The sequence below is a fragment of the Stenotrophomonas sp. STEN031 genome, from assembly GCF_056759975.1.
Map to the genome: position 1 here is coordinate 1 of NZ_JBRREA010000030.1, position 55,599 is coordinate 55,599.

Here is a 55,599-nt window from a genome sequence, read left to right on the forward strand (position 1 = left end):
CCCCCCCCCCGTCTTGGCGCGGCGCCCGGCGGGGGGCTCTCGGCCCCGCCCCCCCCCCCCCCCCCCCCCCCCCCCCCCACTACAGGTGAAGCTTCAGCGCAGCCAGCCGGCCAACTGCTCGCGCGACAGCTTGCCGCGACGCGCTGTATCCAGGGCATTGAATTCATCGGCCAGCGCCGGATTGGCCTGTGCTTCCTCGCGGCTGATGAAACCATCGCCATCCACATCCATCGCCTCGAAATCGATGCGGTAATTGCCGACTACGCTGTCGGGCTGGATCGAGCGGACCGTTACCTGGGCCTGATCGGTAGGCATCGGGATCTGCACGGAATGGGTGACCTTGCCAGTAGCCAGCGATTGCTCGCGTACATGCACCGGCACATCGTTCAACGGCATGCTGACCGCAGGCTCAGGGCGCGGCACCGTCTGGGCGTTGGCGGCAACAGGCAGCAAGGCGGCGAGCGCCAGCGGCAGGAGAGTACGGAACACAGGCATGGCACGACTCATCATTGTTGGAAACAGGGCCTGCCACCGCAGTGGCAGCTGCCCATGATGGTAGTGCGCAGTAGCTGAACAGGCGAATCGTCAGCTCGGAATAAAGGGGAACACCAGCTTCAACAGCCCCTTCAAACCGCCCTCGGCGGTGGAACTGATCGCCTTCGCGCCCAGGCTGTTGAGCGCACGCCGCAGGTCGACCCAGCGCAGTTGGCTGACATCCTTCTTCAGCAGGTCGGCGACTTCTTCCGAGGCCGGGGCCAGCTTCTTCAAGGCATCCAGGGTGGCCTGCGGATCGGGCTGCAGGTAGTTCCAGCGATCGGCGATGTTGAGCAGGGTGTCGAAACGCACTGCCACCACTTCGCGGTTGCGTTCGTAAACCGGGATTGCGCCGACATCGAGGATGGCCTGCTCGAAGCGTTGGGCATCGTCGGGGTGTTCGATGCGGATGGCGAGGAAGCCTTCCTTGCGACTGCGTTCGCTCACGTGTTTTGCCCCGGAACGCAGATTGGCCTCGGTCAACACCGCGGCGACGATGCGCTGCAGGGCGGCGTCGCCTTCCTCCGGCACCAGCGCACGCCAGCGTGCATAACCATCCCGACGCAGGCCCTTGACCTTGGCCGGGGTGACCCGCAATTGCAGGGCGACCGCTGCATTGGAGTCGCTGCGGTTGATGGCGCCGTCGCGCTCGAGCAGTACGAAGATCAACAGCTCCAGGTCGCGCTTGGTCAGCGACTGGAAGCCCTGCATCAGGGTCAGCCGCAGAAACTCGTTGCCGAAACCGGCCGGGTCCTTCAGTTCGATGCTGTGCATTGCGGTTCCTCCCATGGCCTACAGCATGCCTGATATGGATTGCAGCAGCTGAGACTGGCGCTCTCAGGGTTTGGCTGAGGGTTGCAAGCCGTATTCACGGCCGGGACGGTCTGCCTGGAAGGTTTCCACCGCGCCGCGGTCCTGCACGGTGACGAAGACCTGGCGGCCATCGCTGCCACCGAAGGCGACATTGGTGGGTTTGCGGCCCTTGAGTGGCACGTCACGCAGCAGCTTGCCTTCCGGCGAGACCACCGCAACCACACCGGCGTCGTAACGGGCGATATAGAGATTGCCGTCGGCGTCGCAGCGCATGCCGTCCATACCATGGTCGTCGAAGCGGATCAGCAGGCGCTTGTTGCTGATGCTGCCGTCGACGGCGAGGTCGTAGACCCAGACATTGCGTTGCACGCTTTCGTTTACGTACAGGCGCTTGCCATCAGGGCTGACCTCGATGCCATTGGTGGTGCCCATGCCGGTTTCGAGCAGGTGCACACTGCCATCGCGGTCGATGCGCCACAGCTGGCCGTCATCGACCTTTGCCCAGTTGGGGTCGCTGGCATACAACGTGCCGTCCGGAGCCAGGGCGATGTCGTTGGGTTGGTGTGCGTTTGGCAGATGCGCGAATACGCTGACGCTGGTTGAGTCGGGCGCTACGCGCAGGATGTTGTGGCGTGGGTAATCTGCGATATACATCGTGCCATCGCTACCGAAGCGGATGCCGTTGCCGATGCTGCCTTCGGGCAGGGTGAGGAACAGCGTTGCCTTGCCGGTTTCATCAACGCGGCCGATGGTGCCGTCCTTGCCGAGGTTGACCACGTACAGCGCGCCGTCCGGGCCGGTCGCCGGGCCTTCGATGCCGGTGGTGAAGATGCCATCGCTGACGTGGTCGCGGACGATGAAGTTGTCGGCGGCCAAGGCAGTGCTGCCCAGGGTGATGAGCGCGAAGCTGGCGATGCGGGCAAGGCTGGTCTGGCGAACGATGGCGGCGACTTCCGTGTTGGTGGAAGGGCGAGTGTGCCAGAGGCTTGGAGGGAAGCGGAGTGTGGTTGCGCGGGCAACCATGAGGGAGGCGCATGTAGTGCCGAGCCATGCTCGGCAGAGGCTCTACCGGTAATGCCTATGCCGAGCATGGCTCGGCACTACAGGGAATGCCCAAGCTTGAAGCGCTAGCCAAAGGCTGCCCTCACCCCAACCCCTCTCCCGTGAACGGGAGAGGGGCTCTGATCAAAAGCCCTTGGCTCTTGGGGTCACGAACACCGTGATTTCCTCGCGATCGTGATACAGCTGCTTGGCGCGGATGGTCAGTGGTTTGCCGGCCTTGTCGGCGAACAGCTCCAGGCAAAGGCGCGTTTCGTCCCAGCGCTTCTTCATCGGCAGCTTCAGGTTGAAGATGGCGTGCTTGCACCAGCCCTCGCGCTGCCAGGTGGCCATGCGTTCGGCCACGCGGCGCGGCTGTTCCACCATGTCGCAGACCATCCAATCCAGCGGCGTTTCCGGCTGCCAATGGAAGCCATCGGCACGCAGGTGTTCGACCAGACCGGTATCCAGCACGTGCTGGCGCAGTGGGCCGTTGTCGATGCTGCTCACATGCAGGTGCTGGCGGGTCAGCACCCAGGTCCAGCCGCCCGGTGCGGCACCCAGGTCCGCCGCGCGCATGCCCGGCACTACCAGCGCCTCGCGTTCTTCCGGCGTGAGCAGGGTCATGAAGGCTTCTTCCAGCTTCAGGGCCGAACGCGAGGGGGCGTCCGGCAGCAGCTTCAGCCGCGGAATGCCCAGCAACCACGGCGCGCTGTCGCGGGTATCGGCCACGCAGACAAATGCGTGCGTGCCATCGACAAACACCACATGCAGCCTCGGCAGCTTGCCGTTGGGCTTGTCGGTGAGCAGGCCGGCCTTGCGCAGGGCTGGCCGCAGGGCATTGCCGAAGGCGCGCGCCAGCCCGGCCAGCGGCTTGCCGGCGTCCGAATCGGGGTGTTCCACCCACAGGTCGCCAAAGCGCTGCTGGCCTTCCAGCGCGGCGATGATCGGGGTGATGCGGTCGCTGGCATCGAGCTGCGGCAGCTCGGCCAGTACACGCAGTTTCTGCCGGGCGAAGATCAGCTCGCGCCAGGGCAGGCGCTGGTCCAGCGCTTCGGCCTCGTCGGTGACGAACACCACGTAGCCATCGTTGCGCTGGGTACGCGCGTAACCGGAAATGCCGGCATGGCCTGCACGTTCGTTCAGTTCGCCGGCCAGTTCCGGTTCAAAGCCTTGGCGGCAGTAGCAGAGCAGGCCGGTCATGGAAATCCTTGGTGTGGAGCGGGCGGGCCTCTCCTTCTCCCGCCGGGAGAAGGTGCCCGCAGGGCGGATGAGGGTGGGTGATGCTCCGGTAGTAGACTGCATGAGAACTGCCGGACCCTCACCCCAACCCCTCTCCCGGTGGGAGAGGGGCTTCAGGTCAGTAGCGGGCGCCGTCGTTCTTGCCGTAGCTGTGCAGCACGGCGCGTGCGTCGTCGCGGTTGATGCCTTGCACGACCTCGATGCCGCGCTTGTTCAGTTCACCAGCCCAATCGGCGGGCAGCGGGCCTTCGTCGAACGGGGTCAGTTCTTCCACGTCGGCGGCGCTGGCGCCGATCAACAGGCGATCGATACCGGCCCAGACGGTGGCGCCATAGCACTGGCAGCAGGGCTGCGAGGAGGTGGCCAGGGTGATCGGCGACAGCAGCGCGTTCAGGCGCGGGGTGTTGAGCTTCTGCTGGGCCAGCATATAGGCCATGTTTTCGGCGTGTGCCAACGAGGTGGCATGCGGCACCACGCGATTTACCGCGGCGGCGATCACCTTGTGGTCCGGGCCGAAGACCACCGCACCAAACGGGCCGCCGCTGGCGTGTTCAACGTTCAGGCGCGACAGCTCGATCGCCAGCGCTACCTTGTCCGCATCGCTGGTATAGGCGCGGTCGGCGTCGACGGCGTCGTGGATCCAGATGGGGAGGGTGAGGTGAACCTGGGCGTGCAGCATGATGATGACCGGCGTTGTGGCAAAAAACGGCGGTCAGTTTAGCGGACTGGGGCGCTGGGGCGGGCTTGCTGGTGGGGCTTGTTCAGGTGTGGGGGCTGGCAGGCAATGATCTGTAGCGGAGCCGGGTTCAGCCCCCTCCCTTTCGCGCAGCGAAGGGGAGGGTTGGGGAGGGGTTGGCTTTTGTTTGTGAATTTCAGGATTGACGTGAAAAGCACCCCTCCCCAACCCTCCCCTTGGCCATTGGCCAAAGGGAGGGGGCCAAACGCTTAGAACTCCGCGCCCACCGTCATGAAGATCTGCCGCGGCGCACTGGCGTGGATGGAATAGCGGGTGCCTGCGGGATCGGTCGGGGCGAACGAGCTGAGCTGGCCGGCGTAGCGCTTGTTGGTCAGGTTGGTCACGTTCAAGGACACTTTGACGTTCTGTAGGCCCAGGCCAGGGCCGAAGCTGTAACCGCCGCCAGCGTCGAAGGTGGTCACGCCCGGCACCGACTGGTCGTTGGTATAGGTGTAGTAGCGCTTGCCGGTGTACTTGCCGCGCAGGCTGGCGAACCAACCATCATGGTTCCAGCTCAATTCGCTGGAGGCCATGCGTTGCGGGGTGTCGACGGTGATCTTGCCGGCCACCGGCACGATCGCGCCGCCGGAGAGGTAATCGTCCTCATAGGTGGTCTTGTTCCAAGACAGCGCGTTGTACCACTGCAGGCCTTGCGTCGGCTTGAGGATGAAGGTCAGTTCCGCACCCTGGCTCTTCACCGAGCCAACGTTGATGAAGCGGGTGATGCACTCCGGGCGCGTGCCGACTTCGATGCTGGTGCAGGGGTTGAGCGAGAGCAGGCGGTTGTCGAATATCACGTGGTACGCAGCCAACGAGGCCTGGTACTTGCTGCCGAAGGTGCGGAAGCCGGCCTCGAAGGTCTTGGACTTCTCCGGTTCCAGGCCGGCGCTGGCGGCAAAGGATTCGGGTGAAACCTGCAGCGGGCCGCCGCTGCCACCACCGACAAAGGCGGCGATGTTCTCGGCATAGGAGGCGAACAGCTCGTTGTTGGCATTGAGTTTGAAGCCCACACCCAGCTGCGGTAGCAGCGATTCTTTCGCAGTCAACGTGCCGGAGGCGAGCTTCTGCTCGGTGCCCGGCTGTGCAGTGGCACGCATGCGGGTGTTAGGGCTCTTGATGCCGATGTCCACGGTCAGGCGCTGGTCGAGGAAGCGCATGCGGTCCTGCACGTAGAACTGGCGCGTGCGGATGTCGAAGTCCTGGTCGAACAGGCGACGGTCCGGATTCTTGAGGTAGGTGTCGTCGAGGAAGGGACCGTCGATGTAGTAGAAGTTGCGCTCGACGTTGTGATCGTTCTGCTCGAACCACAGGCCGGCTTCCAACTCGTGGATGCCGACATTCCATGACAGCGCAGCGGTCAGGCCCTGCCGATCGATGGTGTAGTTGGTGCTGCGGATGGAGATCGGCAGCATGCGGTCGGTGCCCGGGTACGAGGGCTGGCCCGGTGCCCACCAGTGGCCCTGGCCACGATTGTCATGGTGGTAGGCAAGCAGCTTGAGGTTGAGTTCGTCACCGAGATGCAGGCTGGCATCGAGCGAATACAGATTGTCATCGCGCAACGCGCGGCTCTGGTAGTACGCATCGTCGATGCTGTTGACGCCGCCGCTGAAGGCGCAGCGCGTGGCGTCGAAGGTCGCCGGTGCGCAGTAGGCGGCGGCGACGGCGCGGTCCCAATCCGGTGCGTAGATGTTCCAGTCGTAGCCCAGTCCGCGCTGCAGCATGCTCTTGGACAGATAGGCGTAGTTGGCCTGGCTTGCCCGCGAGGTGGCGACGAAGGCACCGAAGCGGTGATCGCCCACGTTCCATACCGCCTTGGCGTTGAACTGGCGGGTGGTCTGGTTCTGGTGTGGCGCGGCCCACATGTCGGCGTCCTGATGCACGCCGGAGACATAGGCAGAGAAGCCATTCAGATCGCCGGTATCCACGCGCAGATAGCCACGGCGCTGGTTGTCATCGCCAACGGTGACACTGGCGCGGCCGCCGAATACCGTGGACGGATCCTGCGAGAAGTACTGGATGGCACCGCCCAGGTTGCTGGTCGATGCAACGCCAAGCGAGCCGATGCCCTGTGACAGCTCGGCGCCGCCCAGGTTCTCGGCGATGATGGCGCGGGCGATGCTCAGGCCGTTGTAGTTGCCATAGCTGTTGTCGCCGAGCGGGATGCCATCGAGCGTATAGCCCAGGCGGGTCTTGTCGAAACCGCGCAGGCTGATGGTCTGCGATTCTTCGTTGGCACCGAAGGCATCATTGGATTGCACGGAGACACCGGGCAGACGATCAAGAATCTTCTGGCCGCTGCTGCCCGGCGGCAACACCTGCTTGTCGACTTCGCCGATGCGTTGCACCTGGCGGGTCTGGCCCTGGCCGATCACCGATATGGTATCCAGTGTCTGCGCGGAGGCGCCGCTGTCTGCAGCGGCTTCGGCGAAGGCGTGGCTTGTGCACAGGGCGAGGGTGATGGCGAAGCTGAGGCGTTGGAGATTCATTGTCTACCGGGTCCATGGAAAGGCCGGCGTGTACGCCGGTCCAAGGAGCCTGTCGAACGATTGTTAAAGCTCGTTTACGCAGACGCGAAACATTGCTGTTTCACGGTGTTCTGCGTACAGATGCGAGCAGAAGTGCGACGCAGTCGATATGAAATACCGGACGTTCGACAGCAATGGTGCACAGGCTTCCAAACGAAAACGCCGCGACAAAGCGCGGCGTTGGTTGTTGCATGCATGGTCGCAAGATCAACCCATGTACAGGCCACCGTTGACCGGATAGTCAGCACCGGTGACATATGCCGCATCATCGCTGGCCAGCCACGCGCACAGTGCAGCCACTTCCTCGGGCTTGCCGAGGCGGCGGATCGGCACCGAAGCCGCCAAACGGTCCAATACATCCGGCGGGAAGCTGCTGATCGCCTGGCTGGCGATATAGCCGGGCGAAATGGTGTTGACGGTGACGCCGCGCGCTGCGACTTCCGCTGCAAGCGCGCGGCTGAAGCCGTGCATCGCCGCCTTGGCAGTCGCATAGTTGACCTGGCCGATCTGGCCCTTCTGCGCGCTGACCGAGCCGATGTTGATGATGCGGCCCCAGTTCTGGTTGGTCATGCCATCGACCACCTGCTTGCTCAGGTTGAACAAGGTGTTGAGGCTGGAGGCGATCACCGCGTTCCAGTCCTCGCTGCTCATCTGCCGGAACAACATGTCGCGGCTGCCGCCGGAGTTGTTGACCAGCACATCCACTTCGCCCACTTCCGCCCGCACCTTGGCGAATGCGGCGGCGGTGGAGTCCCAATCGGCGGCGTTGCCTTCGGACACGATGAAATCAAAGCCGAGTTCGCGCTGTTCGCGGATCCAGTTGGCCTTGCGCGGTGAATCCGGCGCGCAGCCTGCCACCACCGTGTGGCCGGCGCGGGCCAGGGTCTGGCAGATGGCAGTGCCGACACTGCCCATGCCACTGGTGACGTAAGCGATACGTAGCGTCATGGTGCTCTCCAATGCGTCAGGTAGGTGCCGCTCAGGCGGCCAGTGGATACAGGGCAAACAGCAGGCTGCCGGCCATCAGGATCAGCGAGATCAGCACCGCCCACTTCAGGGTGAACTTCTGGTGGTCGGCGAAATCCACCTTGGCCAGGCCAACCAGCAGATAGGTCGATGGCACCAGCGGGCTCAACAGATGCACCGGCTGTCCGGCCAGCGAGGCGCGCGCCATTTCCACCGGGGTGATGCCGTAGTGACCGGCCGCTTCGGACAGGATCGGCAGCACGCCGAAATAGAAGGCGTCGTTGGACATGAAGAAGGTGAAGGGCATCGATGCCACGGCGGTGATCACCGCCAGGTAGGGGCCCCAGGCTTCCGGAATCACCGACAAAAAGCCGCGCGACATCGCCTCGACCATGCCGGTGTTGGACAGGATGCCGGTGAAGATGCCTGCGGCGAAGATCAGCGACACCACCGACAACACATTGCCGGCGTGGTTGACCACGCGGCGGCGCTGCTCGGCCAGGTTCGGGTAGTTGATCACCAACGCAATCGCGAAGCCGACCATGAACAGGATCGGCATCGGCAGCAGGCCGATCACCAGCGCCGCCATCAGCGCCAGGGTCAGGGCGAAGTTGACCCACAGCAGCTTGGGCCGCTTGGTGTCTTCGGCGTCTTCCACCGTCGGCAGTGCATCGCTGTCATCGGAGACGCTGGCGTCCATCCACGAACCACCCTGCGGCAGGGCGACCACGCCAAGACGGCGGCGTTCCTTCATGCCTAGGTACCAGGCCAGTGCGAGGATGCCGGCGCAGGCCAATACCATTGCTGGAATCAGCGGCACGAACACATCGGCCGGGTCCACATGCAGCGCAGTGGCCGCACGTGCGGTCGGGCCGCCCCACGGGGTGAGGTTCATCACACCACCGGCGAGAATGGTCACGCAGGTCATGCTCAGCGCGTTCATGCCCAGCCGGCGGTACAGCGGCAGCATCGCCGACACGGTGATCATGTAGGTGGTGGAGCCATCGCCATCGAGCGAGATCAGCATCGCCAGCACGGCGGTGCCCATCACGATCTTCAGCGGATCGCCCTTGACGATGCGCAGGATGATGCGCACCAGCGGATCGAACAGGCCGGCGTCGATCATCACCCCGAAGTAGAGGATGGCGAACATCAGCATCACGCCGGTCGGCGCGATCTTCTTGATGCCGTCGAGCATCATGTCATCGAGGCCGGCACCGAAGCCGCCAATCAGGGCGAACACGATGGGTACGGTAATCAGGGCGACCAGCGGCGACAGTCGTTTGCTCATGATGAGATACATGAACGTCAGGACCATGCCGAAGCCGAGGATGGTCAGCATCATCTGCAGACTCCTTGAAGGGACAGGACGGGAAGGGGATGTTTAGAAATCGAACTGCAGGCGGCCGGTGACCGCGCGGGTGTGGTCCACGGTGGTATCGGTCAGGCGGTTGCGGTTGCGGCTTTCAATCAGGTTGAGCATGAAACGCAGGTTGTCGCGCAGGTACCAGTTGCCGGCCAGGGTCCAGGCTTCGGTGCTGCCGTTGCGCAGGTCGGGCTGGCCATCAAGGTGCTGGCTGCCGCGCATCTGGTCGTAGCGCAGCGCGACTTCGAACGCGCCGGGCTTGTGGCGGATGTCCTTGATGCGGGCGAAGCGGCCGGTCTTGCGGTCATAGCTGCGCGACTCGCCGGTGACGAACCAGCTGAGCATGCCGTAGGCCGCCATCACTTCACCGCGCTGCGCGCCATCGTCGAAGGTGGCGCCGCTGAATTCGCCCTGCCATGACAGCGGACCGCGCACCTGCGCGTATTCCAGCGACCACTTGTTGACGTCGGTATCGCGACCGGCCGAGAAGTCGACCAGGGTCAGTCGGCTTTCGTCGGACAGATGGCCGGCCGGGCGCGGACGGATACGCAACGCAGGAACGCCGTTCACGCCGGGGTTGTCATAGGCCTCGTGGGCCAGCGACACGCCCAGGTGCAGCACATCGCCAGCGGCCGGGTCCGGCGCCCAGGTGACGCGGCCACCGGCAGCGCGGCCTTTCACCTGCCAGGCATCGATGCTTTCCAGGCTGTAGACACTTGCCGCCCAGGTCATGTCGCCCGGGTTGGCCTGCCACGAGGCGCCGAGACGATACAGCGGGGCCAGGCTGGTGCCGGCGTTGCCGCGTTCCAGGAAGCTGCCGTAGTTGGAGCCGGTGCGGTCGTCCAGCGAGTAGTACTGCTTGAACTGGCCGACGGTCAGGCGGCCGGCATCACCGAAGCTGCGGCTGACGTAGACGTCCTTGGCCTCGGGGCGGTCGCCGGAGAAGTCCGCTTCCAGCTTGTAGTCGACGACGAAGAACTTGCCGGACACATCCAGCCAGGCGCGACGGATCTCGGTGTCGTCCTTGTTCGGGGTGCCGCGATGGTCGTTGTCGAAGCTGGCGAAATCCAGATGCAGGCGGCCACCGATGGTGGCAGTCACCGGGCCTTCGTCTTCTGCGGCCAGCGCTGGAGCGCACAGGCTCAGCAGGACAGCGGCAGCGAGGCTGCGCTTTTGGAAAACAGTCAATTCCACAAACCCTCCCAGGTGCACGCCAGGCGCGCGGCAAACATGGGCACCTGCTGGTGCGTGGCCGCAGTCTGGCCGGGACTAGCTGTCATCCGCCTGTCAGGGGTTTGTGCGGCGCAGCAATGCGCGCTGGCACTGCGCCTTTGCGGCTTCCGCGTTAGCATTCGCGCCTTCCCGACACTTTCCACCGCGATGCGCCTGCTGCTGGTTGAAGACAATGCGGACCTGGCCGACGCCATCATTCGTCGCATGCGCCGCAATGGCCATGCGGTGGACTGGCAGGCCGATGGCGTGGGCGCAGCCAGCGTGCTGCGCTACCAGAGCTTCGATCTGGTGGTGCTGGATATTGGTCTTCCCAAGCTCGATGGCCTGCGCGTGCTGGCGGGCATGCGCGAACGCGGCGACAGCACGCCGGTATTGATGCTGACCGCCCGCGATGGCATCGAGGATCGCGTGCAGGCGCTGGATGTGGGCGCCGATGACTATCTGGGCAAGCCGTTCGACTTCCGCGAATTCGAGGCGCGTTGTCGGGTATTGCTGCGTCGTGGTCGAGGCCAGGCCAGTGAGGTGATGCAGATCGGCAGCTTCCAGTTCGACAATGCCGCGCACCGGGTCAGTCTGGATGGCGAGGTGGTCGAACTGCCGAACCGCGAATTCCGCCTGCTGGAGATCCTGGTCGGGCGGCTCGGGCAGGTCGTCGGCAAGGACGAGATCGGCAAGGGCCTGTTCGGTTTCGACGACGAAGCCGGGCCCAATGCCATCGAGCTGTATATCGGGCGGCTGCGCAAGAAGCTGATCGCCGCACCGTTGCGCATCACCACTGTGCGCGGCGTGGGCTACATGCTGGAAGCCAGTGACGGCGGCACCGATGGCGACGGCTGAGGTCCGCACCTCCGGTTCATTGCGGCGCACCTTGATGCTGTATCTGGGCGCCTTGCTGGCGGTGTTCGCGGTGGCCTTGCTGTTCGCCGCACGGGACTACGGGCAGCGTGCGGCCAACCGTTCCTATGACCATCTGTTGGTGTCCTCGGCGCTGTCCATCGCCGATTCGGTGGCGCTGGTGGATGGCCAATGGCAGGTGGACCTGCCGTATGCGGCCCTGGACCTGCTGTCGATGGCGGAAGAAGACCGCGTGTTCTACCGCGTGGCTGATAGCCGTGGCCGCACCATCACCGGCTACGAGGATCTTCCCCAGGCACCGCGCAGGAGTGGCAACCAGCCGCAATTGTTCGATGCCGACTACAGTGGCGAGACGGTGCGCTTCGTGGTGGTCAAGCGCAGCTTTGCCGCCGCTTCTGCGCAGGGTGAAGTGCAGGTGCAGGTCGGACAGACCCGTCGCGCACGCGCCGAGCTGGCGCAGGAAATGGTCAACCGCGCGTTGATCGCCATCGGCGTATTGTCGGCCTTGTTGCTGGCGTTGGTGGCCTTCGGCGTGCACCGCGCGTTCCGACCACTGGTGCGTCTGGAGCGCGAGCTGTCGCGGCGCGAACCCTCCGATCTGAAACCACTGGACTCGCATGTTCCGCGCGAGATGAACCAGATGGTCGGCGCCTTGAACCGCTTCATGGAGCGCCTGTCCAGCAGCAACGAAACCCTGCGTGCATTCATGGCCGAAGCCGCACATCAGATGCGCACACCGCTGGCAGCACTGCGCGCACAGGCCCAACTGGCCTTGGACGAAGAAGAGCCCGAGGAGATGCAGCGCAGCCTGCGTGCAATCGAACGCAATGCCACCCATATGAGCCGCCTGCTGAACCAGCTACTTAGCGATGCCAGCGTCATCCACCGCTCCAACCTGCAGCGCTTCGCACCACTGGACCTGGCTGAAACCGTGCACCAGGCCTTGCACGAAGCACTGCCGCAGGCAGGCCCCGCGCCGCGCGTACAGTTGGCGATTACTACCGGTGCAGTGCAGGTCAACGGCGATGCCTTGCTGTTGCGTGAGGCGATCAAGAACCTGATCGACAACGCGGTGAAATACGGCGGCGATGGCCCGCTGCAGATCGCTCTGACCGTGCAGGACACGCAGGCGGTATTGACCATCGCCGACCACGGCCCCGGCATCAGCGCCGCCGATGCCGAACGCGTATTCGAGCGCTTCGGGCGCGGTGAGAACGCGCCTGCCGGTGGCGCCGGTCTGGGCTTGGCCATCGTCAAGCGCGTGGTTGAAAGCCATGGTGGCAACATTGACCTGAGCAACCGGCCCGAAGGCGGTCTTGTCGCCACCATCCATCTGCCAAGGCATGCCGCATGAGCCGCTTGTTGATCCTGTTGCTGGGCCTGCTGCTGGCAACGCCACTGATCGCCGCACCGGGTGATGTACAGCGTTTCCCTGCACAAGGCGTTGCGACCGAACAGCTGCGCATCCACGGCACCACCGATATCGAAGTGTTCGCGGTGGTGATCGCCGACTACCAGCGCCTGCACCCGGGCACCGAAGTTGTTTATGAAGACATCATCACCCAGGACCTGTACGCGCGTTTCCTGCGCGACCGCAACACCGCCAGCACGCCCGATCTGCTGATTTCCAGCGGCATGGATCTGCAGACCAAGCTGGTCAACGATGGCCACGCATTGCCGCATCGTTCGCCGCAGACCGAAGCCGTGCCTTCCTGGGCGAAGTGGCGCAATGAAGCCTTCGGCATCAGCTACGAGCCGGTGGCGATGGTCTACAACACGCGTGCATTGCCCGCGACAAAAGTGCCGCATACGCGCCGCCAGCTGCTGGACCTGCTGCGTGCCGAAGGCGCACCGCTGCGCGGCAAGGTCGGCACCTACGATATCGAACGCAGCAGCGTCGGCTATCTGCTGGCGACCCAGGACGCGCAGCGCGGCAGCATCGCTGGCGCCTTGCTCGGCGCATTGGGTGACAACGGCGTGGTGCGCGAGGAGCGTACCGGTGTGCTGTTGGACCAGGTCAGCAGCGGCAAGCTGTCGCTGGTCTACAACGTACTGGGTTCCTACGCGCAGGCGCGTATCGATGCCGGTGCGCCTTTGGGAATCGTCGAACCTGAGGACTACACGCTGGTGGTGCTGCGCACGGCGGTGATTCCGCGCAACAGCCCGCACCCGGTCGAAGCCAAGCGTTTCCTCGATTACCTGTTGTCGGCCCGCGGCCAGCAGGTGTTGTCGCGCGAGGCGCGGCTGATGCCGATCATCCGCAACGGTGGCGGTGACAGCGATCCCGGCCAGAACCGGCGGCCGATCCAGCTTGGGCCCGGCTTGCTGGTGTATCTGGATGCGCTCAAGCGTCGCCAGTTCCTGGATGCCTGGCGCAGCAGCGTCGAGCCCAAGCCGCGCTGAGCGTGGCTCAGCGTAGCGGGATGGGGTGTTCGCTGGTTGGCGCAGCAGCGTAGCCCGGGTAAGCGCAGCGCACCCGGGTCAAGCGGATCCAGTTGTCTTCCAGACGATCGGTCACCGATCCCGGGTGCACTGCGCTTACCCGGGCTACGTTCGGAGCGCATTGCGCTTGCTCAGCGCTCCGCAGCGGGATTCTCTGTCATTGGCTTGCGCAGTGGATCGCTGCTGCCGGCTGACGCGCACTGGCCGTTGACGCAACTACAGCCCTGGATCTCGGTGAAACCACAGACACTCATCATGCCCTTGGCCTGGCAGCTGGCTTGTACGCCGGCTGGATCGGTGGCGCTGTTGAGGTTGACGCAGGCCGGGTAATAACCGCAGCAGTTGCCGACGTTCTTCACGGTGCAATCGGCGTCGACCTTGCAGCTGCTGTCGACCACGATGGGCGTGGCAGCAGGTTTGGTAGGGGGTGATTGCTCGCTGGCCGGGACTGGCGCGGGTGCTTGCGAGGTGACAGGTGCGGTAGCGGCCGGTGAGCTGCAGGCGGTGATCGCAAGTAGCAGGCAGAGCAGCAGTGACAGACGGAACATGGGCGAATCCTGTTCTGGGCACGCGGTCATGGTAGCCGCGTCCCATGTGAGCAGGGGGTTACCGGGCTGTCAGCCGGCAACCCCACCCATCCCGATCAGGCCGACCAGGTATCGCGCAGGGTCACGCTGCGGTTGAACACCGGCTTGGCCGGCGTGTGGTCGCGGCGGTCGGCGACGAAGTAGCCGGTGCGCTCGAACTGGTAGCTCTGTTCCGGTGCGGCCAGGGCTGCGGCCGGTTCGACGTAGCCGGTGACGACCTTGCGTGATTCCGGGTTCAGGTAATCGCGGTAGGTCTTGCCGTCGGATTCATCGTCCGGGTTGGCCACCGAGAACAGGCGGTCGTACAGGCGCACTTCGGCTTCCACCGCGTGCTGGGCGCTGACCCAATGGATGGTGCCCTTGATCTTGCGGTTGGCGCCTTCCATGCCCGGACGCGATTCCGGGTCCAGCCAGCCGCGCAGCTCGACGATCTCGCCGGCGTCGTTCTTGATCACTTCATCGACGCGGGCGATGCCAGCACCACGCAGGCGCACTTCGCCGCCCGGCACCAGGCGCTTCCAGCCCTTCGGCGGCACTTCGGCGAAGTCTTCGCGCTCGATCCACAGCTCGCGCGAGAAAGGTACTTCGCGGCTGCCGAAGCTTTCGTCCTTCGGATGGTTGCTGAAAGTGAGGGCTTCTTCGTGGCCTTCCGGCAGATTGGTCAGCACCAGCTTGAGCGGATCGATCACCGCCATGCGGCGTGCCGCCGCGCTGTCCAGGTCTTCGCGCAGGGCGCCTTCCAGCACGCTGAAATCGATCAGCGAGTTCTGCTTGGAAATGCCCACGCGCTCGGCGAACAGGCGCATCGCCGCCGGGGTGTAACCACGACGACGCAGGCCCTGCAGGGTCGGCATGCGCGGGTCTTCCCAGCCATCGACCAGGTTTTCGGTGACCAGCGCCATCAGCTTGCGCTTGCTCATCACCGTGTAGTTGATGTTCAGGCGCGAGAACTCGATCTGGCGCGGCTTGGCGGCTTCACGCGGCAGGCCCTTGTCGACCAGCGGCTGGGTCAAGGCGTTGTCGTGTGCGTAGTCGACGTTGTCCACGCACCAGTCGTACAGCGGGCGGTGGTCTTCGAACTCCAGCGTGCACAGCGAGTGGGTGATGCCTTCCAGCGAATCGCCCAGCGCATGCGCGAAGTCATACATCGGATAGATCGGCCAGGCATTGCCGGTGTTCTGGTGCTCGACGTGCTTGATGCGGTAGATCGCGGGGTCGCGCAGGTTGATGTTGCCGCTGGCCATGTCGATCTTGGCGCGCAGGGTGCGGGCGCCATCGGCGAACTCACCGGCACGCATGCGCGCGAACAGGTCCAGGTTCTCCTCGACGCTGCGCTCGCGGTACGGCGAGGGGCGGCCCGGCTCGGTCAGCGAGCCGCGGTAGGCGCGCACTTCCTCGGCCGACAGGTCGCAGACATAGGCCTTGCCGTCGCGGATCAGCTTCTGTGCGGCCAGGTAATAGGCGTCGAAGTAGTCCGAGGCGTGGCGCAGCTCGTTCCACTCGAAGCCCAGCCAGCGCACGTCGTCCTGGATGGCCTGCACGTATTCCGGGTCTTCCTTGGCCGGGTTGGTGTCATCGAAGCGCAGGTTGCAGACGCCGCCGAACTCGCCGGCGATGCCGAAGTTCAGGCAGATCGACTTGGCATGGCCGATGTGCAGGTAGCCATTGGGCTCGGGCGGGAAGCGGGTCTTGATGGCCGTGTGCTTGCCGCTGGACAGGTCCTCACGGACGATCTGACGGATGAAATCGCGCTTTTCGGGAGCGTTTTCCGGCGTGGCGGCGACAGCAGGCGTGTTCTCGGACATGGGGGACGCAGTGTATTGAAGTAAACCGCAAGTTTAGCCGAGCCGGGCGTTGGCTGCCGGGACGGGGCTATGCTGGGCCATCCCACCGTATGGATTCGTACCGATGGACCGCCCCGTTCTGGTGATAGGCAACAAGAATTACTCGTCCTGGTCGTTGCGCCCGTGGCTGCTGCTGCGCCATTTCGGGGTGGAGTTCGACGAAGTACGGCTGGCCCTGGATACCCCCGGTTTTGCCAGCGAAGTGCTGCAGTATTCGCCCACCGGCAAGGTGCCAGCGCTACGTGATGGTCAGCTTCAGCTCTGGGATTCGCTGGCGATCTGCGAATACGCCAACGAGCGCTGGCTGGGTGGACGCGGCTGGCCGGCTGATCTGGCCCAGCGCGCCGTGGCCCGGGCGGCCGCGGCCGAAATGCATTCAGGTTTCACCGCGCTGCGCACCCAACTGCCGATGAATAGCCGCCGCCAGCCCGATGGCTACCGCTGGGACGCCGCCGCCCAAGCCGACATCAACCGTATCCGCGCGCTGTGGAGCGAGCTGCGCCGCCAACACGGTGCGGGCGGGGCGTTCCTGTTTGGCGAATTCGGCATTGTCGATGCGATGTTCGCGCCGGTGGCAGTACGCTTTGATGGCTATGGTGTGGCGGCGGAAGGCATTGCCGGTGACTACCTGCAGGCCCTGCTGGCCTTGCCGGCGCTGCGTGAATGGCGGCAGGCCGGGGCGGTGGAAACCGAGCAGCTTGCTGCCACCGATGCCCTGCGCCAGCCGGTTTGAGCGGAGAACCCCATGCAACTGATCTACCAGAGCAACAACCTGTTCGACGCCCATCTGGTCAAGCACGCGTTGGAGGATGCCGGCATCCCGGCCTTCGTGTTCGGCGAGTCCCTGCTGGGTGCGGGCGGCGAGCTGCCCTTGTTTGGCCTGTTGCGGGTCTGCGTACCCGATTCGGCCAAGCTCGAGGCCGAGGACATCGTCGCTGCATTGGGCTTGGACGATGGCCCTGCCGACCCCATCTTGGATGACGATGAAGCGCCGGGATTCCTCCCGGCCTGAGGAGCTGACATGTTGGGAATCGGCCAGGGAATACTGGGTATCGGCGCGTTCAAGCAGCGCCTGCCGCGCCCGGAAGAAGCACTGCCGGGGCGGGACACGCCGCTGCCGCTGCACAACCAGCATTTCGTCAACGGCCAGCCCCTGCGGGCCGATTTCAACGGCTTGCAGGTGCTGGACGTGGGCCTGGGCTGTTTCTGGGGTGCCGAGCGCAAGTTCTGGCAGCTGCCGGGCGTGGTGACCACCGCGGTGGGCTATCAGGGCGGTGTCACCCCGAACCCGACCTATGAAGAAGCCTGTTCCGGGCTGACCGGCCATGCGGAAGTGGTGCGGGTGGTGTTTGACCCGGCAAAGGTGACGCTGGAGACGGTGCTGCGCACTTTCTGGGAGAACCACAATCCCACCCAGGGCATGCGCCAGGGCAACGACACCGGCACCCAGTACCGCTCGGTGATCTACTGCCATACGCAGGAACAATACGACGCGGCGCTTGCCAGTCGCGATGCCTACCAGCAGCAGCTGACTGCATCGGGTTTTGGTGAGATCACCACCGAGATCCTGTTCCCGGCGCCGCCGTTCTATTACGCCGAGGACTACCACCAGCAGTATCTGGCCAAGAATCCGAACGGTTACTGCGGCATTGGTGGAACCGGCGTGAGCTGCCCGATTGGTCTGGATCTCTGAGCTGTGAGTGCCACACCGCGCCGTTTACTGGTGGTGTGGCACAGTTTTACAGGCGCTACTGCGGCGATGGTGGAAGCATTGGTGCAGGGTGCCCGCGAGAGTGCGGGTGATGCGGTGCAGGTGATTGCCTTGCGCGCTGCAGATGCGGGTGCAGAAGATGTGCTTGCCGCCGATGCGGTGGTGTTCGCCACGCCGGAGACATTGGCCTCGATGAGCGGGGCGATGAAGGATTTCTTTGATCGCAGTTATTACCCGCTGTTGGGGCGCTGCGAGGGCAAGCCGTATGCGCTGCTGGTGTGTGCTGGATCGGATGGTCAGCCGACGATTGCGCAGTTGCGCAGGGTGGCTTTGGGCTTGCGTTTGAAGGAAGTGGCCGAGCCGGTGCTGGTATGTACGCAGGCACAGACGGCTGAGGCGATTGTTGCTGGGAAGCAGCTGTCTGAGGCGCAGTTGGCACGAGGCCGTGAGCTGGGCGCGCTGCTGGCAGCAGGGCTGGAGCTCGGCGTGTTCTAGCCTTTGCTCAAGCCCCTCTCCCGCATGCGGGAGAGGGGTTGGGGTGAGGGCGCTCTGAAAGCACGTGGAGCAAAAGCTTTTAGAGCTTTAGAAGCTTTAAAAGCTCCCCTCATCCGGCCTTCGGCCACCTTCTCCCGCAGGCGGGAGAAGGGAGTAGTCAGGCATTACTTTGGCTGTCAGCCGCCCAACTCATCCAAAATCCGCTGACGCAAGGTCTGCAGATCCTTGGCAAAGGCCTCAATACCAGTAGCCAACTTCTCGGTGGCCATCGGATCAGCCGCCATATCCGCATCAAACTTCGCTTCATCGATCGCAGCGACGTTTACCGCTTCAGCAGCACCGGCCACCAGCTTGCGCGGCAGCTCGCCGAAATCAGCATCCAGCTTCTCAAGCAGGTCCGGCGAGATCGTCAAGCGATCACAGCCAGCCAGCGCTTCGATCTGTGCGGTCGAGCGGAACGAGGCACCCATCACCACGGTGTTGGAACCGCGGCGCTTGAACTCGGCGAACACGCCGCGCACGAACACCACGCCCGGGTCTTCATCAATGCTGGCCGGAGTCTGGCCGTTGGCCACGTACCAATCCAGGATGCGGCCGACGAACGGCGAGATCAGGAAGGAGCCGGCTTCCGAGCAGGCCAGGGCCTGGGTCGGGTTGAAGATCAGGGTCAGGTTGCAGTCGATGCCTTCGGCCTGCAGTACGCGTGCGGCTTCCACGCCGGCCCAGGTGGCGGCGATCTTGATCAGCACCTTGCTGCGCGGCACACCGGCCGCTTCGTACATGGCGATGAACTCGCGCGCCTTGGCCACGGTGGCCTCGGTGTTGTGGGCCTGGTCGGCATCCACCTCGGTGGACACGCGGCCCGGCACCAGCTCTGCCAGCATCGTGCCCACGCCCACGGTCAGGCGGTCGACCACGGCATTGGCGATGGCCTGCTTGTCACCGGCTTGGGCGCGGCCCCACTGCAGCTCGCGCTCGATCAGGCCGGCATAGACCGGCAGGTCGAGGGCTTTCTTCACCAGGGTCGGGTTGGTGGTGCAGTCGACCGGACGCAGGCGCTTGATGGCGTCGTAATCGCCGGTATCGGCGACAACGACGGACAGTTCACGCAGCTGGGCGAGCTTGGAGGGGGCCTGGGACATCATGGTTTCCTGTTGCAGGTGCGGCGCAATGCGCTCAGCGGTGGAAATCACCAGCCGCCTCGGGCTGGTAGTGGACGGCGGTGACGCGCAGGCGCAGCTGGCGGCCGCCGGGTGCGGTCCAATCAATGGTCTGGCCAACCGACAAGCCCAGCAGGGCGCTGCCGACCGGTGCCAATACGGACACGCGGCCCTTGTCGAAATCCGCTTCATGCGGATAGACCAGGGTCAGGGAATGTTTTTCGTTGTGCAGTTCGTCTTCGCAGTCCACACGGGAGTGCATGGTGACGATGCCTTCGGGGATTTCTTCCGGCGGCAGCACCTGCGCGCGCTCGAGTTCCTGCGCAAGGGCAACAGCGGCCGGGTGCCGGCTCAGCGCCGGGGAGTCCAGCAGGGCCTCAAGACGGGCCATGTCACGGGTGGAAACAACGATGGATGGTGGCAGACCGCTGTGGCTGGTCATGGGAATTCCTTATCTGATTGAAGAGCAAGCAAAAGGCGACGCTTTGTCGGCGCCGCCCGGATTTCTATTGTGCTGGTGAAGCGGGCCGTAGGCGACCCTGTGAAGATCATGGGGCCGGTGCGCCCCGGATGCAATGTGGGGGAGGGAGGTATTCAGGTTTTGGGGTGCTGCGGAGAGCACCCCTCCCCAACCCTCCCCTCCGCTGCGCGCAAGGGAGGGAGGGAGTCAAGCCTTGCCCCCTCCCTTGCGCGCAGCGGAGGGGAGGGCCGGTGAGGGGTAAGCTTTTAAGCCTGAACCCGCGGCGATTCCGCCGGCGCCTCCAACAAGTCCGCCGGCAGCTGTTTGAACAACTGCGAGAACTGCTCCAGGAACGCACCCATCGCCGAGCTGCGGCGCCAGACCATGCCGATTCGCCGGTTCGGCTGCGGATCGCCCGAAAATGGGATCAATCTGACGTTCTCAGAGCGCGCCACCGGCGGCTTCACCGCCAGCATCGGCAGCAGAGTGACGCCCACGTTCGCCGCCACCATCTGCCGCAGGGTTTCCAGGCTGGTGGCCTGGAATTCGGATTTCTCCAGCGCGCCGGCCATATGGCAGACATCCAGCGCCTGGTCGCGCAGGCAATGGCCATCCTGCAACAGCAGCAGGCGCTGGTCGGACAGGTCATCCAGCGTCAGCGAGGGGTGGCTGGTCAGCGGATGGCCTTCTGGCGCGGCCAGCACGAAGGGTTCCTCGAACAGGAATTCGGTGTGCAACTGCTCGTCGGCGATCGGCAGGGCCAGCAAGGCAGCATCGAGTTGGCCGTTGCGCAGCTGTGCCAGCAATACATCGCTCTTTTCCTCGACCAGCAACATCTCCAACTGCGGGAAGCGCTGGCGGATCGCCGGCACTACATGTGGCAATAGATACGGGCCTAGGGTCGGGAAAATTCCCAGGCGCACGGTGCCGGCTTCCGGGTCACGGGCGCGGCGCGCGGCTTCCTTCATCTGTTCTACTTCGGCCACGATGCTGCGCGCACGCGCGGCGGCCTCGCGGCCGGCCGGGGTAAGCATCACCTTGCGCGGCGCGCGCTCCACCAACGGCACGCCCAGCTCTTCTTCCAGCTTCTTGATCTGGGTGGACAGGGTGGGCTGGCTGACGAAACTGGCAGCCGCCGCGCGGCCGAAGTGCTTGTGCTCGGCCAGCGCCACCAGGTACTTCAGGTCACGAAGATTCATGTTGGGCTCCCGGCTGTTTCCTTCGCCCGGCGGGAGAAGGTGCCCCGAAGGGGCGGATGAGGGTTGGCGAAGTCCACGAATTTCGTGGGAGCAATGGGTTTCACCCTTACCCTCACCCCAACCCCCGCTTCGCGCCCCGGCCCCGCGCTGACGCGGGGCGTTCGTGGGGCAGCGAACCGGTGGTTCGCAAACTGCCCCTCTCACCCCAAAGGGAGAGGGGCTTTGAGCATCAGGCGGTTGCTGCCTCTACCGCTGCAGGCTGCAGCACCGGCGTACGGATCAGATGATCGAAGGCGCTGAGTGCGGCGGTCGAGCCGGCGCCCATCGCGATGATGATCTGCTTGTACGGCACCGTGGTGCAGTCGCCGGCCGCAAACACGCCCGGCACATTGGTCTGGCCGCGATCATCGATGATGATCTCGCCGCGACCGCTCAGGTCCACCGTGCCACGCAGCCACTCGGTGTTCGGCAGCAGGCCGATCTGCACGAAGATGCCTTCCAGCTCGACCCGGTGCGAATCGCCACCGACGCGGTCGGTATAGACCAGGCCGTTGACCTTCTGGCCGTCGCCCAGCACTTCGGTGGTCTGTGCGTTGAGCACCACCTTCACGTTGGGCAGGCTGTTGAGCTTGGCCTGCAGCACCTGGTCGGCACGCAGCTTGCTGTCGAACTCGAACACGGTGACGTGGCTGACGATGCCGGCCAGGTCGATGGCCGCTTCCACGCCGGAGTTGCCGCCGCCGATCACCGCCACGCGCTTGCCCTTGAACAGCGGGCCGTCACAGTGCGGGCAGTAGGCCACGCCCTTGTTGCGGTACTGGTCTTCGCCCGGCACGTTCATCTGCCGCCAGCGGGCGCCGGTGGACAGGATCACGCTCTTGGACTTCAGCGAAGCACCGTTCTCCAGCTGCACTTCGACGAGGCCATCGGCACCGGCCGGCACCAGCTTGGCCGCGCGCTGCAGGTTCATGATGTCCACCTCGTACTCACGTACGTGGGCTTCCAGCGCGGCAGCCAGCTTCGGGCCTTCGGTGTGCTGCACCGAGATGAAGTTCTCGATCGCCATGGTGTCCAGCACCTGGCCGCCGAAACGCTCGGCAGCTACACCGGTGCGGATGCCCTTGCGTGCGGCATAGATCGCCGCTGCAGCACCGGCCGGGCCACCGCCCACCACCAGCACGTCGAATGCATCCTTGGCCTTGATCTTCTCGGCTTCGCGGGCAACGGCGCCGGTGTCGAGCTTGGCGACGATCTGCTCCAGGCTCATGCGGCCGGAGTCGAACATCTCGCCACCCTGGAACACCATCGGCACCGCCATCACCTGGCGCTGTTCCACTTCCTGCTGGAACGTGCCGCCCTCGATCACCGTGGTGCTGATCTTCGGGTTCAGGATCGCCATCAGCGCCAGCGCCTGCACCACGTCCGGGCAGTTGTGGCAGGTCAGCGACATATAGACGTCGAAGCTGTACTCGCCATCGATCGCGGTGATGCTGTCGATGACGTCCTGTGCGACCTTCGGCGGATGGCCGCCGGTCCACAGCAGGGCCAGGACCAGCGATTCGAATTCGTGGCCCAGCGGCAGGCCGGCAAAACGCACGCCGTGGTCCTGGCCTTCGCGGGCGATCACGAACGAGGGCTTGCGCGCATCGTCGCCGGAAGTGTCCAGCGTGATCTTGCCGCCGCCGGCCGCGACGATATCGTCAAGCAGGCCGCGCATGTCCTGGCTGGCGCTGCTGTCGTCGAGCGAGGCGATCAGGCGCAGTGGCTGGCGCAGCAGGCCCATGTACTGCTGCAGCTGGGTCTTGAGGCTGTCGTCGAGCACGGTCAACTCCTTCGTTGAGGCAAAGCGGGGGGGGGACGCCCCTGCATGAAGCGGGGCGCCAGTAGAAGTAGGGGTGAACCGCAGCGGGCTGCGTGGCGTGCGGGCGTGGCGCTGGCTGGCATCAACACGCTGCGGTTCACCCCCACACCCGCCGCGAAGGCGGGGTGGGAGTGCCATGGAGACGAACCAGGTATCTGGTTCATCGCCACCGGCTGACCGGGACTTAGATCTTGCCGACCAGGTCCAGCGACGGGGTCAGGGTCTTTTCGCCTTCCTTCCACTTGGCCGGGCACACTTCGTTCGGGTGTGCGGCGGTGAACTGGGCAGCCTTCAGCTTGCGCAGGGTCTCGGACACGTCACGGGCGATCTCGTTGGAATGGATCTCCGAGGTCTTGATCACGCCTTCCGGGTTGATCACGAAGGTGCCACGCAGGGCCAGGCCTTCTTCCGGAATGTGCACGCCGAAGGCGTTGGTCAGCTGATGGGTCGGGTCGCCAACCAGCGGGAACTTGGCCTTGCCCACGGCCGGCGAGGTTTCGTGCCACACCTTGTGCGAGAAGTGGGTATCGGTGGTCACGATGTAGACCTCGGCACCGGCCTTCTGGAACTCGGCATAGTTGTCAGCGGCGTCTTCGATCTCGGTCGGGCAGTTGAAGGTGAAGGCTGCCGGCATGAAGATCAGGACCGACCACTTGCCCTTCAGCGACTCATCGGTGACTTCAATGAACTTGCCGTTGTGGAACGCGTTGACCTTGAACGGCTGGACCTGGGTGTTGATAAGGGACATGAAGATTCCTCTTGGGTTGTAGGGCGGGGTGAATCGTTGGAGCAAAGACTAATAGGCAGAAACTAATAAAACAAATGAATTGGATGCATCGTATCAATAGATAAAGCCTATCAATCGATGCCCTGAAGCTGCCTCAAGGCCTGATATCGGGTGCTTTGCGGGCTTTCCAAGCCATCCAGGGCCAAGCTGAACGATGTGGCATAGATGGGATTAATCCTTAGGCAAGGATCATGGCGGTAGGCAGGGGCGGGCGCGCTGACTATCCTCGCCCTCCTGAAAGAAGCCGCGAAGAGGTAATGCAGTGTCCACGTTGAAGGTTGCCGAGCTGTTGCGGGAGGCTGCCGCACGCCTGCCGGGTGAAGATGCCCGTCATGAAGCCGAGCAGTTGCTGATCCACGTGCTGGGCGTGGAGCGGGCGTGGTTGTTCTCGCATGCCACCGACGAGGTGGATGCCGACGCGGTGGAGCGTTTCGAGGTGCTGCTGGCGCGTCGTGCCGAGGGGCATCCATTGGCTTATCTGACCGGTCGCCGCGGCTTCTGGACCCTGGACCTGCAGGTCAACACGGCGACCCTCATTCCGCGTCCGGAAACCGAGCTGCTGGTCGAGCAGGCGCTGGCGCGGCTGCCGGCCGATGACATGGTGCGGGTGGCCGACATGGGCACCGGCAGTGGCGCAGTCGCCTTGTCGATCGCCAGTGAACGGCCACTGGCGACGGTAATGGCGACCGACGTGCTGGGCCCGACCCTGGCGGTGGCGGTGAAGAACGCCCAGGCGCACGGGCTGCAGAATGTGTGGTTCCGGCGTGGGCACTGGTACACGGCGTTGGGCGCGGATCGCTTCGACATGATCGTCAGCAACCCACCCTATATCGCTGCAGGTGACCCGCATCTGGTGCAGGGAGACCTGCGTTTCGAGCCGCCGCCGGCCCTGGCATCGGGCGCGGATGGCCTGGATGCGATCCGCGAGATTGTTGCCGGCGCGCACGAGCATCTGGTGCCCGGTGGCTGGTTGCTGCTGGAACATGGCTGGGATCAGGGCGGGGCGATCCGCGCGCTGCTGGAGCAGGCCGGGTTTGTGGAGGTGCAGACGGTGCAGGATCTGGAGCAGCGTGACCGCGTGACCTTGGGACGTTGGCCTGGCTGAGGTTGAGATTGTTGTAGTTGCTGTTGCTCTTGCCGCTTTTTTTCAGCTCGTCATTCCCGCCTTCGCGGGAATGACTGCATAAAGAACGAAAGCTAGGGCCAAAGCCAAAGCGAAAGCCAAAGCCAAAGCCAAAGCCGAAGCCAAAGCCAAAGCCAAAGCCAAGGCCAAAGCCAAAGCCAAGGCCAAGGTGGAGCCAAAAGCACTGCTCCGGCACGTCATCCAGGTCATTTCCTGTCCACAAGACGGCACCCAAAACCTCCCGTAGCATCGCCATCTCCAAACCGGGGATGCCGATGATCCGTACCGCGTTCGCTGTCATATTGCTGGTCACATCGCTGGGCTGTGCTGCAACGCCAGCCACCAGCAAACACGCCCCCATCCATCCCTTGCGTGAGGGCTCGCCGGTGCAGGATGACTTCGCTGATCTGGCGGCCCTGGGTGAGGCCATCGGCGACAAGCGCATCGTCATGCTCGACGAGCTCACGCATGGCGAAGGCAATATCTACGAGAGCAAGGTGCGCACCGTACGCTACCTGCACGAGCGCAAGGGCTTCGACCTGCTGGTGCTGGAAAGCGGCCTGTTCGATGTCACCCGCCTATGGCAATCGCGGCTGCCACTGCGCGCCAACGCGCCCGGCAACATCTTCTACATGTATGCCAACAGCACCGAGCTGTGGCCGCTGTACGACTATCTGGATGCACAACGCGACGCGCCCGGCGCGATGCAGTTGGCTGGCTTCGATGGGCGCCTGAGCGGCGCATTTTCGCGTCGCCAGCTGGTGTCGCAGCTGCGCGAACGCTTGCTGCGGCAGCCACTGGATGAAATGGCAAGGCAGCGCCTGCAGCTGCACCTGCAACAGGTACAGCGATTGCTGGATGGCAAGCTGGCGATGGCGGATGCTCACGCACGCCAGCGCTTCCTAGATGATTCGCAATGGCTGCTGCAACTGCTGCCGGCGCCGGACGCCGAGCATGGCGACGACGTGTTCAACAGCGATGGCTTCTGGCGGCGCATCAATGCCAGCCTGCAACGCATGGCCGAGGTGAGCTGGCAGCTGCGGCCCTTCGACGAACACGATCCGGTCATGGCCGGCAACCTGCAGTGGCTGCTGGAGCAGGCCTATCCGGGGCGCAAGGCGGTCGTCTGGGGGCATTACGCGCATCTGAACAAACTTGGCGGCTACCGCGACGGTCATCCGCGTGGCTTTCCGGTGGTGGACAACGTCACCCGCGCCTTGCCGGAGGCGCTGCAGGCACAGACCTATGTGCTGCATTACGCCGGGGCGCAAGGGAGTTACCTCGACTACATCGATCAGCAGGTTCGCCAGGTGGACGCACGGCCGGCGCAGCTGGAGTCGCGCTTGACTGCCGATACCTCGGTCGCAGCGGTGTTCGTTGATCTGCATGCCGGCAGTTTGTCGGGCGAGGAGGATCCGGCCAGCCGGCTGTGGGGCATGGACTACGCCGATGAATTGACGCTGCCCGAAGCACGTCAGCGCTTCGACGGCATCTGGCTGCTGGAGAGGATCACCCCGGCGACCTATGCGACGCCTTGATGGAACGCTGTAACGCAGACAAGACCGCAACATCGCTGCGTTAGACTAAGCGGCCTGTTCCCAGCGAGGCTGCCATGCGCACGCTCTATCCCGCCATCGAGCCCTACGACACCGGCACACTCAAGGTCGACGACCGCCACACGCTGTATTTCGAACAATGCGGCAACCCCAACGGCAAGCCGGTGGTGATGCTGCACGGCGGCCCCGGTGGCGGCTGCAGCGACAAGATGCGCCAGTTCCACGACCCGGCCAAGTACCGCATCATCCTGTTCGATCAGCGTGGCTCGGGTCGTTCCACCCCGCATGCGGATCTGGTCGACAACACCACCTGGGATCTGGTCGCCGACATCGAGAAGCTGCGTGAAAAGCTCGGCGTCGACAGTTGGCAGGTATTCGGCGGCAGCTGGGGTTCGACGCTGGCATTGGCCTATGCCGAAACCCATCCGCAGCGGGTGACCGAGCTGGTGCTGCGCGGCATCTTCATGCTGCGTCGCTGGGAGCTGGAATGGTTCTACCAGGAAGGCGCCAACCGTTTGTTCCCGGATGCCTGGGAGCATTACCTCAAGCCGATCCCTCTCGTTGAGCGCCATGACCTGATCTCGGCCTTCCACCGCCGCCTGACCAGCGATGACGAGGCCACGCGCCTGGCGGCTGCCAAGGCCTGGAGCGTGTGGGAAGGTGCCACCAGCTTCCTGCATGTGGACGATGACTTCGTCAACAGCCACGAAGACCCGCAGTTCGCGCTGGCCTTCGCCCGCATCGAGAACCATTACTTCGTCAACGGTGGCTTCTTCGAGGTGGAAGACCAACTGCTGCGCGACGCGCACAAGATCGCCCACATCCCGGGTGTGATCGTGCACGGCCGTTACGACGTGGTCTGCCCGCTGGCCAATGCCTGGGAACTGCACAAGGCCTGGCCGAAGGCGCAGCTGCAGATCACGCCTGCCTCCGGCCACTCGGCATTTGAAGCCGAGAACGTCGACGCACTGGTACGCGCGACCGACAGTTTCGCGGGTTGATAGGCGGGCCCCTGTAGTGCCGAGCCATGCTCGGCAGGGGCTTTACCGACAAACCCTTGAGATTATGGGGGGTCTTACAACGGCCGGGTTTCGCGGGTCCCGCCGCTCCGGCAAATGGGTTTATCAGTAAAGCCCCTGCCGAGCATGGCTCGGCACTACATGCGACCTGCTTGATCAAAAAATAAGCAGTGCCTGCAAAGGTCTGGTGTGCAAGGGGTGTGCGGTCTTATCCACAGGTTGTGTAACCGTCAGGGCACAGCCTGTGTGGACAACGCAATGCCCGCGTAGTGCCGAGCCATGCTCGGCAGGGGACTTGCCGGTGTTACATCCGACAGTTCATCGGCTTCGCGGCTGACGCCGCTCCTACAAGGCTACGCCCAGGTGAGCAGTTCAGGCTGCAAGCTGCGGAAAATCCGCTCCAGTCGCTCCGCCCAGGCCTGCTGCCCTGCCACATCGGCGATCAGGTCTTGGCGGATCTCCAGTTCCACATGCACCAGGCCACGGCCTTCGCCATGCACCGGCACCGCATAGTCGCTGTTGCTGTTCACCGAATACGGTTGGTTGTCGCCAACCACCAGATCGCCTTCCTCGCGCAAGGCCTGCAGCAGCGCATGCGCGAAGCGCGTGTCCTGGTGATACAGCACCCCTGCATGCCATGGACGTTCCATGCCGGCCATCGCCGGGGTGAAGCTGTGCATCATCACCAGCAGTGTCGGCACAGCCGCATCGCGGCGACGGTCCAGTTCGGTGTCGATGCGTGCGTGGTAGGGCGCGTGGATCGCATCAATACGCTGCTGGCGTTGCTGTGGATCAAGGCCGCGATTGCCGGGAACAACGGTGCCGTCGCTGACTTCAGGAATCAGCGTCGGCGACACCAGCGGCCGGTTGCAGTCGATCAACAGGCGCGAATAGGTCTGTTCGATGGCCCAGGCGTCCAGGCGCTTGGCCAGGGCGCGGGTGGTGCCGGCGATGCCGATATCCCAGCCGATGTGCCGGTCCAGTTCGGCCTGCGGCAAGCCCAGGTCCTGCAGCGCCTGCGGCACACGCTGGCCGGCATGATCGGCCAGCAGCAGGAACGGGGACACGCCGTGCGGGTTGTGCACGGTGTAAATCGCTGGATCGTCGGCGCCGAGCAGCGCAGTGACGCCTTGCAAGCCGGAGTCAGCCACGCGGACGTCCATCCAGGTGGTGTTCGATCATCCACAGGCCGGCCCAGAGTTTTGCGTCCAGCTCATAGCCTTCGCCCATCTTCTCCACCAGCCAGGCTGCAGCGCGCTGACGCGGGATGCTGTGCACGGTGATGTCCTCGCTGGCATCGCCGCCGCCCTCGCCGACCTTGCGCAGGCCGGTGGCACGCACGAAGGCGATCTTCTCGCTGCTGGCGCCGGAGGAGGTGGGGCCGATCATCAGCACTTCGGCATGGTCGGCGGTCCAGCCGGTTTCTTCTTCCAGCTCGCGCACGGCCGACACCTCGATGGATTCACCGGCATCGATATCGCCAACCAGCCCTGCCGGCATCTCGATGGTGCGCGCTTGCAGCGGCACGCGGAACTGCTCGACGAACAGCACCTCGTCATCGGGGGTGACCGCGATGATGATCGCGGCCAGCCCGCCGGCATGGGTGCGCTCGCTGTACTCCCAGGTGCCGCGCACCAGCATGCGCTGGTATTTGCCTTCGTAGACGACGCGGGGTTCAGCAGTGTTATGGCTCATGCGAACTCGTTGGCTGGAGTGGAAGGGGATTGCAGGCCGGCCGCAGTCATCAGCCGGCGCCGGGTCATCGGGCCAAACCGAAGCGCCTCGCACAGCCCGCCAAGCATGTCGCCGTCGCCATTGGCGCGCACGAAGCCGCCGGCGGCGTTGTGCAGCGGTGCGTTCAAGGCAACCGTGGTCAGCTGGCGGAACAGCAAGGCCTGCTCACGCTGCTCGCGCAGCCGTACCGCCATGGTGGCGGCGCCGCGCAGGCGCAGGAACGGCACTTCATCGATGCGCTCGAGCAGGGCGTCCATGCTGCCGAAATGCGCCAGCAGCACAGCCGCTGACTTGGCCCCGATACCGGATACGCCAGGAATGTTGTCCACCGCGTCGCCGCTCAACGCAAGGTAGTCGGCGACCTGGTGGGCGTGCACGCCTTGCCGTGCCTTCACCCCGTCCGCGCCCCAGCGCTGGTTGCGGGCGTAGTCCCATTGTTCGTCGTGTTCCAGCAGCAGCTGCGACAGGTCCTTGTCGGCCGAGACGATGACCCCGCGCAGGCGGCCGCGGCTGGCATGCAGGGCGCTGCCGATCAGGTCGTCAGCCTCGTATTCGCGGTCGGCCAGTACTTCCAGGCCCAAGGCGGCGCACAGCGCCTTGCAATGGGCGAACTGGCGGCGCAGTTCCTCCGGGGCCGGATCACGGTTGGCCTTGTAGGCCGGATACAGCGCATGGCGGAAACAGCTGTCCAACGCTTCGTCGAAGGCCACGGCGATATGTTGTGGGCGCTCGCGTTCCAGCAGGTCGAGCAGGAAGCGGGCAAAACCGTGAACTGCGTTTACCGGCCAGCCCTGCGCATCCTGGAATTCATCGGGAATCGAATGCCAGGCGCGGAAGACGTACAGGCTGGCGTCGATCAGGTAGAGCGGTTGCAGTGGGGCACTGCCGGCATTCATGGCTGCCAGTCCTGCAGCAGCATGGCCGGATCGGGGCGTTCGCGGTCGGGGACGGCAATCCTGGGGGTGCCGATATGGATGAAACCAACGATCTGCTCATTGTCGGCCAGGCCCAGGTGGCGGGCGACTTCCGGATCGCTGGCCATCCACGCGGTCAGCCATTGCGCCCCGAAACCGCAGCCCTGCGCGGCCTGCAGCAGGGCGAAGCACACGCAGCCGGCGGTGAGCAGCTGTTCCTGCGCGGGGACCTTGGGGTTGTCCTGCAAGCGGGCGATCACGGTAATGATCAGCGGTGCATGGGAGAAGCGCTGGCGGTCCTTTTCCACCGCGGCCTCGGCCGCATTGGGGTCGCGCTGGCGGCTGCGCCGGGCCAGAAACTCGCCCAGCGCATGGCGGGCTTCGCCCTGCAGGCGCAGGAACCGGAACGGCACCATCTTGCCGTGATCTGGGACGCGTACGGCCGATTGCAGCATGCGCAGCACGGTGGCCGGGTCCGGCGCCGGCTCGCCCAGTTGCAGGGAGGGCACCGAATGGCGCTGATCCAGCGCTTGCAGGAAGCAGTTGTCGGACATGGTTCACAGGAGCTGAGGCGGCCAGTGATTATAGACGTCGCCCATGTACCGGCCATTTAGTGGGAGCCAGCGGCGGTTTTGTGCGCTGTGTCGTGTGGCCTGAACAAGCTACGGGTCGCTAATAATCGCTGACACGCTTAGCATGGCTGGTATTGCGGGGAAGGGCTCATGAGGTAGGAAGTGCGGACTGCATCACTGACCCTGTTCATCTTCTCCGCCTACCATGCGCGTGCGGTTTCGGGGGCCGTGTCTGCATTTCCCAATTTGTTTATCAGAAGACCAGCGCCTGTAAGGGTGTGGAGCCTTTGCGCATGATGTCCAATCCGCATCCCGCCGGTCAGCCCGGTCGTAACCAGAACCTGCTTGGCGTGGCCCGTGAGGCCGCCCTGCCAGTGCTGTCGCAGGCCTTTGCCAAGGTGCTGGCGGGCTTTGACGATGCCTTGTTCGATCGTGCCGAGACGGCGGGTCCCTCGCAGCTGGCGTTTCTGGACGGCATGCGTGAGCTGCGCCGCCGGCGTGATGAGATTTCCCGTCGGTTCGATGCCCACCTGCAACAGGCCTGGGCCGCGCTGGAAGCCGGCAGCCCACAGTCGGCAGAGAGCGTGCTGGCCGGGCAGGGCGACGGCGGTTTGAGCCTGGTCCCCGAACACATTCTTGAATCGCGCCTGGCCGTACGCAATTTTGCCACCGTGCTGCTGCGCGACTGGAAGCAGGTGTTGCTGCGCATCGATCACCGCCTGGCCTGGGTGGCGGGGGTGTCGACGCTGGATGCCGACACCAATCCGATCGGCCCGGAGCACATCGGCGTGGCCGTGCACGAGGCGTTCTATACCTGCGACCTGGCCGCTGAAGTGCGGCTGGTGCTGTTCAAGTTGTGCGAACGCGAGTTCGCCGCCGGCATCGGCAAGCTGTACGAAGCCGTGGACGAGCGCCTGGCCCAGGCCGGTGTCGCCCCCGAGATCGCCGCGCCGCGCCGGCCCGGTCCGCAACGCTCGCCGGTCGAGCAGGTGTCGCAGGCTGCGCAGGAAGAAGAGGAAGGATTCGACCCGGGCCATGCGCCGATGTGGGCGCGGCGCTTTTCCGAGCGCTGGAACCAGCGCCGCGGCAGCATGGCCGGCCAGGCTGCCGCGCAGGCAGCGGCGGGTTTCGAGGCCGAACAGGCCTATGGCAGTTCGCAGAACATGGTGCTGGAGGCGCTGCACGAGCTGCTGGCGCAGAGTCGGCAGACCCGCGAAGGGGCGTCGGCGTCTGCGGCCGATGCCGCGCATGCCGGCGCCGGCCAGCAGCGCTCCTTGAACCAGCGCGAGATGATGTCGGTGTTGTCGCTGCTGCAGGCCACGCCCAGCGCAACCCTGCGCGCGGCGGTGGGCGAGGATGGCGAATCGCTGGCGCAGCGGCTCAAGAGTGAAGTGCTGTCCGGTGCCACGCGCCTCGGGGTGGACCCGCAACAGGCGCATCTGGACCCCCAGGACGAAGATGCGATCGACCTGGTCGGCATGCTGTTCGACGTGATGCTCGACGAACGTGACCTGGAAGGGCGTTCGCGCGAGCTGATCGGGCGTCTGGTCGTGCCCTTCGTCAAAGTCGCCATGCTCGACCGGCGCATGTTCGTGCAGAAGACTCATCCGGCGCGCAAGCTGCTCAACTCGCTGGCCGAGGCCTGCGAGGGCAATGCCGGGGAAAGCCAGGCCGAGCGCGCGCTGATGGGCAAGGTCGAGGAAATCATTGAAAGGCTGACCGCCGAGTTCAATGAGAACCTGGCGATCTTCCTCACCCTGGAAGAAGAGTTCCGCGACTTCCTGGCCCAGCACCGGCGGCGTATCGAGATCACCGAGCGGCGCGCAGCCGAGACCCAACGTGGCCAGGAGAAACTGGAAGTCGCCCGCAATCGCGCAAGCGCCGAGCTGGACAAGCGGGTTGCCGACGTCAGCCTGCCCAAGGCCATCGAGGACTTCCTGCGCCAGCCCTGGAATCACCATCTCACCCTCACCCTGCTGCGCGAAGGCGAGGAAGGTGAAGGTGTGGCCGAAGCGTTGAAACTGGCCGACGATGTGCTGGAAGAAGTGGCTGAAGCACGCCGCCATATCGTCGGCAAGCCGTGGCTGCAATCCAGCCAGCCCGGGCTGCGCAAGGTGTTTGCCAGTGTTGGCCTGCATGGCGACGGTGGCACCACCGCGATCGACGCCTTGCACGACACCCTGCAGTCCATCGCTGAATTGCGGCCGGAACTGGAGCGGGCCTTGCCGGAACTGCCGCAGGTGGCCTTGCCGACGCCGCCGGCGCCGGAAACCCCGGCCATCGAGTTCGGCAATGCGACCAAGGCCGAGGATTTCGACGACAGCGACGCCGAACGTTTCCGCAGGATGGAAATCGGCACCTGGCTGGATTTCATCGACAAGGACGGCAAGATGCAGGCCGGCAAGTTGTCCTGGGTGAGTCCGATTTCCTCGCGACTGCTGTTCGTCAACCGCCGCGGCATCCGCTTCTGCGTGGCCTCACCGGAAGAACTGGCGGTGATGGTGCGGCTGGAACGTTTGCGTCCACATGTGGATGACGGCGCCTTCGACACCGCCATGCAGGGCGTGATCGATCGGCTGGAGCCGCAGGGTGTAGCCAACTGATTGGCTGCCTGGCAGCCCTGGGGCTGCCGCACAGGGCACCGGCTTTGCTACGATCCGGCGGTTGATCCGCTGCGCATCGAGGACTGGAATGGCCGTAGATGTCTGGGTGTTGAAGGAAACCGCCGAAGGCGAGCGACGCGTTGCCGCCACGCCGGAAACGGTGAAGAAACTTGTTTCAGCCGGCGCGCAGGTACACCTGCAGGCCGGCGCAGGCGCGGCTGCGGGGTTCCCCGACCAGGCCTATGTGGATGCAGGGGCCCAGCTGGGTGACGCGCTGGAAGCTGCAGATCTGGTGCTATGCGTACAGGCCCCGTCCTTGCCGACCATTGCGCGCCTGAAGACGGCAGCAGTGCTGGTTGGCGGGGTGCAGCCCGAAGCCGATCCCGCGCGCGCGGCAGCGTTGCAGGCCCGCCAGTTGCAGACGTTTCCGTTGGAACGATTGCCACGCACCACGCGCGCACAGGCGATGGATGTGCTCAGTTCGCAGGCCGGCATGGCTGGCTACAAGGCAACCCTGATCGCTGCGCAGCTTGCGCCGCGTTTCTTCCCGATGTTGACCACTGCCGCCGGCACCATCCGCCCATCCAAGGTACTGATTGTCGGTGCCGGTGTTGCGGGCCTGCAGGCCGTTGCCACAGCCAAGCGCCTGGGCGCAGCGGTTGAAGGTTTCGATGTACGTCCTGAGACGCGTGAGCAGATCGAGTCGCTGGGTGGCAAGTTCCTGGACCTGGGCGTCAGCGCTGCCGGCGAGGGCGGCTATGCCCGGCAGCTGACCGACGCGGAGCGCGCTGAACAACAGCGACGCTTGGCCGAACACCTGAAAGGGGTGGACGTGGTGATCTGCACCGCCGCCGTGCCCGGCCGTCCGGCACCAAAGATCGTCACCGCGGCGATGGTGGCGGGTATGCGCCCAGGCAGCGTGATCGTCGATCTGGCTGCCGAGACTGGCGGCAACTGCGAGGCAACGCAGCCGGGGCAAACCATCGAGGTCGGCGGCGTGACGGTTGCTGGTCCGCTCAACCTGGCCAGCATGGGTGCGGTGCACGCCAGCGAAATGTTCGCGCGCAACGTCTACAACTTCGTGGCGCTGTTCCTGAAGGAAGGCAAGCTGTCGTTCGACTGGAACGATGAGTTGCTGGCCAAGACCGTCTGGCCACAACGTCCAGCCGGCGGTGAAATCCCGCCGGTGTGACCAGCAGCGCCAGGTGGGGAGCCGAGCCATGCTCGCCTGGAGCTTCGCTGATAGACCCTGTTGTGGGAACTACGTAAGCCGCGATACCGAGGATCCATCGGGTGCGGGTGGCTCTCTGATTTCATTGAAGTCAGCTTCGCGGCTGACGCCGCTCCTACAACGCTGATACGTCGCTGGGAAAGCCCCTGCCGAGCATGGCTCGGCACTACAGGCCGGCGGCGCGCAGGCGATAGCCCCTCTCCCGCTTGCGGGAGAGGGGTTGGGGTGAGGGCAGCTTTTCGCTGGGAAAGCCCTGCCGAGCATGGCTCGGCACTACCAGATCAGGTCAGCGCGGTGGGCGCGGTGCCGGTGGATTGGCCTGTACCCATTGCCGGCGCTGTTCCACGCTCATCCTGTTCCACTGTTCGCGCAGTTGCTGGCGCTGGTCCTTGTCCATGCCGCGCATCTTGTCGAACAGTGCCTGCGCGTCGCGGCGCTGGTCCGGGGACATGTTCTCGAAACGGTGCATGCCGCGACGGGCCTGCTCGCGCTGCTGTGGGGTCATCTGCTGCCAGCTGCGGGCATGCTCGTAGCTGCGCTGGCGGCGTTCGGGGGAGGAGCCGTTCCAGCGATCACGCACCGGTGCGATCAGCGTCTCGCGCTGGGCTGGGGTGAGCTGGTCCCATTCGGGCAGCTGTTGCTGGGCGGCGGCCGGAGCGCTGGCGCAGGCCAGCAACAGCAGGTAGGGCAGCAAGGTCTTCATCATCATTCCATCGCCAGATTGTCGGAACCCAGCCACAGGTACAGCTCAGGGCTTTCGTCGAACAGCAAGGTGTCATCGCCAGTGTCGGTGTTCTGGCCAGCGACCACAGGGGCAACAGGTGGCTGCGCGCTGTGGTTGAACTGCATCGCTATCGGCACGGCCAGCAGCGCCGAGCAGGCGGTCGCCAGCCACCAGCGATGGCGGCGCCATACCGACGGCGTTTTCGCCATGCTGGCGTGCTGGCGGGCCTGCCGCAGCCGCGCCAAGGTGGCCGGGGACAATGCGGCATCGGCCTGCTGCTGCAGCTGCCGGGCCTGATGGTCGAATGCGTCGGGATGTGTGGGCAGGCGGTTCACCGCGAGGCCTCCAGTTGTTTCTGCAATGCGTCGCGCGCGCGCGACAGGTGGGTTTTTACCGAGCCTTCCGAGCAACCCATCGCCTTGGCGGTGGTGGCCACGTCCAGTTCCTGCAGCACGCGCAGGCTGAAGGCTTCGCGCTGGCGGGCTGGCAGCTGCCGCAGGGCGTGTACCAACTGCGTGTACGCGCGCTGCTGTTCATGCGTCTGTGCAGGGCCGGGGCCTTCGTCGGCCCAGTCGATGGTGCTGTCCTGGTCGTGGTCTTCCTGGGGCGCCCAGAACTTCAGGCGGAAGCTGCGGCGGCGCTGCAGGTCGATGATGCGCCGGCGCAGGATGCTCCAGAACAAGGCCGTCCATTCCTCCGCGGGCCGCTCGCGGTAGCCCAGCATGCGTTCCATGGCGTCCTGGACCGCGTCCAGCGCATCGTCGCGCTGGCGCAGGCCGGCCTCGGCGAAACGGAACGCGCGCGGGCCGATACCCGCCAGGAACGCGTCCAGCGAGGCAGGTACAGCCGCAGGCGGCATCAGGGGGGGGCTGGTCACCAGCACAGGGTAACGTTCCGGTCGTGGGTGTGTCTGGGAGGGATAACGCGCGAGAGGCGAATCGGTTGACAACGCAACGGTCGCGCCGGCTTCGGCCACATGGTTATGATGCCGGACAGGCGCTTCCAGCCTCGGAGAGAGCAAACAATGAGCGACGGGTTCGTAGCGTTGTACATCTTCATGCTGGCAGCGATTGCCGGCCACGTGATCATCTCGCGGGTGCCGGTGATCCTGCACACCCCCTTGATGTCCGGTTCCAATTTCATCCATGGCATCGTGCTGATCGGTGCAATGGTGGTACTCGGCCATGCGGACACAACGCTTGAGAAGGTGATCGGCTTCATCGCCGTGGCCCTCGGGGCGGGCAACGCGGCCGGTGGCTATGTGGTGACCGAGCGCATGCTGGACATGTTCAAAAGCTCGAAGAAGCCGGAAGGGAAGGACAAGTGAGCCTCCCCATCGGTATCGCCGGCCGCCCCGCGGTCAATGCACGGCAGGTTTTCCAGTGGCTCAGCTACCTGCAGTATCCGGCCTTGCTGGTGGCGTTCGCCTATGCGGCGCGGCCACTGTTCAATGGCATGGCGGGCGCGCTTGATGCCTATAACAGTGCACTGTTGTATGCAGGCGTGGGCGTAGGCATGTCCTCGTTGCAGGATCCGGCCAAGACCCAGAACAGGATGTCGAAGAAAGTCTGGGAGGACCCGCGCAAGGGCGGCCTGATGCTGTGGCTGATCAGTGCGCAGGCCCTGCTGCCGATCCTGCTCGGATTGTTGGGCGCGGCCCTGGCCCCCACCACCGCATTGTCGCAGCTGGCACTGGGCATGGTGGCGTTCGGGTTGGGCATGATCGGGTTGCTGAAAACCGCCATTGAAATGCGCGAGCACCATCGCCTCGACAAGCAGTCTCCTCGCCCTGTAGACACGGCTCTGGAGGCCGGTGCATGAGCATATCGATCCTGGTCAATACGAGTTATCTGGTCGCTGCCACGCTGTTCCTGCTGGGCCTGCAGCGCATGGCCTCGCCCAGGACCGCGCGCAGCGGCATCCAATGGGCCGGTGCCGGCATGTTGATCGCCACCGCTGCCACATTCTTCCTGCCGGGTCTGCACAACATCGCATTGATCGCCGTGGCCCTGCTGCTGGGCACGGGCCTGGCCTGGGTGTCGGCCAAGAAAGTGGCCATCACCGACATGCCGCAGATGGTCGCCTTGTACAACGGCATGGGCGGTGGCTCCGCCGCGGCCATCGGCGCGGTGGAACTGCTGCGTTTTTCCGATATTGCCAACCGCGATACCAATCATTGGAGCGCGCAGGCCATCGCCGACCTGGCGGCACGGTTGCCGTCCAATACGGTGCTGGCGTTGGCGGTAATCGGTTCGGCGATCGGCGCGGTGTCGTTGTCCGGTTCGGTCATTGCCTGGGCCAAGCTGGATGGACGCCTGGACAAGCGTGTCACCTTCCCCGGGCAACAAGCCTTCAACCTGCTGGTCGCGTTGGCGATGGTGGTGCTGGGGGTATGGGCGGCGGTGAGCCTGCAGCCTTTGGCCATCATCGGTTTCTTCGTGGTGGCGTTGGCATTGGGTGTGCTGATGACATTGCCGATCGGCGGCGCCGACATGCCGGTGGTGATCTCGCTGTACAACGCCTTCACCGGGCTGGCAGTGGCGTTTGAAGGTTACGTGCTCGGCAACGAGGCCTTGATCATCGCCGGCATGATGGTCGGTGCGGCCGGTATCCTGCTGACCCGCTTGATGGCCAAGGCGATGAACCGGCCGATCAGCGGTGTGCTGTTCTCCAACTTCGGCGGCGGCGGGCAGGGGGCGGAGATCAGCGGTACGCAGAAGCCGATCGAAGCCTCCGACGTGGCCGCGATGATGGCTTTCGCCGAACGTGTGGTGATCGTGCCCGGTTACGGCATGGCGGTAGCGCAGGCCCAGCACAAGATATGGGAGCTGGCGCAGCGCCTGATCGAACGCGGGGTCAAGGTGAAGTTCGCGATCCATCCGGTGGCCGGGCGCATGCCCGGGCATATGAACGTGCTGCTGGCCGAGGCGGGCGTGCCGTACGACTTGATCGCCGACATGGACGATATCAATCCGGAGTTCGCGACCACCGATGTGTCGTTGGTGATCGGTGCGAACGACGTGGTCAACCCGGTGGCCAAAACCGATCCAAGCAGCCCTATCTATGGCATGCCGATCCTGGATGTGGTCAATTCAAGGAATACCATCGTCATCAAGCGCGGCAAGGGAACCGGCTTTGCCGGTATCGAGAATGCGCTGTTCTATGCCGACAACACCCGCATGTTGTACGGCGATGGTGCCGAGGCGGCGAGTGCACTTGTCAGTGAACTGAAGGCGCTGGACGGCGGGCACTGAGGTCTGCGGCGGTGGTCAGGAGGCCACCGCCCATTCGCGCACTGTGGGTTCAGCCGTGGTGTTGCCTGCCGGCAGCAGCGTCGGTGCGGCCAGGGCGCGGTCCTGCACTGGCTGGCCGCGCCTTGCGGCGGTGGTAGTGCAGCCGAAGGCATGCTTGAACGCGCGGCAGAATGCGCTTTCACTTTCGAAACCCAGGGATTCGGCGATTTCGCACACTGACAGATCGGTGTTGCACACCAACTCCAGCGCGCGCTTGTTGCGCAGGCGCGCGGCATGCTCGCTCGGGGTCTCGCCAAAGACCTCACGGTAGATGCGGATCAAGTGGGTAGGCGAGTAATTGGCGGCCGCTGCCAGGCTGACCAGGTCAAGACGGGTTTCAATGGTGCAGCGGATCAGGTGTTGCACCCGCAACAGGCGCAGCAGCGTCTGATGGCGGCGCATCAGTGTGCGACCGCTGCAGCGTTCAAGCTGGATCTGCAAGGGCTGCTGACGTTCGATCAGGGCATCGCGCAGCAAGCCCAACCGGTAGGCGGCGTCGGTCGAATCCGGGTTCAGCTCCAGGTTGCCGGAGCGGTGCAGACGCAGCATGGCGCGCGCCAGATCGCGGTCACAGCGCAGCTCGCGGGGGATGAGGCAGTTGATGATGGCGGCGGTGGATTTGGGCGGCTTCTGCCAGAGCGCAGCCGGTGCGGTGACGCATAGCCACCAGCTCTGCTCGCGGCTGCCATGGCGCAGGTTGCCATCCATCCACAGCTGCAGCTGGCGTGCGGACAGTTGCCACGGCAGGTCGCCGTTGCTCAGCTCCAGGCGGCCGCTGAGTACCAGCGTAGCGCTTATCCAGCCGGCTGGAATCGACAGGCGGCAGCCTTTGCCATATGCGCTGATGGCATGGATACAGTCAGGCCGTAGCAGGGGGGGCTCGATCGAGCGCGCGCCCTGAAGTGAATGATGTCGGATTCCCACTGCGGCTACCCCCATGTCTGCGTGAACGGACGACGACGAGGTGTCTGCTCTGACAACGCGTGGTGTAACCGCGATGTCTCCCGGTCGTCGGCTGGGCTTTTGTGAAGCCCTACTCACTTCAGACGCAACGCAATGCTGATCACCTCACCTGTACAGAGAAAAAGTGCGCCGCTGTGCCGTGCCATTGCGGACTCCGGTACATGCGGGCGGATACCGCCGCCGCCCACCCGTAGTCCATGCCCTATCTGTTTGGACCGAGGGTGAACCTTGTGGCGACAGCGCGCGTTGGCGCGGCATCGTGATCGGGTCGGGTGAGGTGCAGTGCTGTGCACTGCACGGCAGGTGCCAGTGCGAAAGCACGGCGGGCACGGCAGCAAGGGGGCGGCGACACGGTCTGGCTTGGCCGCACGGGGTGAACCGCAGCGGAGAGTTGCCAGCAACGTTCCCCAGATTGTTTACGAGGTTGCGAGCTCGGCCTGATTGTCGTGTTCAGGCGTGGCAACACTCATGTCGATGCAGGTGCGATTGGCGCCGCCGCTTCGACGCGCCTGGCTGGCGGTGCAGGCGTAGGTTTGCTTGAAAGCGCGGCAGAAGGCGCTTTCGGTCTCGAAGCCCAGCGCGTCCGCAATTTCGCAGATGGAGAGCTCGGTGGTGCAGACCAGGTCCCAGGCCCGCTGCAGGCGCAGGCGGGTTGCATATTCAAACGGAGTTTCGTCAAAGACTTCGCGATAGATGCGGATCAGATGCGGGGGGGAATAATTGGCGATCGCCGCCAGCCGATTGAGGTCCAGGCGTGCATCCACATTGCAGCGGATCAGGTGTTGCACGCGTAACAAGCGCAACATGGTCTGGTGTCGCCGCAGTGCGGTGCGACCGCTGCAGCGGTTGAGTTGGCCATGCAGTGATTGCTGGCGCTCCAGCAGCATGTCGCGCAGCACGAGCATGCCATCCTGGACAGCGGACGTATCGCGGCTGTTGCTGAAGCAGCGCTTTCGCGCCAGGTGCAATACCGCGCGTGCCACTTCCTTGTCGCAGCTTATTTCGCGTGGAATGAGATGGTTGCTCGACGTTGGCGGGCGCGGCAATCGTTCCCACAGCGCAGCGGGTGCGGTGATGCACAGCCACCAGGCATGACTGCGGTTGGACAGGCGCAGTTCGCCTTCCAGCCACAACTGCAGGTGATGGGCAGCAAGTTGCCAGGGGGCATCACCACTGCCTATCTCCAACAATCCGGTCAACACCAGGGTGACGCTTACCCAGCCGGCGGGAATCAGCAAGCGGGCGCCCCTGCCGTAGCCGGTTGTGGCGTGCACGCTTCCAGCCGGCTGGCTGGACAGATCCAGGGCCTGGGACGCGTGCAGGGAGTGGTGTTGGATTCTCACCTCGTCTTCACAACCCTGTTGTTCGGAATGAAAGGGGTTCGAGAATTTCGCTTGTGCCGCTGTACCCGCGTTGGCGAGCAGAACATCGCATGGCCATTGGGATCTGGCAACGGGAATGAAAATTTCAGAATGCCGCCGGCCGTTCCTGCCGTGGCCAAAAAAAAACCCGGCAGCTGCCGGGTAGGTTCGGGGCTGACCGTCGTGCCCATTGATGTTGGGCTGAGTAGGGTCTGACCTGTGCAGAGAGAAGAGTGACTTACCAAGTCCCCGAACAGAACCTATGCTGCGTGCTGGCACACGGCGAAAGACATGCGTGCGTTTGCGCTTGGATTGTCAAAAATTAAGATTTCGCCGCTATGCAGAAGGGTTCAGTTGTAACCATCGGGGGCTTTGATGCAGCTTGAGCTGGAACGCGCGCTGGAGTATCTGCAGCAGGGCCGCCACGATGCGGCGGAAACGGCGATGCGCCGTCTGCTCGCCGCAACGCCTGGTTCCGCAGCGGGGATGGAGGTGCTGGCGCTGGCCTTGGCTGCACAGGGACGGGTGCAGGATGCGCGCGACTGGCTTTCACGGGCCGCCGAGTTGCAGCCGGATTCGCTGAGCGTGTGGATGAACCTGGGCAACGTCTGTCTTGAAGATGCCGATGCGGCTGCCGCAGGCACGGCGTTTGAACGCGCCCGTGCGCTGGGTGCGGAGGATGTGGCGTGGCTGCTCGGCTATGGGTTGGCGCTGCTGGGACAGGCACGCTTTGCCGACGCCAATGGATTCCTGGCGACTGCCCTGGCAAGGGAGCCGGGGGCGCTTGACGTGCGCTTGGCGTATGCACAGAGCCTGGCGGAGATGGAACGGTTCGAGGAACTTGCAGCCTGTCTCGCCGGCGTGGAGGAGGCGTCGCTGGACCACGGCGAGCGCCGTGCCTTGGCCTGGTTATTGGCGCAGGCCGGCAGTGACGCTGCCGCGCAGCAGCTGTACCGGCAACTGATCACCGAAGCCCCGGATGCCATCGAGCCGCGGATTCAATTCGCCCTGTTGCTGGAGCGCCTGAACCGGCTGGACGAGGCGGCGGAGGTATTGCGCGGGATTGATCCGCGCGCTGAGCGCGGCAGCTCGGGAATGTACGAATTGGCCATGGCGCGCGTGATGCGTCGGCAGCAGGAGCCACAGGTAGCCATCCAGCATGCCGAACAGGCGCTGCTGCAGGAGGTTGCGCCAGCGATGCAGGCGCAGCTGCAGTTCGAGCTGGCGCGCAACCATGACCAGCTCGGGCAGGTCGACCACGCGATGCAGGCCTTGGCATCGGCGCATGCAGCGGCGGTGACAGCATTCGAACAGCGCTTGCCTGCAGGCCGCATGCCGCCGGTACTGGACTGGTTGCAACAGCGTTTGTTGCAGACCGCGCCCCAGGCGTGGGCGCAGGCCTTGCCGGATGCTCCTGCCCGGCCCAGCGATCCGGTGTTCCTGGTGGGGTTTCCGCGCTCGGGAACGACGTTGCTGGAACGGATACTGGATGTGCATCCGGATCTGGACGTGCTGGATGAGCGGCCCGCGCTGGAGGTGGTGATCGAACAACTGCGCAGCACGCCCACGTGGCGCGACGATGACCTGGGGGCCGCTCTGGATGCGCTGTCGCCGGCGGCGCTTGCTGCGGCCAGGCAACGCTACTGGAACGAGGTCAGGCGACACCTGCCGCTGCAAGGTCGGCTGGTGGACAAGTACCCGCTGACCATGACGCGCTTGCCCTATGTGGCGCGTTTGTTCCCGCAGGCGGACTGGCTGTTGCTGCTGCGCCATCCCTGCGACTGTGTGCTGAGTTGCTATATGCAGGCGTTTGGAATCAATGGCGGCGCCTTGGCGTTCACCTCGTTGGAGTCCACTGCACGCACTTATGCGGCGATCATGCACTGGTGGCACGAGCAACGCGAACGGGTACCTGCGCGCGTGCACGTGCTGCGCTATGAGGACATGGTGGACGATCTTCCTGCGGTGCTCTCCACCTTGATGGCGTTCCTGGCACTGCCTGCGCAGGAACAGCAGCTCTCCTTCGCCAACCACGCAAGCGCACGAACGCGTCGCATCAACACGCCCAGCTACTCGCAGGTGGTACAGCCGCTCAATGCTGCAGCCGTAGGCCGGTGGCGCAGCTATCGCGCCCATTTCAGCGATGAAACCCTGGCCATTCTTGCGCCGTGGGTAGCGCGTTACGGCTATACGCTCGACTGACGCTGGGGAAACCTGAGGTAGGTGGAGAGGATGTACTTGTCCTGCGCGGGGGACGCCTTTCCCTGATGGGCGTACATCCAGTACGGGGGGAACATGAGCAGTCTTCCGGTGCGCGGTGCCACGCCGGTATGCAGGCCGGGAAACCAGGTTTCACCACCGGCTTCCACGTCATTGAGGTACCACAGGAAGACCAGGTAGCGGTCGCAGACCTCATTGATTGAATCGAAGTGGGTCTGGAACTTTTCCTCGCTGCCGGCGCGGTAGCGCTTGAGGATCAGGGGGCTGAGCAGCGGACTGTCGGGCACCGCGATTGGCAGGCCGACATCGGCGTTGTATCGCTGCAGGGCGTTGCTGATCAGCTGGCGGAAGTAGGTGAGGAATCCCGCATCGGAAAGGCGGCTCACATCCAGTTCGGTCCAGGCGCTGTCGTCCAGGCCCGGGCGTACCCCGCGGCCGTTGCGTTGCTGGAAACGGGACAGCGAGTTGAAGGAGGCGATCAGTTTGCCGCACATTTCGGCCGGCAAACTGTGGTCGTAGGTGCGGATGTAATGACGCAGGTCCGCACCCTGATCCTCCGCCGCAGCATCGGCCGCGGCGGAGGGTGCTGCTGCTGTTGCTGGCTCAGAAGCGGGCAGTCCAGCGCATCCAGTAGAAACGGCCGATTGCATCGTAGGTCCGCATATCCGTCGAGGCGTTGAAGCCAGAATAGATCAACGGCGGCTGGCGGTCAGTAAGGTTGCGCACGCCGATCTGGATGGAGCTGTTCTTCAGGTCCTCGAAGCGGTAGCCGATCTGGAAATCGGTCTGGGTGACCGACGGCACCCGGCGCTTGGCGACGTAGCCGGGTTCCTTCACGTCGGCCACGTCGGGCGCTTCGTAGACATGGTGCACATAGCGCGTGGTCAGGCTGGCGCTGAGGTTGCCGCGCGACCAGGTCAGGTCGTTGAGCGCGCGCCAGCGGGCCATGTTGCCGAAACCCGACGAGGCATTGTCGACGAAGGTGCCAGCCAGTCCCGTGCTCTGCGGAATGCCTGGGAAAGCACCCACGTCACTGGTCGGATCGCCTGCCACCAGTTGGACGTCGTATTGCGCCAGATAGGTGGTGTCCAGGTTCCAGACCAGCTTGCCCCATGCGCCTTCCGGCAGCTGGTAGCGGAAGCCCAGGTCCATGCCGGAGGTCTTCATCGAGCCGTAGTTGCCGATCAGGTTGGTCATCTGCGCAACGTCGCCGTTGGCATCGCGGATGAACGTGTCGCAGAAACGGCCGAAGTTGAAGCACTGGTTGAGCAGCATGTTCTCCGGCAGGTTGACGATGAAGTCGTTCAACTTCACCCGCCAGTAGTCGGCGGTGACGCTGAAGCCTTCCAGCCAGCTTGGGCTGTAGACGAAGCCGTAGGTCAGCACGTCACCATGCTCCGGCTGCAGGTTCGGGTCCGATACCTGGAACGACGTCACCTGGTTGCCGCTCTGCTGGAACGAGCCGTCGGTCGGCACGCCGGCGCAGGCTTCCGGTTTGCCGCCTTCATAGCCGTTGCAGGGGTCGGCATAGGTGTTGGCGCTGGGCACCGTGGGCGAATACAGATCGCCGATGGTCGGGGCACGGAACACATCTGCATACGTGGCGCGGATCAGCAGGTCGGCGAACGGCTTCCATTCCACGCCGATCTTGGAGTTGGTGGTGCCACCGAAGTTGGAATAGTCCGAATAGCGGGTGCCCAGCGAAACGTTGAGCTTCTCGGCGAACGGCGCGTCGGCCAGCAGTGGAATCAGGGCTTCGGCGTAGACTTCATTGACGTCGAACTTGCCGCTCAGGTCGCCACCCGTACAGGCTTCCTGGGTGATGCGGCAGACCGTCTTGCCCGGCGGAATGATGGTCAGGAAGTCGTTGCTGTTGCTGGCCGACTCGACGCGGCGCTCGGCGCCGACGGCAAGTGAGACCGCGCCGGCCGGCAGGGTGAACAGATCGCCGGTGACGTTGGCGTTGAACACCTTCAGGTCGTTCTCGCTGGTGCTGTGGATGGTTGGGTTGATCAGTTCCAGCGCAGCCAACTGGGCCTGCCCGGTGGGGGTATTCGGATCCGGCGCCGGGCCCATGAAATTGACCGGGATACAGTCGTTGATGACGGTTGCCGCGTTGCCAGCGGTGCGTACGCAGATGGGGTTGCCTGTCACCGGGTCGATCATCGACGGCCCCAGCGCGTCGGTCAGGCCCTGGCCGGTCAGATACCCTCGCACGGTCGAAGACTGCGGCGTGCGACCGTAGCCATAGGACGCATCCCAGCTCCAGGTGCTGTCACCGAACACGCCGCGCAGGCCGCCGGTGATCTGGTAGGTCTCGGTCTCGAAACGCGTCGTGCGGGTGGGAATGAAATCACGCAGGCGCAGGCGTGCGTCGGTGATGTCCACGCCGAAGGGGTTGTAGAGACTGTCCTTGCTGATCGGCACGTCGTCCACGTCGGCGCGGCCATCGAAGGGCAGCGGGGCGATGAAGAACGAGGACTCGGTGCGCAGCCACGAGCCCAGCATGAAGGCCTCGATGTTGTCGGTGATCTGGTAGTTGCCACTCATGAACAACGACGTGCGTTCCTGCGGGGTCAGGTTGAGGTTGCCGTCGGACTGGAAGTTGTAGGTATCGGTATTGCCGTTGAAGCAACGGAAGTCCGATCCTGCGGTGCCGGCCCGACCATCGATGCGGGTCAGCACGACATTGGGGTTGGGATTGGTGGCGCTGGGCTTGGCACAGTTCGCATCCAGCGTGGTGCCACGGGCGATGGCGACATCGCGCGGTACAACATAACGGCCGGTCAGGATGCGGCTGGTGCCACCGATACCCTTTTCACCCGCATACAGCTGGTAGGGCTGGCTGGAATAGCTGCGATCGGCGGCGCTGACCGAGTCTTCCTTGTCGTAGCTCGCGCCCAGCATCAGCCGCCCCTTCTCCCCGGACAGGCCGAAGGTGGCATCGAAACGCTGCGTGTCTGCATCGCCGCGCGAGGAAATACCGTAGAAGGCACTGGCTTCCACGCCTTCAAAGTCCTTGCGCAGGATGAAGTTGACCACGCCGCCGATGGCGTCCGAACCGTAGATCGCCGAAGCACCGTCCTTCAGGACCTCGACACGCTCGATCAGACCCATCGGGATGGAGTTCACGTCCACTGCGCCGTTGGCGTTGGAGATGGTGCCGATCCAGCGCTTGCCGTCGACCAGCACCAGCGAGCGGTTCACGCCCAGGCCGCGCAGATCGACCGTGGCCGCACCTGCGCCGCCGCCATTGTTGACCTGCGGGTTGGTGGCGGCACCGGCGATGGCCGGGGTGCGCTGCAGGAACTCGCCGACGGTGGCGGCACCGGAGCTTTCGATGCTCTGCCGGTCAATGGTGAAAACCGGGCTGGAGGTTTCCAGGTCGGCGCGCTTGATGCGTGAGCCGGTGACCTGGATGCGGTCCAGATTGGTGGCCTCTTCCTTGGGGGCTGCGTCCTGGGCGAGCGCGCTGCCGGCGGCGCCCAGGGCGAGCGCGGCGGTCGAAATGGGTAACAGGGCGAGACGAACGGCGTGGCTGAGTGGCTGGATACTCACGTATGACTCTCCGCGGAGTGGTGCGAGGGAGTCATGAAATTACGAATTTTTAACTGGTCCTAATGTGCAGACCATGGCTGGGGAAATGTGCAAAAACTGACATTTTGTTTCATGCCGCGATGAATTCTCACGCTGACGCTGCGATCAAGCGAGATTCAACGCCCCAGGCGCCAGCCCACCAGCAGGGCGATGCACAGCCAGATCAGTTCCCCCAGGCCGTTGGCCAATGACAGCAGGGTCCAGGCGAAATGCGGGCCCATGCGCAGGGCGGATTCCCACGGGGTCAAGCCCATCGGTCCGCCGACATAGGCGGCGGCGATGAGCCAGTTGGCCGCCACCGCGATCAGCACGGTTGCCAGGAGGGTCACCGCAACGCGCGTCGGGCCGGCCCGGAAGGTGCCGAGGCGCAGCATCCATGCCGCCTCCAGCGCGGCCAGTATCGCCATCCAGCCGGCCTGGGTGCCGGTGCTCAGGGCAACCAGCAGCCAGGCGATGGTGAGGGTGATGCTTCCCAACAACAGTAAAACGGGCCAGAGCCAGTGGCGGGTAGGGCTGGCCGAGGTGGAAACAGGCGACATGGGCATTCCCGAACAGATTCCGCAGCATAGCGTTTCAGCGGCGAGTGCGCCCAGTCGGATAAAATGGGGCCATTGCGGGTAGCCACCGCGTCCCCATATCCATCTACATGTATTCCCGTAGCAGTGAACCTGTCCATTTTGAGCGCGATTGCCCGGCCGTGATGGTGCCGCAGGGCGATAGCGTGACCTTGCCGGCCGGCAGTTATGGCTATATCACCCAGGCACTGGGTGGCAGCTATACGGTATTTGTCGAAGGCAACCTGTTCCGTATCGCCGGCAAGGACGGTGACGCCATCGGCAAGGAGCCGCCACCGGGCTTGGAACTGCCCGATGATGCCGGCGACGAGGATGTGGAGAAGCTGGTCTGGCAACAGCTCCGCACCTGCTTTGATCCGGAAATCCCGTTCAACATCGTCGATCTTGGGCTTATCTACGAAGTGGATATCAAGCATCTGGACGATGGCCAGCGCGAGGTCGACGTCAAGATGACCTTGACCGCGCCGGGCTGTGGCATGGGCGAGATCCTGGTCGATGACGTGCGCAGCAAGCTGGAGATGATCCCGACGGTGGCCCAGGCCGACGTCGACCTGGTGTTCGACCCGCCGTGGGGACGTCACATGATGTCCGAGGCGGCGCGCCTGGAAACTGGCATGCTGTAAGCCCGCGCCGGCGGCTGCCGGTGACGGTTTGTGCTGCACCCCCGCTGCCAGCGTGGCATCGGGGCTGTCCCATCCCGCAATCTGGAAGGAATTATCCGGTGTCCCAGTCTTCGTTGAGCTTCGATGTCACCCGTTCGGATCATCCGCGTAGCGCCGAGGAGCGCGCCAAAATCCTGGAAAAGCCGGGCTTTGGTCTGCACTTCACCGACCACATGGTGGCCGTACGCTGGGACAAGGACACCGGCTGGCACGATGCGGCGGTAACGCCGTACGGCCCGATTTCGCTGGATCCGGCTGCCGCCGTGCTGCATTACGGCCAGGAAATCTTCGAAGGCATCAAGGCCTACCGTCACGCTGATGGCTCGGTGTGGACCTTCCGTCCGCAGGCCAACGCCGCCCGCCTGCAGCGTTCGGCGCGCCGCCTGGTGCTGCCGGAACTGCCGGCCGAGATCTTCGTCGAGTCGCTCAAGCAGCTGGTCGCGCTGGACAAGGACTGGGTCTCCGATGCCGATGAAGCCAGCCTGTACTTCCGCCCGTTCATGATCGGCGACGAGGCCTTCCTCGGCGTGCGCGGCGCGCAGAAGGCGACCTATTACGTCATCGCCAGCCCGGCTGGCCCGTACTTCGCCAAGGGCGTTGCGCCGGTGGCGATCTGGTTGTCCACCGATTACGCGCGCGCTGCCAAGGGCGGCACCGGTGCTGCCAAGTGCGGCGGCAACTACGCAGCCTCGCTGCTGCCGCAGCAGCAGGCGCAGGCGCAGGGCTGCTCGCAGGTGCTGTTCCTGGATCCGGTCGAGGGCAAGTACCTGGAGGAACTGGGCGGCATGAATGTGTTCCTGGTTTACGGCAAGGAAAACAAGCTGGTCACCCCGGCGCTGTCGGGCAGCATCCTGGAAGGCATCACCCGCGAATCGCTGCTGCAGCTGGCCCGCGACCGCGGCATGACCGTGGAAGAGCGCCAGGTCACCATCGACGAGTGGAAGCAGGGCGTGAGCTCGGGCGAGATCACCGAAGTGTTTGCCTGCGGCACCGCGGCAGTGATCACCCCGATCGGCCAGCTCAAGGGCGAAGGCTTCTCGGTGGGCGACATCAATGCACCGGCCGGTGAAGTGACCATGTCGCTGCGCAAGGAACTGACCGACATCCAGTACGGCCGTCAGCCTGACCGCCACGGCTGGCTGGTGCGTCTGGACGCCTGAGCCTCCGAGTCAGGCAAGTGAAGAAGCCCGCTGCGGCACATTCGCAGCGGGCTTTTCTTTGTCCGGACACCCAGGGGCGCAGCCCAGCAGTACCAAGCAATAATAAAATATTCTTTACGAATCACTCACTTGCGTAAACGTGACGGAGCAACGGTTTCTGTTGTAACCCTCTTGTCATTGGTTCAGCCGCCATTTACTGTCCGCCCACGAATCGGTAACAGGGGACTGGTTCGGGTAGTTCTACCCGGGCAGCAACCTCTTCGCATCTGGCAGGGCCCCGGGTAGGACTGATGCCGCGCACGCGGCTTCCTCTCAATGCAGAAGGGCTAATCAATGTCATCCAAATCGCGCCGTACGCTCGTTCGTGGGTTGTTGGTTGTTGGCACTGCGTCGTTGTCATCCCTGCTTCTGTGTGCGCCGGCCTGGGCCGGCGATGTGCATCTGGCCGGCCTCGATTCCGCGCCGACGCACCAACGCTTCATCGTCAAATACCGGCAGGACAGCCGCCAGGCTGCAGGTGACGCTGCCCTGCAGAAAACCCTGGTCTCCGCCGCGCGTGCGTTGCCGGCACGTGCGGGCAAGAGCATCGGCGTGCAGCACATGCGGCGTCTGGCGGTAGGCGCGGATGTGGTCCGTGCCGATGCCAAGCTGGATCGGGCCGAGGCGGAAACCCTGATGCGCAAGCTGGCTGCCGATCCCAATGTCGAGTACGTCGAGGTCGATCGCCTCAATACCATCCGCCTGACCCCGAATGACACCCGCTATGGCGAGCAGTGGGGCTACTCGGGGACCTATGGCATCAAGGCCAACCAAGCCTGGGATGTCACCAATGGCGCCGGCTCGGTGGTGGCGGTGCTGGATACCGGTATCACCGCACATAGCGATCTGGCCGCAAATCTGCTGCCGGGCTATGACTTCATCAACGACACCACGGTGTCGAACGATGGCAATGGCCGCGACAACGACCCCAGTGACCCGGGTGATTGGGTGAGCGCCAATCAATGCGGTGGCATCCATGCCGCACAGGGCTCCAGCTGGCATGGCACCCATGTCGCCGGCACCATCGCGGCGGTCACCAACAATGCCAAGGGCGTTGCCGGCGTGGCCTATGGCGCCAAGATCGTACCGGTGCGCGTGCTCGGTACCTGTGGTGGCTATGACTCGGATATTGCCGACGCCATCATCTGGGCTTCCGGTGGCACCGTATCCGGTGTACCGGCCAACGCGAATCCGGCCGAGGTGATCAATCTCAGCCTGGGCGGCTCCGGTGCCTGCGGCAGCACCACCCAGGCGGCAATCAATGGCGCGGTCAGCCGTGGCACCACGCTGGTGATTGCTGCAGGCAACGACAACACCAATGTGTCCAATGCCTCGCCGGCCAACTGCAACAACGTGATCGCAGTGGCATCGACGACCAGCACCGGCGCACGTTCGAGCTTCTCCAACTACGGTGCACTGATCGACATCGCCGCACCGGGCTCCAACATCCTGTCCACGCTCAACAGCGGCACCACCACGCCGGGCACCGAGAGCTACGCCGCCTACAACGGCACTTCGATGGCGACCCCGCACGTGGCAGGCGTTGTCGCGCTGCTGCAGGCGGTTTCGACCACACCGAAGACGCCGGCGCAGGTCGAGGCCTTGATCAAGGCCAATGTAACGCCGTTCCCCTCCACGCCATCGCAGAGCATCGGCCCGGGCATTCTCAATGCCAAGGCAGTGGTGGATGCGGCGAACGGCGGCGGCAACCCGAACCCGGGCGGCACGGTGCTGAACAACGGCGTGCCGATTACCGGCTTGTCGGGCGCTGCCAGCAGCACGCAGTTCTTCACCGTGCAGGTTCCCGCAGGGGCGAGCAATCTGGTCATCGCCAGCTCCGGCGGCACCGGTGATGCGGACATGTACGTGCGTGCCGGCAGCCAGCCGACCACGTCCACCTACGATTGCCGTCCGTACAAGACCGGCAACGCCGAGAGCTGCAGCTTTGCAACACCGGTTGCTGGCACTTACCACGTGATGCTGTCCGCGTACTCTGCGTTCTCCGGCGTCAGCCTGCAGGCGAGCTGGAGCACCGGCGGTGGCAGCGGTGGCGTGCAGACCTACAGCAACGCGACGGCGGTCACCATCGTCGACAATGCCACCGTTGAAAGCAGCATTGCCGTCTCCGGACGCAGCGGCAACGCGCCGGCATCGACACCGGTGACCGTGGATATCAGCCATACCTGGAAGGGCGATCTGAAAGTGGATCTGGTGGCACCCGATGGCAGCGTCTACGTGCTGAGCAACTATGCGGGTGGCAGCGCGGATGACATCAAGCAGACTTTCAACGTCAACCTGTCCAGCGAGGCGTTGAACGGCAACTGGAAGCTGCGTGTCAACGACAAGGCCAGCGGTGATACCGGTCGTATCAACAGTTGGTCGATCAGGTTCTGAGTTGAGCAGCGTTAAGCGGCAGCGGATGGTTGCTTGAAGGCGCTGCTGCTCTGCTGCGATGTGATCTGGCCCCGGCGCTTTCGCCGGGGCTTTTGTTTGTTGATTGATGGACTTCAGTACACACGTTTCCCCATGGCGTTGTGATTGGCAGGATGCCTCGTTCGCCACAGGTCTGTAGCCCGGGTAAGCGCAGCGCACCCGGGAGCAATGCTCAGGCGAACTTTCAGACTCTCCGTCAACGGCCCCGGCTGCGCTGTGTTTGCCCGGGCTACCAGTCCAGTGACCACGGCACGGTGTTCCTGTGTTTCCGCTTGAGGCGGCGTGCCGATCAGTATGGATTCGCCGATGTAGTGCTGCCAGGGAATGCGGCCGCGCAAGCAGCGCTTCAGCAGTGAGCCCGTCACTTGCGGCGAAGGACGTGGCGGGCAGGAATTGTTGGCGTTGGTGATGGTCGCGATGCATTGAAGCGCGGGATGCGCACTTTCCTGACTGATGCGTTGGGAGGTTCCGATGGCGCACCGGACAGCGGTTTCAGTAGAACGCCGATGGGAGCGCGTAAACCGTCTGCCTACTGTCTGCGGGCGGATTGGTGAAGGGGAACCAATCCGGAGCGTTCTGCCCTGGTGTTGGTTGCTGTCCGCGCCGGAAACACCGAGCAGGGCCGACGCCGCGCAAGCGGCATCTTTCCATGTAGAAGGGTTCAACAATGTCATCCATATCGCGCCGTACGCTTCGCCGTGGGTTCGTGGCAGCTGGCACTGCTTCGTTGTTTCCGCTGCTGTTGTGCACGCCTGCCTTGGCCGGCGAAGTGCAACTTGCAGGCCTGGACTCCGCGCCGGTGCATCAACGCTTCATCGTCAAATTCCGCAAGGACACAGCCCAGGCTGAAGGTGGGGTCCTGCTGGGCCGCGTCTTGACCGTCGCTGCACGTGGGCTGCCGGTACGCGCTGGCAAGGCTGGCACGCTGCAGCGCCTGCGCCGGTTGGCGGTAGGTGCGGACGTGGTGCACGTGGACACGCCGCTGGATCGCATCGAGGCTCAAGCCTTGATGCATCGTCTGGCTGCGGACCCTGGTGTCGAGTACGTCGAGATTGATCGGCGCCATACCATCGCTACCGCGCCGAATGACCCGCGTTTCGGCGAGCAATGGGGGCTGTCCGGTGCCTATGGCATCAAGGCCGCTGAGGCTTGGGAGAATGCAACCGGGGAGGGCGTGGTGGTGGCGGTGCTGGATACCGGCATTGCCAGCCACAGCGATCTGGATGCCAATGTCCTGCCGGGCTATGACTTCATTGACGACACTGCGGTTGCCAATGACGGTGATGGTCGCGATGGCGATGCCAGCGACCCGGGTGACTGGGTGACGGCCAATCAATGTGGTGGCAGCCATGGCGCGCAGAATTCCAGTTGGCATGGCACCCATGTCGCCGGCACCGTTGTGGCGGTTGCCAACAATGGCAAGGGAGTGGCGGGCGTCGCGCCTGCTGCCAGGATCGTGCCGGTACGTGTGCTGGGCCGCTGTGGCGGCTATACCTCGGATATTGCCGACGCCATTGTCTGGGCTGCCGGTGGACAGGTAGCCGGTGTACCTGCCAATGCTTATCCGGCAGAGGTGATCAATCTCAGCCTGGGCGGTGCAGGCACCTGCGGCAGCACCATGCAGAACGCGATCAACAGTGCGACAGGCAAGGGCGCGACCCTGGTTGTCGCGGCTGGCAACAGCAACATCAACGTGGGCAGCGCCTCGCCTGCCAACTGCAACAATGTCATCGCCGTTGCTGCCAGCGACAGCGCCGGCAAACGCTCGATCTGGAGCAGCAGCCAGCAGTCAAACCATGGTCCGTTGGTGGACATTGCGGCGCCGGGCAGCTCCATCCTTTCCACGCTCAACCGTGGCAGCAAGGGCCCGGCGGGCGAGAGCTACGCGTCCCATGGCGGAACCTCGATGGCGGCGCCGCATGTGGCGGGCGTGGTGGCGCTGGTGCAACAGGTCTCCAGTCCTGTGCGTACGCCCATGCAGGTTGAAGCCTTGATCAAGGCTACGGCGACGCCTTTTCCAGCTACCCCGGACCGGGAGATCGGCACCGGCATCGTCAATGCGCAGGCGGCTGTGGCTGCAGCGCTGGGCGGCCCGTTGCCGCCGGACCCCGACCCCGCAACAGTGTTGGTCAACGGTGTGGCGCTGATCGACCTGGCGGGCAGCAAAGGCAGCAATCGCTATTACAGCGTGCAGATACCGGCAGGTGCGTCGAACCTGCTGATCAGTATTGCCGGCGGCAATGGCGATGCGGACCTGTACGTACGCGCCGCCAGCCGTCCCACCGCCTTCAGCTACGACTGTCGACCGTTCCACGCCGGCAATGCCGAAAGTTGCAGCATTCCGGCGCCTGTAGCGGGCACTTACCACGTCATGTTGACCGGCTACTCGGCGTACTCGGGGGTGCGTTTGAAGGCAAGTTGGGGTCTGCTACCGGCGCAGACCTATAGCAGCAACGAGGCGCTGGATATCCTCGACAACCGCACGGTGGAGAGTCCGATCAGCGTAACCGGGCGTACTGCCAATGCACCGGCGGCGACGCCGGTAACGGTGGATATCAGCCATGGCTGGCGCGGTGACCTGAAAGTGGAGCTGCTTGCACCTGGCGGGCGCGCCTATCTGCTGAGCAATTACGAAGGAGGTAGTGCCGATGACATCAAGCAGACCTTCGAGGTGGATCTTTCCAAGGAGGCCTTGAATGGCGTTTGGACGCTGCGAGTCAACGACAAGGCCAGTGGCGATACGGGCCGGCTCAACCGCTGGTCGATCACGTTCTAGCTGGAGGCATCGTTTGTCGGCGCGGATGGGCCCGGCGTTGTGGTTGAGCCCATGTCGCTGACAGCGACTCAGTCCTCGCAGATATCGGCGCAGCTGGCCTGCAGGACCTGCAAGGCATCAGCCGGGGCGATATCCAGCAGCAGGCCGCGTTGGCCGGCGTTGATGTAGAGCGCGTCGTGCTGCCCGGCACTGGCGGCAAATACCACCTTGGCCGGCCGCTGCTGTGCGAAGGGGCTGATGCCACCGACCTTGTAGCCGCTACGCTTCTCGGCTTCAGGCACTTCCATCATCTGTGCGTGCTTGCCGCCGCAATGGGCGGCAAGCTTCTTCAGCGACAGGCGCTGATCGGAGGGGATCACCGCGATCAGTGGCTGCTTGTCCACCCAGGCCATCAGCGTCTTGAACATCCTTGCCGGAGCAATGCCCAGTGCCTGCGCCGCTGCCAGCCCCTTGCTGTCGACATCGGCCGAGTAGTCATAGGCATGCACGCCATGGGCGATGCCGGCCTTGTCCAATGCGGCGGTGGCGCGGGTACTTCTGGCCACTTACAACGATTCGAAGCGATTGGCGTCGACGTTCTTGCGGACCTTCTCCGGATTCCAGATGCGGCCGTTCATGGCGATGTAGACGCCTTCCGGCAGCGACTGCACCGCGCCGATGGCGCAGCCGATGTTGAACTCGGCATCGGAACCACGGAAACGGGCCGGGCTGAGCGCGCCGGTCATCACGATGGTCTTGCCCGGGATGGTGGCCAGTACCTTGCCGGTGGCGACCATCGAGTCGGTGCCGTGGGTGACCAGCACGTGGCGGGTGGGCTGCGCGGCGATGGTGGCGCGGATCAGCTCGCGGTCATCGTCGCTGATGTGCAGCGAGTCCTTGCGCAGGATCGGGATCACGTTGAAACGGAAGGTCACGCCCAGCTCACGCAGGATCATGCCGATCTGCGGATCACCGATCTGGTAATCGGACTTGTCGTCGAAGTAGATCTTGTCGATCGTGCCACCGGTGGTGACGATCAGGAGTTCTTCCATCATTGCGGTAAATCCTTGCGGTGACTGCCAGCGGCACGGGCCGCGATGCTGCGCATGATAATGCCGCAGGCTGCGCCGGGCCACGTCAGGTCGCGTCACCCGGGTAGCGCCGAGCCATGTTCGGCTGGGGCATGCCCGGGGCCGGATCAGTTGTGGTTG

At 64.4% G+C, this 55,599-nt stretch carries 49 protein-coding genes and 4 pseudogenes; 22 read left to right on the forward strand and 31 right to left on the reverse strand.

What is annotated here, in order from left to right; genetic code table 11:
* Nucleotides 1–93 precede the first annotated feature (93 nt).
* The 9 genes from ACVOLQ_RS13925 to ACVOLQ_RS13965 form a co-directional block, all read right to left on the reverse strand.
* Nucleotides 94–495 (reverse strand): EF-hand domain-containing protein, encoded by a 402-nt coding sequence (locus tag ACVOLQ_RS13925; RefSeq protein ID WP_313173451.1) that lies wholly within the window; start codon nucleotides 493–495, stop codon nucleotides 94–96.
* Between the two features lie 90 nt (nucleotides 496–585).
* The gene (locus ACVOLQ_RS13930; protein WP_481528389.1) at nucleotides 586–1,308 is read right to left on the reverse strand and encodes a hypothetical protein; all 723 of its coding nucleotides are present in this window, start codon (nucleotides 1,306–1,308) and stop codon (nucleotides 586–588) included.
* A gap of 63 nt (nucleotides 1,309–1,371) precedes the next feature.
* On the reverse strand, nucleotides 1,372–2,370 hold the full coding sequence (locus ACVOLQ_RS13935; protein ID WP_481528390.1) for an SMP-30/gluconolactonase/LRE family protein: 999 nt from the start codon (nucleotides 2,368–2,370) through the stop codon (nucleotides 1,372–1,374).
* Nucleotides 2,371–2,532: 162 nt separating this feature from the next.
* Complete coding sequence (rlmM, locus tag ACVOLQ_RS13940; RefSeq protein WP_481528391.1) at nucleotides 2,533–3,588, reverse strand: 23S rRNA (cytidine(2498)-2'-O)-methyltransferase RlmM; 1,056 nt, start codon at nucleotides 3,586–3,588, stop codon at nucleotides 2,533–2,535.
* Nucleotides 3,589–3,745: 157 nt separating this feature from the next.
* A complete protein-coding gene (locus ACVOLQ_RS13945; protein ID WP_481528392.1) occupies nucleotides 3,746–4,306 on the reverse strand; it encodes a nucleoside deaminase in 561 nt (186 codons plus the stop codon).
* Nucleotides 4,307–4,572: 266 nt separating this feature from the next.
* Complete coding sequence (locus ACVOLQ_RS13950; RefSeq protein WP_481528393.1) at nucleotides 4,573–6,849, reverse strand: TonB-dependent receptor; 2,277 nt, start codon at nucleotides 6,847–6,849, stop codon at nucleotides 4,573–4,575.
* Between the two features lie 246 nt (nucleotides 6,850–7,095).
* Complete coding sequence (gene phbB, locus ACVOLQ_RS13955) at nucleotides 7,096–7,836, reverse strand: acetoacetyl-CoA reductase (protein ID WP_481528394.1); 741 nt, start codon at nucleotides 7,834–7,836, stop codon at nucleotides 7,096–7,098.
* Between the two features lie 31 nt (nucleotides 7,837–7,867).
* On the reverse strand, nucleotides 7,868–9,196 hold the full coding sequence (locus ACVOLQ_RS13960; RefSeq protein WP_481528420.1) for a CitMHS family transporter: 1,329 nt from the start codon (nucleotides 9,194–9,196) through the stop codon (nucleotides 7,868–7,870).
* Between the two features lie 42 nt (nucleotides 9,197–9,238).
* Complete coding sequence (locus ACVOLQ_RS13965) at nucleotides 9,239–10,408, reverse strand: OprO/OprP family phosphate-selective porin (RefSeq protein WP_481528395.1); 1,170 nt, start codon at nucleotides 10,406–10,408, stop codon at nucleotides 9,239–9,241.
* 192 nt (nucleotides 10,409–10,600) lie between these two features.
* Between ACVOLQ_RS13965 and ACVOLQ_RS13970 the strand changes: the two genes are divergently transcribed.
* Genes ACVOLQ_RS13970 through ACVOLQ_RS13980 form a run of 3 tightly spaced genes read left to right on the forward strand, consistent with a single transcriptional unit; the run spans nucleotide 10,601 to nucleotide 13,711 of the window.
* The gene (locus ACVOLQ_RS13970; RefSeq protein ID WP_481528421.1) at nucleotides 10,601–11,290 is read left to right on the forward strand and encodes a response regulator; all 690 of its coding nucleotides are present in this window, start codon (nucleotides 10,601–10,603) and stop codon (nucleotides 11,288–11,290) included.
* Nucleotides 11,277–12,662: a sensor histidine kinase N-terminal domain-containing protein gene (locus ACVOLQ_RS13975; protein WP_481528396.1), complete on the forward strand. Its 1,386-nt coding sequence runs from the start codon at nucleotides 11,277–11,279 to the stop codon at nucleotides 12,660–12,662. The genes ACVOLQ_RS13970 and ACVOLQ_RS13975 overlap by 14 nt, the downstream gene beginning before the upstream one ends.
* Entirely contained in the window at nucleotides 12,659–13,711 is a 1,053-nt protein-coding gene (locus tag ACVOLQ_RS13980) for an ABC transporter substrate-binding protein (protein WP_481528397.1), read from the forward strand. The genes ACVOLQ_RS13975 and ACVOLQ_RS13980 overlap by 4 nt, the downstream gene beginning before the upstream one ends.
* Nucleotides 13,712–13,881: 170 nt before the next feature.
* Here the strand turns inward: ACVOLQ_RS13980 and ACVOLQ_RS13985 are convergent, their stop codons facing one another.
* Both ACVOLQ_RS13985 and ACVOLQ_RS13990 read right to left on the reverse strand, forming a co-directional pair.
* Nucleotides 13,882–14,298, reverse strand: a complete 417-nt coding sequence (locus tag ACVOLQ_RS13985) for a hypothetical protein (RefSeq protein WP_481528398.1) — start codon at nucleotides 14,296–14,298, stop codon at nucleotides 13,882–13,884.
* Between the two features lie 95 nt (nucleotides 14,299–14,393).
* Nucleotides 14,394–16,142: a glutamine--tRNA ligase/YqeY domain fusion protein gene (locus tag ACVOLQ_RS13990; RefSeq protein WP_481528399.1), complete on the reverse strand. Its 1,749-nt coding sequence runs from the start codon at nucleotides 16,140–16,142 to the stop codon at nucleotides 14,394–14,396.
* Nucleotides 16,143–16,245: 103 nt separating this feature from the next.
* Between ACVOLQ_RS13990 and ACVOLQ_RS13995 the strand changes: the two genes are divergently transcribed.
* From ACVOLQ_RS13995 to ACVOLQ_RS14010, 4 genes are read left to right on the forward strand one after another with little or no spacing between them, the layout of a single operon-like run.
* Nucleotides 16,246–16,914 carry a glutathione S-transferase family protein gene (locus ACVOLQ_RS13995; RefSeq protein WP_481528400.1) on the forward strand — a complete coding sequence of 223 codons (669 nt, stop codon included), beginning with the start codon at nucleotides 16,246–16,248 and terminating at the stop codon, nucleotides 16,912–16,914.
* A 12-nt stretch (nucleotides 16,915–16,926) separates the two neighbouring features.
* A complete protein-coding gene (locus tag ACVOLQ_RS14000) occupies nucleotides 16,927–17,193 on the forward strand; it encodes a putative signal transducing protein (RefSeq protein ID WP_481528401.1) in 267 nt (88 codons plus the stop codon).
* A gap of 30 nt (nucleotides 17,194–17,223) precedes the next feature.
* Complete coding sequence (gene msrA, locus ACVOLQ_RS14005; RefSeq protein ID WP_481528422.1) at nucleotides 17,224–17,874, forward strand: peptide-methionine (S)-S-oxide reductase MsrA; 651 nt, start codon at nucleotides 17,224–17,226, stop codon at nucleotides 17,872–17,874.
* Between the two features lie 3 nt (nucleotides 17,875–17,877).
* Entirely contained in the window at nucleotides 17,878–18,387 is a 510-nt protein-coding gene (locus tag ACVOLQ_RS14010; protein WP_481528402.1) for a flavodoxin family protein, read from the forward strand.
* A gap of 176 nt (nucleotides 18,388–18,563) precedes the next feature.
* Here ACVOLQ_RS14010 and ACVOLQ_RS14015 read toward each other — a convergent pair whose 3' ends face one another.
* The 5 genes from ACVOLQ_RS14015 to ahpC all read right to left on the reverse strand — a co-directional run bounded on the left by ACVOLQ_RS14015 (nucleotide 18,564) and on the right by ahpC (nucleotide 23,815).
* The gene (locus ACVOLQ_RS14015) at nucleotides 18,564–19,532 is read right to left on the reverse strand and encodes a transaldolase (protein WP_481528423.1); all 969 of its coding nucleotides are present in this window, start codon (nucleotides 19,530–19,532) and stop codon (nucleotides 18,564–18,566) included.
* Nucleotides 19,533–19,563: 31 nt separating this feature from the next.
* Complete coding sequence (gene rnk / locus ACVOLQ_RS14020) at nucleotides 19,564–19,989, reverse strand: nucleoside diphosphate kinase regulator (RefSeq protein ID WP_481528403.1); 426 nt, start codon at nucleotides 19,987–19,989, stop codon at nucleotides 19,564–19,566.
* Between the two features lie 284 nt (nucleotides 19,990–20,273).
* Nucleotides 20,274–21,206 (reverse strand): LysR substrate-binding domain-containing protein, encoded by a 933-nt coding sequence (locus tag ACVOLQ_RS14025; RefSeq protein WP_481528404.1) that lies wholly within the window; start codon nucleotides 21,204–21,206, stop codon nucleotides 20,274–20,276.
* A 229-nt stretch (nucleotides 21,207–21,435) separates the two neighbouring features.
* On the reverse strand, nucleotides 21,436–23,028 hold the full coding sequence (gene ahpF, locus ACVOLQ_RS14030; protein WP_481528405.1) for an alkyl hydroperoxide reductase subunit F: 1,593 nt from the start codon (nucleotides 23,026–23,028) through the stop codon (nucleotides 21,436–21,438).
* 223 nt (nucleotides 23,029–23,251) lie between these two features.
* Nucleotides 23,252–23,815 carry an alkyl hydroperoxide reductase subunit C gene (gene ahpC, locus ACVOLQ_RS14035; protein ID WP_313174167.1) on the reverse strand — a complete coding sequence of 188 codons (564 nt, stop codon included), beginning with the start codon at nucleotides 23,813–23,815 and terminating at the stop codon, nucleotides 23,252–23,254.
* Nucleotides 23,816–24,116: 301 nt separating this feature from the next.
* Between ahpC and prmC the strand changes: the two genes are divergently transcribed.
* Complete coding sequence (gene prmC, locus ACVOLQ_RS14040) at nucleotides 24,117–24,959, forward strand: peptide chain release factor N(5)-glutamine methyltransferase (RefSeq protein WP_481528406.1); 843 nt, start codon at nucleotides 24,117–24,119, stop codon at nucleotides 24,957–24,959.
* A 42-nt stretch (nucleotides 24,960–25,001) separates the two neighbouring features.
* Here prmC and ACVOLQ_RS14045 read toward each other — a convergent pair whose 3' ends face one another.
* Nucleotides 25,002–25,187, reverse strand: coding sequence for a hypothetical protein (locus ACVOLQ_RS14045; RefSeq protein ID WP_481528407.1), 186 nt, complete (start codon nucleotides 25,185–25,187; stop codon nucleotides 25,002–25,004).
* Between the two features lie 65 nt (nucleotides 25,188–25,252).
* On the opposite strand from ACVOLQ_RS14045, the gene ACVOLQ_RS14050 reads away from it, so the two are divergent.
* Both ACVOLQ_RS14050 and pip read left to right on the forward strand, forming a co-directional pair.
* Nucleotides 25,253–26,515 (forward strand): erythromycin esterase family protein, encoded by a 1,263-nt coding sequence (locus ACVOLQ_RS14050; RefSeq protein ID WP_481528408.1) that lies wholly within the window; start codon nucleotides 25,253–25,255, stop codon nucleotides 26,513–26,515.
* A 74-nt stretch (nucleotides 26,516–26,589) separates the two neighbouring features.
* Nucleotides 26,590–27,534 (forward strand): prolyl aminopeptidase, encoded by a 945-nt coding sequence (gene pip, locus ACVOLQ_RS14055; RefSeq protein WP_481528409.1) that lies wholly within the window; start codon nucleotides 26,590–26,592, stop codon nucleotides 27,532–27,534.
* 371 nt (nucleotides 27,535–27,905) lie between these two features.
* On the opposite strand, the gene ACVOLQ_RS14060 is transcribed toward pip, so the two are convergent.
* The 4 genes from ACVOLQ_RS14060 to ACVOLQ_RS14075 are packed head-to-tail and all read right to left on the reverse strand — an operon-like array spanning nucleotide 27,906 to nucleotide 30,754.
* The gene (locus ACVOLQ_RS14060; RefSeq protein ID WP_481528410.1) at nucleotides 27,906–28,715 is read right to left on the reverse strand and encodes an N-formylglutamate amidohydrolase; all 810 of its coding nucleotides are present in this window, start codon (nucleotides 28,713–28,715) and stop codon (nucleotides 27,906–27,908) included.
* Nucleotides 28,696–29,247, reverse strand: a complete 552-nt coding sequence (locus ACVOLQ_RS14065) for an NUDIX hydrolase (protein ID WP_313174174.1) — start codon at nucleotides 29,245–29,247, stop codon at nucleotides 28,696–28,698. The genes ACVOLQ_RS14060 and ACVOLQ_RS14065 overlap by 20 nt, the downstream gene beginning before the upstream one ends.
* Nucleotides 29,244–30,182: a 5'-3' exonuclease gene (locus ACVOLQ_RS14070; protein ID WP_481528411.1), complete on the reverse strand. Its 939-nt coding sequence runs from the start codon at nucleotides 30,180–30,182 to the stop codon at nucleotides 29,244–29,246. The genes ACVOLQ_RS14065 and ACVOLQ_RS14070 overlap by 4 nt, the downstream gene beginning before the upstream one ends.
* Complete coding sequence (locus ACVOLQ_RS14075) at nucleotides 30,179–30,754, reverse strand: nitroreductase family protein (protein WP_313174177.1); 576 nt, start codon at nucleotides 30,752–30,754, stop codon at nucleotides 30,179–30,181. Before ACVOLQ_RS14075 ends, ACVOLQ_RS14070 begins: the two co-directional genes overlap by 4 nt.
* Nucleotides 30,755–31,065: 311 nt before the next feature.
* Between ACVOLQ_RS14075 and ACVOLQ_RS14080 the strand changes: the two genes are divergently transcribed.
* Together ACVOLQ_RS14080 and ACVOLQ_RS14085 are read left to right on the forward strand one after the other, a co-directional pair.
* On the forward strand, nucleotides 31,066–33,375 hold the full coding sequence (locus ACVOLQ_RS14080; RefSeq protein WP_313174179.1) for a DUF1631 domain-containing protein: 2,310 nt from the start codon (nucleotides 31,066–31,068) through the stop codon (nucleotides 33,373–33,375).
* Nucleotides 33,376–33,463: 88 nt separating this feature from the next.
* Nucleotides 33,464–34,567 (forward strand): NAD(P) transhydrogenase subunit alpha, encoded by a 1,104-nt coding sequence (locus ACVOLQ_RS14085; protein WP_313174180.1) that lies wholly within the window; start codon nucleotides 33,464–33,466, stop codon nucleotides 34,565–34,567.
* Nucleotides 34,568–34,892: 325 nt separating this feature from the next.
* Here ACVOLQ_RS14085 and ACVOLQ_RS14090 read toward each other — a convergent pair whose 3' ends face one another.
* Genes ACVOLQ_RS14090 through ACVOLQ_RS14100 form a run of 3 tightly spaced genes read right to left on the reverse strand, consistent with a single transcriptional unit; the run spans nucleotide 34,893 to nucleotide 36,189 of the window.
* Complete coding sequence (locus ACVOLQ_RS14090) at nucleotides 34,893–35,309, reverse strand: DUF3106 domain-containing protein (RefSeq protein WP_481528412.1); 417 nt, start codon at nucleotides 35,307–35,309, stop codon at nucleotides 34,893–34,895.
* 2 nt (nucleotides 35,310–35,311) lie between these two features.
* A complete protein-coding gene (locus tag ACVOLQ_RS14095) occupies nucleotides 35,312–35,656 on the reverse strand; it encodes a hypothetical protein (RefSeq protein ID WP_481528424.1) in 345 nt (114 codons plus the stop codon).
* A 5-nt stretch (nucleotides 35,657–35,661) separates the two neighbouring features.
* The gene (locus ACVOLQ_RS14100) at nucleotides 35,662–36,189 is read right to left on the reverse strand and encodes an RNA polymerase sigma factor (protein ID WP_313494293.1); all 528 of its coding nucleotides are present in this window, start codon (nucleotides 36,187–36,189) and stop codon (nucleotides 35,662–35,664) included.
* Nucleotides 36,190–36,354: 165 nt separating this feature from the next.
* On the opposite strand from ACVOLQ_RS14100, the gene ACVOLQ_RS14105 reads away from it, so the two are divergent.
* Genes ACVOLQ_RS14105 through ACVOLQ_RS14115 form a run of 3 tightly spaced genes read left to right on the forward strand, consistent with a single transcriptional unit; the run spans nucleotide 36,355 to nucleotide 38,584 of the window.
* Nucleotides 36,355–36,657, forward strand: coding sequence for an NAD(P) transhydrogenase subunit alpha part 2 (locus ACVOLQ_RS14105; protein WP_282267096.1), 303 nt, complete (start codon nucleotides 36,355–36,357; stop codon nucleotides 36,655–36,657).
* Nucleotides 36,654–37,151, forward strand: a complete 498-nt coding sequence (locus ACVOLQ_RS14110) for a hypothetical protein (protein ID WP_313494272.1) — start codon at nucleotides 36,654–36,656, stop codon at nucleotides 37,149–37,151. Before ACVOLQ_RS14105 ends, ACVOLQ_RS14110 begins: the two co-directional genes overlap by 4 nt.
* Nucleotides 37,148–38,584: an NAD(P)(+) transhydrogenase (Re/Si-specific) subunit beta gene (locus ACVOLQ_RS14115; RefSeq protein WP_481528413.1), complete on the forward strand. Its 1,437-nt coding sequence runs from the start codon at nucleotides 37,148–37,150 to the stop codon at nucleotides 38,582–38,584. Before ACVOLQ_RS14110 ends, ACVOLQ_RS14115 begins: the two co-directional genes overlap by 4 nt.
* A 15-nt stretch (nucleotides 38,585–38,599) precedes the next feature.
* Here the strand turns inward: ACVOLQ_RS14115 and ACVOLQ_RS14120 are convergent, their stop codons facing one another.
* Together ACVOLQ_RS14120 and ACVOLQ_RS14125 are read right to left on the reverse strand one after the other, a co-directional pair.
* On the reverse strand, nucleotides 38,600–39,547 hold the full coding sequence (locus tag ACVOLQ_RS14120) for a helix-turn-helix domain-containing protein (protein ID WP_481528414.1): 948 nt from the start codon (nucleotides 39,545–39,547) through the stop codon (nucleotides 38,600–38,602).
* 455 nt (nucleotides 39,548–40,002) lie between these two features.
* Nucleotides 40,003–40,929, reverse strand: coding sequence for a helix-turn-helix domain-containing protein (locus ACVOLQ_RS14125; RefSeq protein ID WP_481528415.1), 927 nt, complete (start codon nucleotides 40,927–40,929; stop codon nucleotides 40,003–40,005).
* Nucleotides 40,930–41,322: 393 nt separating this feature from the next.
* Between ACVOLQ_RS14125 and ACVOLQ_RS14130 the strand changes: the two genes are divergently transcribed.
* Nucleotides 41,323–43,149 carry a tetratricopeptide repeat-containing sulfotransferase family protein gene (locus ACVOLQ_RS14130; RefSeq protein WP_481528416.1) on the forward strand — a complete coding sequence of 609 codons (1,827 nt, stop codon included), beginning with the start codon at nucleotides 41,323–41,325 and terminating at the stop codon, nucleotides 43,147–43,149.
* Here ACVOLQ_RS14130 and ACVOLQ_RS14135 read toward each other — a convergent pair.
* The 3 genes from ACVOLQ_RS14135 to ACVOLQ_RS14145 all read right to left on the reverse strand — a co-directional run bounded on the left by ACVOLQ_RS14135 (nucleotide 43,134) and on the right by ACVOLQ_RS14145 (nucleotide 47,303).
* Nucleotides 43,134–43,817 (reverse strand): 2OG-Fe(II) oxygenase, encoded by a 684-nt coding sequence (locus tag ACVOLQ_RS14135; RefSeq protein WP_481528417.1) that lies wholly within the window; start codon nucleotides 43,815–43,817, stop codon nucleotides 43,134–43,136. The genes ACVOLQ_RS14130 and ACVOLQ_RS14135 overlap by 16 nt on opposite strands.
* Nucleotides 43,771–46,725 carry a TonB-dependent receptor domain-containing protein gene (locus tag ACVOLQ_RS14140; protein WP_481528418.1) on the reverse strand — a complete coding sequence of 985 codons (2,955 nt, stop codon included), beginning with the start codon at nucleotides 46,723–46,725 and terminating at the stop codon, nucleotides 43,771–43,773. Before ACVOLQ_RS14140 ends, ACVOLQ_RS14135 begins: the two co-directional genes overlap by 47 nt.
* A gap of 155 nt (nucleotides 46,726–46,880) precedes the next feature.
* Nucleotides 46,881–47,303 carry a hypothetical protein gene (locus tag ACVOLQ_RS14145; RefSeq protein ID WP_481528419.1) on the reverse strand — a complete coding sequence of 141 codons (423 nt, stop codon included), beginning with the start codon at nucleotides 47,301–47,303 and terminating at the stop codon, nucleotides 46,881–46,883.
* Between the two features lie 107 nt (nucleotides 47,304–47,410).
* Here ACVOLQ_RS14145 and sufT point away from each other — a divergent pair, with 107 nt between their 5' ends.
* The 6 genes and pseudogenes from sufT to ACVOLQ_RS14175 all read left to right on the forward strand — a co-directional run.
* On the forward strand, nucleotides 47,411–47,962 hold the full coding sequence (gene sufT / locus ACVOLQ_RS14150; RefSeq protein WP_057628710.1) for a putative Fe-S cluster assembly protein SufT: 552 nt from the start codon (nucleotides 47,411–47,413) through the stop codon (nucleotides 47,960–47,962).
* 98 nt (nucleotides 47,963–48,060) lie between these two features.
* Nucleotides 48,061–49,161, forward strand: coding sequence for a branched-chain amino acid aminotransferase (locus ACVOLQ_RS14155; RefSeq protein WP_313174201.1), 1,101 nt, complete (start codon nucleotides 48,061–48,063; stop codon nucleotides 49,159–49,161).
* A 333-nt stretch (nucleotides 49,162–49,494) separates the two neighbouring features.
* Nucleotides 49,495–51,228: pseudogene (locus tag ACVOLQ_RS14160) on the forward strand (S8 family peptidase); the annotation flags it as partial.
* Between the two features lie 144 nt (nucleotides 51,229–51,372).
* Nucleotides 51,373–51,594: pseudogene (locus ACVOLQ_RS14165) on the forward strand (proprotein convertase P-domain-containing protein); the annotation flags it as partial.
* A 706-nt stretch (nucleotides 51,595–52,300) separates the two neighbouring features.
* Nucleotides 52,301–54,055 (forward strand): annotated as a pseudogene (locus ACVOLQ_RS14170) (S8 family peptidase); the annotation flags it as partial.
* Between the two features lie 132 nt (nucleotides 54,056–54,187).
* Nucleotides 54,188–54,409 (forward strand): annotated as a pseudogene (locus ACVOLQ_RS14175) (proprotein convertase P-domain-containing protein); the annotation flags it as partial.
* A 68-nt stretch (nucleotides 54,410–54,477) separates the two neighbouring features.
* Here the strand turns inward: ACVOLQ_RS14175 and ybaK are convergent.
* Nucleotides 54,478–54,954 carry a Cys-tRNA(Pro) deacylase gene (ybaK, locus tag ACVOLQ_RS14180; RefSeq protein WP_313174202.1) on the reverse strand — a complete coding sequence of 159 codons (477 nt, stop codon included), beginning with the start codon at nucleotides 54,952–54,954 and terminating at the stop codon, nucleotides 54,478–54,480.
* Nucleotides 54,955–55,440, reverse strand: a complete 486-nt coding sequence (locus ACVOLQ_RS14185) for an asparaginase domain-containing protein (RefSeq protein ID WP_282267147.1) — start codon at nucleotides 55,438–55,440, stop codon at nucleotides 54,955–54,957. It abuts the gene before it with no gap.
* Nucleotides 55,441–55,599 lie beyond the last annotated feature (159 nt).

Excerpts from the sequence above, each read along its gene's own strand:
- ACVOLQ_RS13975 (WP_481528396.1), top strand. The coding sequence starts at position 11,277 with ATGGCGACGGCTGAGGTCCGCACCTCCGGTTCATTGCGGCGCACCTTG.
- ACVOLQ_RS14025 (WP_481528404.1), bottom strand. The coding sequence starts at position 21,206 with ATGAATCTTCGTGACCTGAAGTACCTGGTGGCGCTGGCCGAGCACAAG.
- ACVOLQ_RS13995 (WP_481528400.1), top strand. The coding sequence starts at position 16,246 with ATGGACCGCCCCGTTCTGGTGATAGGCAACAAGAATTACTCGTCCTGG.
- ACVOLQ_RS13990 (WP_481528399.1), bottom strand. The coding sequence starts at position 16,142 with ATGTCCGAGAACACGCCTGCTGTCGCCGCCACGCCGGAAAACGCTCCC.
- ACVOLQ_RS13960 (WP_481528420.1), bottom strand. The coding sequence starts at position 9,196 with ATGCTGACCATCCTCGGCTTCGGCATGGTCCTGACGTTCATGTATCTC.
- ACVOLQ_RS13935 (WP_481528390.1), bottom strand. The coding sequence starts at position 2,370 with ATGGTTGCCCGCGCAACCACACTCCGCTTCCCTCCAAGCCTCTGGCAC.
- phbB (WP_481528394.1), bottom strand. The coding sequence starts at position 7,836 with ATGACGCTACGTATCGCTTACGTCACCAGTGGCATGGGCAGTGTCGGC.
- ACVOLQ_RS13950 (WP_481528393.1), bottom strand. The coding sequence starts at position 6,849 with ATGAATCTCCAACGCCTCAGCTTCGCCATCACCCTCGCCCTGTGCACA.
- rnk (WP_481528403.1), bottom strand. The coding sequence starts at position 19,989 with ATGACCAGCCACAGCGGTCTGCCACCATCCATCGTTGTTTCCACCCGT.
- ACVOLQ_RS14065 (WP_313174174.1), bottom strand. The coding sequence starts at position 29,247 with ATGAGCCATAACACTGCTGAACCCCGCGTCGTCTACGAAGGCAAATAC.
- ACVOLQ_RS14015 (WP_481528423.1), bottom strand. The coding sequence starts at position 19,532 with ATGATGTCCCAGGCCCCCTCCAAGCTCGCCCAGCTGCGTGAACTGTCC.
- ACVOLQ_RS14075 (WP_313174177.1), bottom strand. The coding sequence starts at position 30,754 with ATGTCCGACAACTGCTTCCTGCAAGCGCTGGATCAGCGCCATTCGGTG.
- sufT (WP_057628710.1), top strand. The coding sequence starts at position 47,411 with ATGTATTCCCGTAGCAGTGAACCTGTCCATTTTGAGCGCGATTGCCCG.
- ACVOLQ_RS14130 (WP_481528416.1), top strand. The coding sequence starts at position 41,323 with ATGCAGCTTGAGCTGGAACGCGCGCTGGAGTATCTGCAGCAGGGCCGC.
- ACVOLQ_RS13970 (WP_481528421.1), top strand. The coding sequence starts at position 10,601 with ATGCGCCTGCTGCTGGTTGAAGACAATGCGGACCTGGCCGACGCCATC.
- ACVOLQ_RS14070 (WP_481528411.1), bottom strand. The coding sequence starts at position 30,182 with ATGAATGCCGGCAGTGCCCCACTGCAACCGCTCTACCTGATCGACGCC.
- ACVOLQ_RS14080 (WP_313174179.1), top strand. The coding sequence starts at position 31,066 with ATGATGTCCAATCCGCATCCCGCCGGTCAGCCCGGTCGTAACCAGAAC.
- ACVOLQ_RS14145 (WP_481528419.1), bottom strand. The coding sequence starts at position 47,303 with ATGTCGCCTGTTTCCACCTCGGCCAGCCCTACCCGCCACTGGCTCTGG.
- ACVOLQ_RS14000 (WP_481528401.1), top strand. The coding sequence starts at position 16,927 with ATGCAACTGATCTACCAGAGCAACAACCTGTTCGACGCCCATCTGGTC.
- ACVOLQ_RS14100 (WP_313494293.1), bottom strand. The coding sequence starts at position 36,189 with ATGCCGCCTGCGGCTGTACCTGCCTCGCTGGACGCGTTCCTGGCGGGT.
- ACVOLQ_RS13930 (WP_481528389.1), bottom strand. The coding sequence starts at position 1,308 with ATGCACAGCATCGAACTGAAGGACCCGGCCGGTTTCGGCAACGAGTTT.
- ACVOLQ_RS13980 (WP_481528397.1), top strand. The coding sequence starts at position 12,659 with ATGAGCCGCTTGTTGATCCTGTTGCTGGGCCTGCTGCTGGCAACGCCA.
- ACVOLQ_RS14045 (WP_481528407.1), bottom strand. The coding sequence starts at position 25,187 with ATGACCTGGATGACGTGCCGGAGCAGTGCTTTTGGCTCCACCTTGGCC.
- ACVOLQ_RS14085 (WP_313174180.1), top strand. The coding sequence starts at position 33,464 with ATGGCCGTAGATGTCTGGGTGTTGAAGGAAACCGCCGAAGGCGAGCGA.
- pip (WP_481528409.1), top strand. The coding sequence starts at position 26,590 with ATGCGCACGCTCTATCCCGCCATCGAGCCCTACGACACCGGCACACTC.
- ACVOLQ_RS14135 (WP_481528417.1), bottom strand. The coding sequence starts at position 43,817 with ATGCAATCGGCCGTTTCTACTGGATGCGCTGGACTGCCCGCTTCTGAG.
- ahpC (WP_313174167.1), bottom strand. The coding sequence starts at position 23,815 with ATGTCCCTTATCAACACCCAGGTCCAGCCGTTCAAGGTCAACGCGTTC.
- ACVOLQ_RS14185 (WP_282267147.1), bottom strand. The coding sequence starts at position 55,440 with ATGGAAGAACTCCTGATCGTCACCACCGGTGGCACGATCGACAAGATC.
- ACVOLQ_RS14090 (WP_481528412.1), bottom strand. The coding sequence starts at position 35,309 with ATGAAGACCTTGCTGCCCTACCTGCTGTTGCTGGCCTGCGCCAGCGCT.
- ACVOLQ_RS14060 (WP_481528410.1), bottom strand. The coding sequence starts at position 28,715 with ATGGACGTCCGCGTGGCTGACTCCGGCTTGCAAGGCGTCACTGCGCTG.
- ACVOLQ_RS13925 (WP_313173451.1), bottom strand. The coding sequence starts at position 495 with ATGCCTGTGTTCCGTACTCTCCTGCCGCTGGCGCTCGCCGCCTTGCTG.
- ACVOLQ_RS14105 (WP_282267096.1), top strand. The coding sequence starts at position 36,355 with ATGAGCGACGGGTTCGTAGCGTTGTACATCTTCATGCTGGCAGCGATT.
- ACVOLQ_RS13945 (WP_481528392.1), bottom strand. The coding sequence starts at position 4,306 with ATGCTGCACGCCCAGGTTCACCTCACCCTCCCCATCTGGATCCACGAC.
- rlmM (WP_481528391.1), bottom strand. The coding sequence starts at position 3,588 with ATGACCGGCCTGCTCTGCTACTGCCGCCAAGGCTTTGAACCGGAACTG.
- ACVOLQ_RS14115 (WP_481528413.1), top strand. The coding sequence starts at position 37,148 with ATGAGCATATCGATCCTGGTCAATACGAGTTATCTGGTCGCTGCCACG.
- ACVOLQ_RS13985 (WP_481528398.1), bottom strand. The coding sequence starts at position 14,298 with ATGTTCCGTCTGTCACTGCTGCTCTGCCTGCTACTTGCGATCACCGCC.
- ACVOLQ_RS14050 (WP_481528408.1), top strand. The coding sequence starts at position 25,253 with ATGATCCGTACCGCGTTCGCTGTCATATTGCTGGTCACATCGCTGGGC.